Source organism: Ruminococcus sporogenes (genome assembly GCF_054655175.1).
This window is the reverse complement of the sequence record NZ_BAAHOA010000002.1, coordinates 692,060-749,730: the sequence shown is the minus strand read 5'-3', so window position 1 is coordinate 749,730 and position 57,671 is coordinate 692,060. Positions and strand designations below refer to the sequence as shown.

The following is a 57,671-nucleotide window of genomic DNA, read 5'->3' as shown; positions in this document are numbered from 1 at the left end:
CGACGCAGTTATTATTGAGCTTCCCGTAACGGGAACAATCATAACAAGTCCGAAAAAACCGTAAACAACGGACGGTATTCCGGCAAGAAGATCAATTGCAGGCTTGAGTATTCTGTGAAGCTTTTTAGGACAGAACCTTGCCATAAATACTGCGGTCATTATACCGATCGGTACGCCTATTATGATGGCGCCGGCCGTAACATAAAGACTTCCAAGGATAAAAGGCAGAATTCCGTATATATCGTTAGAAGGCCTCCAAACCTCGCCTGTTAGAAATTTTAAAAAACCAATTTTCCCGATAGCCGGAATGCCGTTTGCAAATAAAAAAAGGCATATCATAACAACGGCCAGTATAGATACGCAGGCGGCTATAAGGAATACTCCGCCCATTAACTTTTCCAGTAAATTTTTCTTCATATAGATCTCCGTTCTGCTAAATTGCAGCATTTACAGCATATTTTATGCTTGGCGCTTAAAACGTCAAGCATAAAATATTACATATGATTTTATGAAAGCTATTTTATTATGGATTCCCAATTGCCTATTTCTCCGATATAAATAGATTTGATTTCATCGCTTGAAATATCTGACGCAGGATTATCGTTATTTACAATTACCGCTATACCGTCCATGGCTATTACCAGAGGTGTAAGACCTGATTCAAGCTCGTTGTCCTTAAGCTCTCTTGAAGCCATTCCGATATCGCACACACCGTCCGCAGCAGACGTCATTCCGGTTGTAGAATCGTTTGTCTGAATTTCTATATCTGCGTCGGCGTTTATTTTTTTATAAGCCTCTGCGAGTTTTTCCATAACGGGTGAAACTGATGATGAACCGGCGATAACTATTTTTCCTCCCGTATTATTTCCGGAATAGGGCTGAGCTCCGTCTATACTGATATAACCGTTGTCAGTGATTATCTGCTGCCCTTCGCTGCTCATTATGTAGTTTATAAAATCCTTTGCTGCGTCGCTTAGAGCGTCCTCCTTATAAGCGATATTAAACGGACGGGCTATTTTATAGGTTTCATTTTTTACGTTATCTACAGTCGGCTCAACTCCGTCGATTTTAACGGCTTTAACGGTGTTATTAAGAGATCCGAGAGAAATATATCCTATTGCATACATATCTCCCGAAACCGTCGTCATCATAACTGATGTATTATTGGTAGTTTGAGCATCCGTAGTTGTTCTGTCGACCTTTTCGCCGCTTTCATCCTTTTCTTCAATACCGAAAAGCTCTACAAAAGCGCCCCTCGTTCCAGATCCGTCCTCTCTTGAAACAATTGTAATATCCTCTTTTGCACTGAATGCTTCAGATCCGCATCCTACTGCGAGCAAACCCGATAATGCGGCAGACATAATCAAAGCTAAAGTCTTTTTTAAGCAGAAATTTTTTTTCATAATTAATCTCCTGTTTTAAATCCGTCTTTTACGGCAGGCGGAACGCCAAGAATTCAAGTTATATAATCATCGGTTAATGATTACGTATTCTATTTTAAAACAGAAATGTAAAATCCAAAAGAGATGAAATGTTAAATCTGAGTAAAATAAATTTTACATAATCCTGAATAAATGTAAAACAGAGATAAATAAGAAACCTGTTTACTTTATTAACTTTTTATTATTAGTTCTCCCAAGAATATAATCAATTGAAACATTATAAAAATCCGCAAGTATTAGAAGATGTTCTACCGGAATAGTTTGAAATCCTCTTTCGTAACGTGAATATACTGTTTGACTTGTGTGAAGTATTTCTGCTATCTGCGTCTGGTTTAAATCCATATCCTCACGAAGATCTCTTAATCTTTGAAAATACATATAATTATTTCTCCTTTTTTCGTTAAAAATATACAAAAATATATCTAGTACTAATTGGTACTATTGACTTTAACACAAGAACGGAGTATAATGTAAGTGTTAGTACAAATAAGTACTAACAACAGTGTTTTCATAAATAAAGAAAAATAAACGGAGGTACATAATGTCAGAAACAAAACAATGTAAATATTGTAAGGAGGAGATAGCGTATGATGCTAAGATATGCCCTAACTGCCGTAAAAAGCAAAAGAGCAAGAAAAGGATGGTTTTTGTAATTGTCTTAATAATAATTATTGTCGGTGCGGCGTCAGTAGCAATTGGTAGCAAAGAAACTTCTGGTAAGCTTGGTTCAGGAAAAAGCAGTTCATCATCTGAAAAAAGCAAATACTATACAGTGGGTGAATACGTTGAAAAGAATGATGTAAAAGTAAGCTTTATTTCAATAAAAAACAAAAATGGATCTGGATTTTTTAAGCCGCAAAGCGGAAATACATTTGTTTATGCCGAGTTTGAAATAGAAAACAATTCAGATAGTGAGCTTTCAATTTCCTCAATTATATGTTTTGATTCATATTTTGATGGCTATTCGGCAAGTATAAGTGCGTCAGCAATGGCTGATGAAAATTTTTCAGGTTTAGATGGAACTATTTCACCCGGTAAAAAGATAAAAGGCGTTATCCCTCTTGAAGCGCCGTCCGGTTGGAAGGAATTTGAGGTGAAGGTAACGCCTGATTTCTGGAACTCAGATGGAATTATATTTAAAGCAACCTCAGAACAGGCGAAATAATTAATAAAAAAAGCATCAGCTTAGGCTGATGCTTTAAATATTTGATGTATTTATTTGCTTATTTGCTTTCGACAATATTTCCCATATCGTAAAGTCCGGCAGATTTGGATTTTATAAATTCTGCCGCATTAACCGACCCTTCGGCAAAAACTGCTTTAGACGCTGCGGAATGCGAAATTGTAATAGTTTCATCGTTTCCTGCAAAAATCACCTCATGCACGCCTACAATAGTGCCGCCTCTTACAGCATGCAGTCCTATTTCGTTCGGCTCGCGCTTTTGACGTCTGGAATGTCTGTCATAAATAAATTTCATTTCATTTTCGCGTGTTTCGTTAATCGCATTTGCAATCATTAGAGCAGTACCGCTCGGCGCGTCGATTTTCTGGTTATGGTGCTTTTCAATAATTTCTATATCAAACTGATTGCCTAAAATAGCGGTTGCCTTTTTGGCAAGCTGAACGAGCAGGTTTATTCCAAGCGACATATTCCATGAGAAAAATACCGGTATCTGCTCAGACGCTTTTTTTATCTGTGCGATTTGATCGTCGCTGTATCCTGTTGTCGCCAATACTACCGGCGTACCGGTTGCTAAACAGTATTCAAGCAGCTTATTTAAGCATGATGGATGTGAATAATCAATAATGACGTCCGGCTTTTCCGGAAGATCATTCGGAGATTTATATATAATAAAGTCGGCATATTTATCAGTATTTATATCAATACCGGCGGAAACAATACAGTCGTTTCGCTGGGATACGCAGCTATAAACGGTTTTCCCCATTTTTCCGTTTGCTCCGCTTATTACGATTTTAGTCATAGTATGTAATTTCCTTTCATTTTTAAACAGCGCCGCATATATTCAGTATGCGGCGCTGTAAAGCGGTTTGTTTAAACGAGTCCGAATTTGCTTAAAGAAGCTTTCAGATTTTCTTTGTGTACATCGGTCATTTCACAAAGAGGCAGTCTGCACGGTCCGGCAGCCATACCCATCATATTCATGGCTTCTTTTACAGGTATCGGATTGACCTCAATAAAAAGACTGTTGATAAGCCCAAGATATTTCATCTGAAGCTCTGCGGCAGCCTTGATATTATTTTCAAGGCAAAGCTTAGTCATTTCATGCGTTTCCTTAGGCATTATATTCGAAAGAACGGAAATAACGCCTTTCGAGCCTATAGACATCATGGGAACGATTATATCGTCGTTTCCGCTGTATACGTCAAGCGTATCTCCGCATTGGGAAATAAGCTTTGAGGTATAGCTTATATTCCCGCTTGCCTCCTTGACCGCTACAATATTTTTAAATTCTGCAAGCCTTTTGTAAGTATCAATTTCAATACTGACACCTGTTCTTCCGGGTATATTATATAAAATAATCGGAATGTCGACGGCTTCTGATATAGCTCCGAAGTGAGCAATAAGTCCCTTTTGAGAGGCCTTATTGTAATAAGGCGTAACAAGCAGCAAACCGTCGGCGCCCTTTTCCTGCGCCGTTTTTGAAAGCTCCACGGCGTATTTAGTGTCGTTGCTTCCCGTTCCGGCAATTACCGGTACTCTGCCTTTAGTCTTTTCCACGGTGAAGCGTATACATTCAATATGTTCTTCGTCTGTCATTGTAGAAGCTTCTCCGGTTGTTCCGCAGACAATTATAGCGTCGGTGCCGTTATTAATCTGATATTCTATATTTTCTGCAAAACCTTCATAGTTGATAGAACCGTCATCGTTCATTGGGGTTATAATTGCAACGCCGGCTCCTGTAAAAATAGTATTTTTCATAAGAATCTCCATTCTGCTGTGAAATTTAATTCAATCAGTCAAAGTATCCCTTTGCCGCAAGCAGCTCTGCCAAAAGAACTCCGCCGCCGGCAGCTCCTCTTAATGTATTATGGGAAAGGCAAACAAATTTATAATCATATTGTGTATCTTCTCTCAAACGTCCGGTTGAAACAGCCATGCCGCCTTCGAGGTTTCTGTCCAGCTTAGCCTGAGGACGGTTATCTTCTTCAAAGTAGTGAATGAACTGTTTTGGTGCGGACGGCAGATCAAGCTCCTGAGGCGCACCCTTAAAGTCACGCCATTTTTTCAGAATATCGTCCTTTGAAGGCTTTTTGTCAAAAGAAACGAAAACCGCCGCTGTATGACCGTCTGATACCGGAACTCTTAGACATTGTGTTGTAATTGATGGCTCTGACGCATTGATTATCTTATCGCCTTCAATGTGTCCCCATACCTTGAGCGGTTCCTGTTCTGATTTTTCTTCTTCTCCGCCGATGAAAGGAATAAGGTTATCTACCATTTCGGGCCAGGATTCAAACGTTTTGCCTGCTCCCGAAATAGCCTGATATGTGCAGGCAAGAACCTTAGTAATCCCATATTCTCTCAGAGGATGCAGTGCCGGAACATAGCTTTGAATTGAGCAATTTGATTTAACCGCAATAAAGCCTTTTTTTGTACCAAGACGTTTTCTCTGAGCCTCAATGATCTGAATATGGTCATCGTTTATTTCAGGAACTACCATTGGAACGTCTGGCGTTCCTCTGTGGGCGGAATTATTAGAAACTACCGGAATTTCTGCTTTCGCGTATTTTTCTTCAAGAGCCTTGATTTCGTATTTTTTCATATCTACCGCGCAGAAAACAAAATCAACAAGCTTTCCTATTTTTTCAATATCGTCAACCGCGTTTAACACGATCATATTTTTCATTGCTTCAGGCATCGGAATCTGCATAGCCCATCTTTTTCCGGCAGCCTCTTCATAGGTTTTTCCGGCCGATCTCGGAGACGCGGCTAAAGCCTTGACTTCAAACCAAGGGTGATTTTCAAGCAAAGTAGCAAATCTCTGTCCGACCATACCTGTTGCACCGATGATTCCAACTCTGTAATGCTTCATTTTAAAAACTCCTCTTGTTAAATATAATAAATTAAAAAAACCGGTTGAAAACCGGTCCATCATACGATATAATAGAAATATTGACATTGCAACTATTTTTAAATTGAATGCCGATAGCTCTCCATCAAACGCTGATGACAATCACAGTCCTGTTAAGACTGCAATCAGAACAGATTTTACCGGAATCTGCTCTTCGGCAGCTTTGCCTTTCGCGTCTGAATAAAACGGACCGGTTATCCTATCAGGCGGTACTAATCGCGGCTGCACCTCTACCATAGTTTTTATAATATCACGTTATTCTTGTTATGTCAATACAGTTTTTAAAATTTCGAGGTGGAAATATGAAAAAATCTGATTTCAACTATGATTTACCAGAGGAATTGATTGCTCAGACGCCTGTTGAGCCGAGAAATCATTCCAGACTTATGAAAATCGACCGGGCCAGCGGAGAAATAATTCACGCCCGTTTCTATAATTTATGCGAATATCTTAAAAAAGGTGATTTGCTTGTGCTGAATGATTCAAGGGTACTTCCCGCAAGGCTATACGGCGAAAAAAAGGGGACGGGAAGCTTTATTGAATTTCTGCTGCTTGAGCAAAGAGGGGATAAGCTGTGGGAAATAATATGTCGTCCGGGGAAAAAAGCAAGAGAGGGCGCCGAGTTTACATTTGGGGATGGAAAACTTTCCGCTGTTGTTGTAGAAGTGAAGGAAGACGGAAACAGGCTTGTTAAATTCAAATGCGACGGAAATTTTTATTCTGTTCTTGATGAGATCGGACAGACGCCGCTTCCGCCCTACATAACAAAAAAGCTTGAGGATAAGGAGCGCTATCAGACGGTTTATTCAAAGGAAATCGGTTCTTCGGCCGCGCCTACCGCCGGTCTGCATTTTACAAGGGAAATGCTTGAGGAAATAAAGGCAATGGGCGTAGATATTGCTTATGTAACGCTTCATGTTGGTTTGGGCACATTCCGCCCCGTAAAAGAGGACGATATTTTAAAGCATAAGATGCACAGCGAACATTATCATATGAGCGAAGAAACCGCTGATAAAATAAATCGTACAAGAAACAACGGAGGACGGATAATAGCCGTAGGAACAACCTCGTGCCGTACGCTTGAAAGTATGAATCTTGATAACGGATTGGTAAAGCCCGGAGACGGCTATACCGATATTTTTATTTATCCCGGCTATGAATTTAAGCTTCTTGACGGACTTATAACGAATTTTCATTTGCCTGAAAGCACGCTTATTATGCTTGTATCGGCATTTTTGGGATATGATAAAACAATGAGCGCGTATAAAACCGCCGTAGCTGAAAAGTACAGGTTTTTCAGCTTCGGAGACGCGATGATTATTATTTGAAAATAATTCTGCCGGAAAAAGTCGGTTAAATGTGGAAACAGGAGGTAGCTTTAATGGAGCAGTTTTTTAAGAGCATTATTGATATGGATATTGCTCCGATAGTCGTTTGCAGTCTTGAACATAAGATAATTTATATGAATCCGGCCGCCGCGGAAAGCTATAAAAAAAGCGGCGGCTATGGACTTGTCGGTAAATCTCTCCTTGACTGTCATAATAATGATTCGGTGTGTAAAATTAAAAGCGTTATTAAATGGTTCAATGAAAGCCGCGGCAATAACCGTATTTTTACATTTCACAATCGGAAGCAGAATAAAGATGTTTATATGATAGCTTTACGAAACTACAGGGGAGAACTGATCGGATATTACGAAAAGCATGAGTATAGGACGCCTGAAACGGAAAAGCCTTATGAAAAAATAAATAAGATTTCGGAGGAAAGAATAAATGAAGCTTGACGGATTTGGAATAATGGTTGGGGATATGAAAAAAATGGTTCAGTTTTATCATGATGTCCTCGGCTTTGAAATTGAGTGGTCAGAGGGGATGAATAATGTTTTCCTTGAAAAGGACGGCACGCTTTTTCTTATGTACGGAAGAAGCGATTTTGAAAAAATGACTTCGAGAAAATATGAATATGTAAAGGGCTTAAACGGACATTATGAAATCGCAATGAGCGTAAAAAATTATGCTGAGGTTGATGAAGTATTTGAAAGAGTTGTAAAAATGGGAGCAAAGCCTGTTCTTTCGCCGGAAACCGAAGAATGGGGTCAGAGAACCTGCTATATTGCCGATCCCGAGGGAAATCTTATTGAAATCGGTTCATTTAAGGAGGAATATCAGAATGGATAAGTTTAAAACTTGGGTAAAAAGGCCAGTGAATTTTAATATGGCTTCTTTGCTTCTTATAGCGGCAATTCTGCTGATTTTTGCAGCAATATGTTTTGGAAGTTATCTTGAGAGTGAAGCAGAGCTTAATTCTCTCAAAACAGAAATTAATAGAGTTAGAAGCCAGGATGAAATCGATGATGTAGAAGGATACGGACTAATAATTAATTCGATTGGTTATGCAATTGGCGCTATTGGAGGAGCATTCATCTTAGGCTATTTTGTATTTATTCCAGTGATTATAGCTCTGGTTATTATTGCTTTTTCTGTTGTGTCAAGAGTTATTTATTCTGCTGTAAGTTCAAAAAGGCTGCTGGCATATAGAATAGTTTCGGGATTCGGTTACTTCTTTATGCTTGCTGCATTTCTGCTTTATTCTTTGATTTTTTTCTTAGATATTGCAGCAGCAATACCGGCAATTGCTTTTGATTTATTGGTAATATCCGTATTTGTAATCGGCGTTAAAAATACATATTCAGAAAAAATAAAATACGGAGGATATTTACATGAGAAAAAAACAAATGAAAACGATTAATATATTCTTATTTATCGGCTTTTTGTTTTTTATAATCGGAATAATATTTTTCGCAGTCGGAAGCGCGATTTTGATTTCAGGTAATTCCTTTATGAAAAACGCGGAGAAAACCACTGCTGAAATATCTGAAATTGATTCCTATTATTCAGGAAGCAGCCGTTCCGGAAGTAAAAAGCATTATAATGTGATCGTTGAATATGTAGTTGACGGAGAAGTTTATGAAAGAACGCTAAACGAATATAATTCCGGTATGTATGAGGGCAAGGAGATAGAAATTTACTATAATCCAGATAATCCCTCGGAGATTAAGACGGGTTCGAAAATATTAGAGATTATTTTTATGGGAATCGGCGGACTTTTTGCAGTAATCGGAGGAGTATTTTTCTTAAGAAACGCAGTAAGGAAACGACGCATAAAATCTATTATAAAAAACGGAGAAAAGATGAACGGAACTGTTACAAATATTAATGTGGTACAGAATGTGAGAATAAATAACCGTCATCCGTTTAAAGCTGAATGCGAGGTTGTAAATTCTTATAACGGCGAAAAATATCTATACAGCTCGGAAAGCGTTACCGAAGATATATCCGGACTTATAGGCAGAGAGGTAACAGTTTATGTTGATAAGGGCGACAGAAGTAAATATTATGTTGATATTTATGAACTTATAGACGCGCGATATGCGGACGAAAAAATTCATGATTACAGATAAAATAAAGGAGAATCTATGTATACGTTAATAAAAAAAGAGGGAAAGGCGAGACGGGGAAAGTTTGAAACTGTTCATGGGACGTTTCAGACTCCATGTTTTATGAATGTCGGTACCGCCGCAGCAATAAAGGGCGGGATTTCTTCAATTGATTTAGTTGACCTGAAATGTCAGGTGGAGCTTTGCAATACATATCATCTTCATCTTCGTCCTACTGATAAGGTAATTAGGGAAATGGGCGGTCTGCATAGGTTTATGAATTGGAAAAAGCCGATTCTTACAGACAGCGGCGGTTTTCAGGTATTTTCACTGGCAAAGCTGCGTAAGATTAAAGAAGAAGGCGTTTACTTTGCATCGCATATAGACGGCAGACGTATTTTTATGGGACCTGAAGAAAGCATGCGGATACAGTCGAATCTTGCGTCTACTATTGCTATGGCGTTTGACGAATGTATAGAAAATCCGTCTGAACACGAATACGCGTCAGATTCTATTGAACGTACTACCAGGTGGCTTTACCGCTGCAAAGAGGAAATGGAAAGACTTAATTCCTTAAGCGATACTATAAACAAAAAGCAAATGCTTTTCGGAATAAATCAGGGAAGCACGTACGATGATCTGCGCATAAAGCATATGGAGGATATTTCAAAGCTTGATCTTGACGGATATGCTATCGGAGGACTTGCAGTAGGCGAGTCTACGGAGGAAATGTATAGGATAATTGAACTGGTCGAGCCGTTTATGCCTGCCGGCAAACCGAGGTATCTTATGGGCGTCGGTACGCCGAGCAATATAATAGAGGCTGTTTACAGAGGAGTGGATATGTTCGACTGCGTTATGCCGAGCCGTAATGCCAGACATGCCACAGTCTTTACATGGTCCGGTATCATGCATCTTACAAACAAATGCTATGAAACTGATGAAAGACCGATAGATTCTGAATGCGACTGTCCCGTTTGCCGCAGTTTCTCAAGGGCTTATATACGCCATCTTTTTAAAGCCGGTGAAATGCTGGCCGGACGCCTTGCGGTTATGCATAATCTTTACTTTTACAATACGCTTGCCGAAAAAATTAGAGATTCCCTTGACTGCGGACATTTTGAACAATTCAGAAAAAAATACTCCTCTTTGCTTTCAGAGAGGATTTAGGAGGACAATATGGGGTTGACGGAGCTTATTTTAATAGGAATAGGACTTTCGATGGATGCATTTGCGGTTTCGGTAACAAACGGTTTATGCTGTAAGGAGATCAGATTAGGCAAAATACTGCTTACCGGACTTTGCTTCGGCGGATTTCAGGGGCTTATGCCTCTTATAGGCTATTTTTTAGGAATGGGTTTCGCTAAATACATAACTGCGTTTGATCATATAATTGCTCTTATACTTCTTGGATTTATCGGAGGACAGATGATTTTTGAGTCTTTCAGGAAAAATGACGAGAAATGCGATGTTGTCTGTCTGAGTGCAAAAATGCTGCTTATGCAGGGGATAGCTACCAGTATTGACGCCTTGGCCGTAGGAGTAAGCTTTGCTGCTCTTGAAAACGTCAATATTGCTTTTGCAGCGTCGTCAATTTGTTGTATTACTTTTATATTCAGTATGGCCGGCGTTTTTATAGGCAAAAAATTCGGCACAATTCTTAATAATAAGGCTCAGCTTGCAGGAGGTATAATTCTTGTGGGAATAGGCGTGAAGATTTTTGTGGAGCATACGTTTTTCAACTGAGATTTTTGGAGGTAAGAATGCTTTTGGAATATGTAAATTATGCCCGTGAAAGCGACGCTTATATTGAAAGTGCAGATTTTATCGGAGAACATTTATCCTATGATTTATCTAATCTGGAATTTCGATTCATTAAATTTATTAAATGTAAGTTTGAACGCTGTGATTTTTCTAACAGCGATTTTCTTGAAACTGAATTTTTAAACTGTAACTTTTCAGGGTGTTCCTTTAATAACGGAGGATGGAAAAGATCGCGTATTATAAGCTGTAACGGCGACAGGGGAAATTTTAATCAAAGCGGATTTAAAGAAGTCGACATTTCTGACTGTTCGTTTTGCTATGCTAATTTTACCGGTACGGTTTTTAATGACAGCAGAATAAGTGAAAGTAATTTTAAAAGCTCTTTTTTTCAGGAATCAAAATTGAAAAAGGTTAATCTGAAGGATGTCAGATTAAGCGGATGTGATTTTTTTAAAACTTCTTTAAAGGACATAGACCTGACCGATTGCTTTATTGACGGAATAACGGTTTCGGATACATTCAGAGAATTAAAAGGCGCGGTTATTACACAGACGCAGGCTGTAGATCTTGTTTCTATGCTTGGAGTGAAAATAAGGTTGTAGGGATTTTATGAGATTTTATTATTGATGGGCATATTTTTTTCCTTTATATATTATGTATTATAATTTCCTTATCATTAACAGTATTTAGTATTTGGATGGTTATATCAGTTCTTGACTATGGAGGTATTTTATAAATTTTAGTTAAAACGTGAAGAAAACATTTTCATTAAATTTTCCTTATAAACCAACAAAAAAAGCTAAAAAAGCCCCGTTCACACAAACGGGGCTTTGTGCTATAATGTAGATATAAAAAAGAAAGGACGGTAAAAACTATGCAGGCAACATTAAAAAGAGAAAAAATCGTTCCCCTCGAAAAATCTACTTATATGGAGGTTGTGGGGAACAACAGGATTACATACCGCGTTACCACAAGCCGTATCGTGCAGCGCGGAGAAGAATATACCGCATATGGAATTGAGGCTGAGACCGGCATAGGTCCCATTAAATTCAAGGAGTCAATAGATGATTTTTCAAGGGAGCTTGGTACTGCTGTAAGCTTTGCGGAAATGCTTGTGGACAATAACATCAAGCCGTCGCTTATATATAATGCGGCGCTGTGCTTTCTTCGTGAAAACATTTAAAATTACACATTTCAGATAAAATCTATTGAAATTTCCTTTATATTGGTGTATAATAAATACTATTAATAAACTCGAAAGGAAATTTTAATATGTACGAAAACCTGATGGATACAATAGGCTTTCTTTCCAAATCCGATGCGGAAGTCGGAGAGGCAATGGCAAAGGAGCTTGCAAGACAGAAAAGAAATCTTGAGCTTATCGCCAGCGAGAATATAGTTTCTCCTGAAGTTATGGCGGCTATGGGCTCGGTTCTGACAAACAAATATGCAGAAGGATATCCGGGAAAACGATATTACGGCGGCTGCGAATGTGTCGATATAGTTGAAGATATCGCTATCGAAAGAGCAAAAAAGCTTTTCGGCGCGCAGTATGCCAACGTTCAGGCGCATTCAGGCGCACAAGCTAACACAGCCGTTTATTTTGCGCTTCTTGAACCGGGCGATACAGTTTTGGGAATGAGTCTTGCTCACGGCGGACATCTTACTCACGGCTCGCCTGTTAATATGTCAGGTAAATATTTCAACTTCGTTTCTTATGGTCTGGGCGATGATGAAACTATAGACTACGATAAGGTTGAAGAGCTTGCAAAGGAAAATAAGCCTAAGCTTATAGTTGCCGGCGCTTCTGCATATCCAAGAATAATTGATTTTAAGCGTTTGTCTGAAATAGCTAAATCAGTCGGCTCATATCTTATGGTCGATATGGCTCATATAGCCGGCCTTGTCGCCGCAGGATGCCATCCGACTCCGGTAGGCTATGCGGATGTTGTGACGACGACAACCCATAAAACTCTAAGAGGACCGAGAGGCGGTCTTATTCTTACAAATGACGAAGAGCTTGCAAAGAAGATTAATAAGGCTATTTTCCCGGGCATACAGGGCGGTCCGCTTATGCACGTTATTGCAGGAAAAGCGGTTTGCTTCGGCGAGGCGCTAAAGCCTGAATTCAAGCTCTATCAGCAGCAGGTTGTAAAGAATGCGCAGGCTCTGGCTAAGGGACTTGTTGAAAGAGGCTTTAATCTTGTTTCCGGCGGTACGGACAACCATTTGATGCTGGTTGATTTACGTCCGTTCGATATAACCGGAAAGGAACTTGAACACCGTCTTGACGAAGTTTATATAACGGTAAACAAGAACGCTATTCCTAATGATCCTCAGAAGCCGTTTGTAACAAGCGGTTTAAGAATAGGTACTCCCGCCGTTACGACAAGAGGTCTTAAAGAAGAGGAAATGGAGAAGATTGCCGAATATATCTATCTTGCAGCTAAGGATTTTGATAATAAGGCGGACTTTATCCGTGAGGGCGTAACTGAAATCTGTACCAAATATCCTCTGTATGAATAATATAATCGAAACAGAAAGGCTTATAATTCGCAGGTTTAAAAGCTGCGACGCCGAGGACTTTGCCGAGATACTGACAGATGAAAAAATAGTTTATTTTGAGCCTTATGATGTTTTCTCTTTTGAGTCGGCGAAAAAGGAAGCAGAAACTTTATCGCATAACGAAAGCTTTTATGCTGTTGTACTAAAATGTGAAAATAAATTGATAGGAAAGCTTTATTTTCATAATGAAAATAGCTTTGATACCTATGAAATCGGATATACGTTTAATTTCAATTATCAAGGTAAGGGCTTTGCAAAGGAAAGCGCAATGGCTTTAATGAATTATGCTTTTGAAAGCATGAACGTTCGCAGGATTATAGCATACAGCAATGTGAAAAATGAACGTTCCTGGCGGTTGCTTGAAAGACTTGGCATGAGAAGAGAAGGAATTCATTTAAAAATGTCATATAAATTTTTGGATTCTGAAAGTAATCCTATCTGGGATGATTTTTATTCATACGCTGTTCTGAAAGAAGAATTTATATAATAACATACGCTTTATTCCCCCGCCTTTGAAGGACGGGGGAATATATTAATTTTAAGGAGTTAGCTATGTCATCACCTTTAGCCGACCTTATCCGTCCTAAAAAGCTTGACGAAGTTGTTGGTCAGAAGCATTTGCTCGGAGAGGGAAAACCGCTTAGAAAAATAATAGACGGCGGCAATATTCCGAATATGATTTTCTATGGACCGTCCGGGACGGGAAAGACATCGGTAGCAAGAATTATTGCAGAGAATACCAATATGTCGCTGCACAAATTAAACGGTACGTCCGCCTCTACGGCGGATATTAAACAGGTTATTTCCGAAATAGGAACCTTTTCCGGAGCTAACGGGATACTGCTTTATCTTGACGAAATTCAGTATCTTAACAAGAAGCAGCAGCAGAGTCTTTTGGAATATATGGAAAACGGACAGATTACCCTGATAGCTTCAACCACCGAGAATCCTTATTTTGCTGTATTTAATGCCGTAATTAGCCGTTCAACAGTTTTTGAATTTAAACCTCCCGAAAAATCAGAGGTTAAGAAGGCCGTGGAACGAGCGTTTGAATTACTTGAAGAGCAAAATAATTCTGTATATGAAATTGAGAACGGAGTATCAGATTTTATTGCGGTAAGCTGCGGAGGCGACGTCAGAAAGGCGATCAATACGGTTGAACTCAGCGCTTTAGCTGGGGAACCGGCAGAAAACGGAGTAAAAATCAAGCTTGAAACAGTTCAGCAGCTTGGCCAGCGGTCAAATATGAGATATGACCGGGACGGAGATCAGCATTATGATATTTTATCCGCTCTGCAAAAATCTATAAGGGGATCTGACGAGAATGCGGCTCTTCATTATACGGCTCGTCTTATTGAAGCCGGCGATATAATATCGTTATCGCGGCGCTTGCTGGTTATAGCCTGTGAAGATATAGGACTTGCATATCCTAATGCTGTAACGATTGTAAAATCATGCGTGGACGCCGCTATGCAGCTGGGGCTTCCGGAGGCCAGAATACCTCTTGCTCAGGCTGTAATTCTGCTTGCGACCGCTCCTAAGTCGAACAGCGCCTACGAAGCGATTAATTCGGCAATAGAGGACGTCCGAAGCGGAATTGCCGCAGATTTTCCGAGATGTCTGCAAAATAAACATTTTGACGGAGCTGACGCTAAAATTAAAGGTCAGTTCTATAAATATCCGCACGAATATCCGAATCATTGGGTTAAACAGCAGTATATGCCAGAAACACTTGACGGGAGGATTTATTACAGATACGGAGATAATAAACAGGAGCAGTCGGCTAAAGGCTACTGGGATAAGATAAAGGGCGGTGAAAAAAATGAAAAGAATAATTAGTATGTTAGGCATAATCGGTATAGTTTTATTTGCAGTTTTCAGTATTATAGATCATATATTTTTTCTTGACGATAAAGTATATTCTGTATTAATGCTGATATCCTTTATAATACTGCTGCCTATGCTTATCAGGGAACTGCTTTCACTCAGATATAAGAACAAGCAATGACGGAAAAATGCATTTAGAGAAAAATAAATCATTGTTATTTGCCGGCGTTATTATGAACGGCAAAAAGGAGATTAAATGAAAAAGCATAATATAAAATTCAGAATAATCGTCTCAGCGTTCGCATTGATTATCACCGCTTTCTGTACCGTTCTTTCCGCTGTTATTCCTCTTGAAACAACTCCTGTAAAAACAGCAGGTTCGTTTGCGTCAATTTTTATTATCACTGCCGCCGCATGGAAATTTCCTGACAGATTTTATCTGCTCGCTATGATTTTTGACATTTTTGCCGCGGCTTTGGGTTCGGTAATTAATCTTTATAGGTATATAGGGTTTTATGACAGATTTGTTCATTATTTAAACGGAATACTGCTTGCAGAAGCGGGAATGCTTATTATTTTATATCTGTTTAAAAAATATGATCTTGCTGTAAAAAATGATATAACGCTTTTATTTGCTTTTTTCTTTTCTTCAGCCTGTGCAGGATTTTGGGAAATATATGAGTTTACCGCAGATAATTTATTGAATATAAACATGCAGGGAAATAATCGGAACACAATGGGCGATATAGTTTCCGGAGTACTGGGCGCGGCGACGTATTTTATATTTATGGGATTATACCTGAAAAGAAAAAAGCATGCTTGATAGTCTAATATACAGTATTACATCTGATTTCCAATAAAATATACAGAATATATAAAAATTTTCATAAACCTCTTGACAAAATAAAAAAACGGTATTATAATAGACAAGTATGCGGGTGAATTGTATACTCGCGTCAGTATTTTTTAGGAAAAGGAGGAAAAATATGCCAACATTTAATCAATTGGTTCGTAAGGGAAGACAGGTTCTTGAGGTAAAATCCACGGCTCCGGCTCTTCAGAAGGGCTATAACGCAAAGAAGAAGACCTTGATTGATCAGAGTTCTCCTCAGAAGCGCGGAGTTTGTACTGCTGTAAGAACATCTACTCCTAAGAAGCCTAACTCAGCTATGAGAAAGATTGCCAGAGTAAAGCTTACAAACGGAAATGAAGTTACAGCTTATATCCCCGGAATCGGCCATAATCTTCAGGAACACAGCGTTGTTCTTATAAGAGGCGGACGTGTCAAGGATCTTCCGGGTGTGCGTTACCACATCATCAGAGGCACTCTTGACGCTCAGGGCGTTGCCAACAGAATGCAGGCTCGTTCAAAATACGGCGCTAAGAAGCCGAAGGCAAAATAATTATTGAAATAGGATAACTGCCACAGGATTATATGTGGAGATTTAATATATTAGATCCTCTGCATTGGTCTTGACGTCTGTACAAAGACGAGTACCTATGAATTCATGAAAACATGTGAAGGAGGGAAGCGAAATGCCAAGAAGAGGTAATATCGCAAAACGTGATGTATTGCAGGACCCTTTGTATAACTCAAAGCTTGTTACACGTCTGATAAATAATATTATGCTGGACGGTAAGAAGGGTGTTGCTCAGAAAATAGTTTACGGCGCGTTTGACATTGTTGCTGAAAAAACAGGTAAGGACGCTCTTGAGGCGTTTGAAGAGGCAATGGAAAACATTATGCCGGTTCTTGAGGTTAAAGCCCGCAGAATGGGCGGCGCGACATATCAGGTTCCGATGGAAGTACGTCCTGAAAGACGTCAGACTCTCGGACTGAGATGGATAACAAAGTACTCAAGAGAGAGAAATGAAAAGACAATGAAGGAAAGACTTGCCGGTGAAATCATGGACGCAATCAACGGAACAGGCGGCGCCTGCAAGAAGCGCGATGATACACACAAAATGGCGGAAGCAAACAAGGCGTTTGCACACTACCGCTGGTAATCTGCAATTGTTTAATTAAGGAGAAAAATTATGCCAAGAGACTGTTCGCTTGAACATACAAGAAATATAGGTATAATGGCTCACATTGACGCAGGTAAAACCACCACAACAGAGCGTATACTGTTTTATACCGGTATTAACCATAAAATAGGCGAAACTCACGAGGGTGCTGCTACAATGGACTGGATGGAGCAGGAGCAGGAAAGAGGTATCACTATTACTTCTGCCGCTACTACTGCATACTGGGCAGGCCACAGAATTAATATTATAGATACGCCCGGACACGTAGACTTTACAGTTGAGGTTGAACGTTCATTGAGAGTTCTTGACGGCTCTGTTACAGTTTTCTGCGCAAAGGGCGGCGTTGAGCCTCAGTCGGAAACAGTTTGGAGACAGGCTGACGAATACCAGGTTCCGAGAATGGCTTATGTAAATAAGATGGATATCATGGGCGCTGATTTCTACAATGTCGTAGATATGATGAAGAACAGACTGCATTGTAATGCTGTTCCGATTCAGCTTCCTATTGGATCGGAGGAAACCTTTAAGGGTATTGTCGATCTGGTTGAAATGAAAGCTTATGTATACTACGATGATCTCGGAAAGGATATCAGAGTTGAAGATATTCCTGAGGATTTGAAGGAAAAGGCTGAGGAATATCACGCTTCCTTGCTTGAGCAGGTTGCCGAGCAGGATGAAGAGCTTATGATGAAATATCTCGACGGAGAAGAGCTGACGATTGAAGAAATCAAGGCTTCTATAAGAAAAGCGACAATAGCTAATGAAATGGTTCCTGTAACGTGCGGTACTTCATATAAGAATAAGGGCGTCCAGAAGCTTCTTGACGCAGTTATAGACTATATGCCGTCGCCGGTTGATGTTCCTGCTATTAAGGGAATTAATCCTGATACTGACGAGCCGTGCGTTAGGCATTCGTCTGACGAAGAGCCGTTTTCAGCTTTGGCGTTTAAAATTGCTACGGATCCGTTTGTAGGAAAGCTTTGCTTTTTCAGAGTTTATTCCGGTACCGTAAACGCAGGCTCAACCGTTTTAAATGCGACCAAGGATAACAAGGAAAGACTGGGACGTATTCTTCAGATGCATTCAAATCACAGAAAAGATATTGAAACTGTTTACGCAGGGGATATAGCCGCCGCTGTCGGTCTTAAGAACACGACTACCGGCGATACGCTGTGTGATGAAAAGAATCCTGTTATTCTTGAATCTATGGAATTTCCGGAACCTGTTATTCAGCTCGCTATTGAGCCTAAGACAAAAGCAGGTCAGGAGAAGATGGGCATAGCTCTTGCAAAGCTTGCAGAAGAGGATCCTACATTCAGAACCTATACTGATGAAGAAACCGGACAGACTATTATAGCCGGAATGGGCGAGCTTCATCTTGAAATTATTGTAGATAGACTTCTGCGTGAATTTAAAGTAGAGGCTAACGTAGGCGCTCCTCAGGTTTCCTATAAGGAAACTATTAAGGGCAACTCCGACGTCGATCATAAATATGCAAGACAGTCGGGCGGTAAGGGTCAATACGGTCACGTAAAGATCAGAGTGTCGCCTAACGAATCCGGTAAGGGTTATGAATTTAAGAATTCAATTGTCGGAGGCGCTATTCCAAAGGAATATATTCCGGCAGTAGACAAGGGAATACAGGGCGCTATGAAAGCCGGTATTCTTGCCGGATATGAAGTTGTGGATGTTTGCGTAGAGCTTTACGACGGTTCGTATCATGAAGTTGACTCTTCAGAGATGGCGTTCCAGATTGCCGGTTCTATGGCATTTAAGGAAGCTATGAGAAAGGCTGAACCGGTTCTTATGGAGCCTATCATGAAAGTATGCGTTATTGTTCCTGATGAATATACCGGTACCGTTATCGGCGATCTTAGTTCACGCCGCGGACAGATACAGGGTCAGGAAACAAGACCGGGAGCAATTCAGGTTGACGCCTTGGTTCCGCTTTCAGAAATGTTCGGATATTCAAACGAGCTTCGTTCAAATACGCAGGGACGCGGTCAGTATTCTATGGAACCGCACAGCTATCTTGAAGTTCCAAAGAACATCGCAGAAAAGATTATGACATCAAGAAATAAAACAAACGCCTGATTTCCGGCTTTGTTTGATATTTTCAAAAAAACACTTGAAATCCTTAGGAATCTGTGTTAAAATGGTATTCATAAGGAATCAATTTAATTAAATTTAAGGAGGATTTTTCCAATGGCAAAGGCTAAATTTGAAAGAACCAAACCACATGTAAACATTGGTACAATTGGACACGTTGACCATGGTAAGACAACTCTTACAGCCGCTATCACAAAGACTCTTGCACTTAAGGGTCAGGCACAGTACGAAGCTTACGATATGATTGATAAGGCTCCGGAAGAAAGAGAACGTGGTATTACAATTAATACAGCACACGTTGAATATGAAACAGATAATCGTCACTATGCTCACGTTGACTGTCCCGGACATGCTGACTATGTAAAGAACATGATCACAGGTGCAGCACAGATGGACGGAGCTATTCTCGTTGTTGCTTCTTCTGACGGTCCTATGGCTCAGACTAAGGAGCATCTGCTTCTTGCTCGTCAGGTTGGCGTTCCATATATCGTAGTATTTATGAACAAGGCTGATCAGGTTGATGACCCTGAGCTTCTTGAGCTTGTTGAAATGGATATCAGAGCTACTTTAGATGAATATGAATTCCCAGGCGACGATACTCCTATCATTAAGGGTTCAGCTCTTGCCGCTTTGAATGCTCCTGATGATATCAACGATCCAGCATACGCTCCTATTATTGAGCTTATGGATGCCGTTGATTCATATATTCCAACTCCTGAGCGTAAGGCAGATCTTCCTTTCCTTATGCCTATTGAAGATACTATGACAATTTCCGGTCGTGGTACTGTTGTTACAGGCAGAGTTGAAAGAGGACAGCTTAAGGTTGGCGATGAAATTGAAATCGTTGGTCTTAAGGAAGAAAAGGATAAGACAGTTGTAACTGGTATCGAAATGTTCAGAAAGACTCTTGATTACGCTGAAGCAGGCGATAATATCGGCGCGCTTCTCCGTGGTATTACAAGAGATCAGGTTGAAAGAGGACAGGTTCTTTGTCAGCCGGGTTCAATTCATCCGCATACTAAGTTTAAGGGTCAGGTTTATGTTTTGAAGAAGGAAGAAGGCGGTCGTCATACTCCATTCTTTACTAATTACAGACCTCAGTTCTATTTCAGAACAACTGACGTTACAGGTATTGTAACTCTTCCTGAAGGCGTTGAAATGTGTACTCCTGGCGATAACGTTGAAATGAACGTAGAGCTTATTACACCGATCGCTATTGAAGAAGGACTTCGTTTTGCTATTCGTGAGGGCGGACGTACAGTAGGTTCTGGCGTAGTTGTAGCTATTAATGAATAATAATTAATATTAAAAAGCGGAATTTAATGTTCCGCTTTTTATTTTTTTACATAGATAAACTAAATATAGTAATTTAAAGCAGTTTATTTAATTAAACTGCTTTGTTGATTTTATACAAAAAATTCATACTAAATTTGTAAGCATTTATCTTTTCAGATTCGCATTTAAACTTGACGTTTTTTTGTAATTGTATTATAATAATATGTACACGGTGGTGAAGTGTGGGAATTTGATGTAAAATATTCACTTTTTTGGTGATTAAATCCTTAATAGTCAGAAAGGCGGTGTCGGAGATGGCTCTTACAGCTCTAATGGGTACTTATCATCATAACATAGATGCTAAGGGAAGAATGAGCTTTCCGACGAAGCTTAGAGATTTACTGGGAGGAGAATTTTACGTTACCAAAAGCATTAACCAGAAGTGTCTGACAATTTATTCTAAAGAAGAATGGGAAAAACTCGCTGCAAAGGTTGCTGCTTTGCCAGATTCTATGGGCGGTCTCGATATAAAAAGATGGCTTTTTTCGGGCGCCGGCGAATTGATTCCGGACAAGCAGGGCAGAGTTCTTATTCCGTCTGATCTGCGTGAATTTGCAGGACTGACAAAAGACGTTGTTGTTATCGGCTTAGATGACAAAGCGGAAATCTGGGATAAAGAGCTGTGGGACAACCAGCAGAGTAATATGGATATGGAAAAAATGCTTGCAGCAATGCAGCAGCTTGGTATCTAAGGAGATTTTATATGGAGTTTTCTCATGTTTCAGTGTTGCTTGACGAGAGCGTTGAAGGTCTTGCAATAAAGCCGGACGGTATTTATGTTGACGGAACGGTCGGTGGTGCGGGACATTCAAGAAAAATTGCGGAAAAGCTTACGTCCGGAGGACTTCTTATTGCTTTGGATAGAGATCCGGACGCAGTCAGAATTGCTGCTGAAAGGCTTAACGGCTATAATGCCAAGGTTATAAGAAGCAATTATTCTGATCTGCGTTTTGTGCTTGATTCCTTAGGGATTGAAAAGACTGACGGTGTTCTGCTCGACCTCGGTGTTTCATCACATCAGTTGGATACGGCGGAGAGGGGTTTTTCATATCATAAGGACGCTCCGTTAGACATGAGAATGAGTCAGGAGGGTATAAGCGCTTACGATATTGTAAACAATTATACTAAAGAGCAGCTTTCTAAAATTATTTTTGAATACGGCGAAGAGAAATTTTCAAGGAAAATAGCCTCTGAAATCGTATTAAAAAGGCAGGAAAAACCTGTTGAAACCACTCTGGAGCTTGCAGAAATAATTAAAAGCAGTGTTCCGGCTGCGGTTAGACGGGAGAAAAACCCCTGCAAAAAAACATTTCAAGCTATAAGAATAGCGGTGAACGGTGAATTTGAACATCTTTCAAAGGGGCTTGACGCCGCGTTTTACAGTTTGAAAACCGGAGGAAGACTCGCTGTTATAACGTTTCATTCCCTTGAAGATAGAATTGTTAAACAGAGATTTTCCGGATGGTGCAAGGGCTGTATCTGTCCGCCGGATTTTCCGCAGTGCGTCTGCGGCAGAATTCCTGAAGGTAAGCTTGTTAATAAAAAGCCGATAGAGGCGCGTACGGACGAGCTTGAACAGAACAACCGAAGCAGAAGTGCTAAACTAAGAATAATAGAAAGGAGATAGGTGCTTTGCTATGGCCGCAGACAATTCAGCTTACGACTACTTTTTGCATGATAACCCCCATAAACCGGCAGACGCTTACGATGAACCGGTGTATATGCCGAGAATGCCTGCGGAAGAACCGGAAATTATACGGGCGCCGAAAATCACCATGAAAAAGACCCCTCCCAAAAGAGGCTCAGCTTCAAAGGTGTTCCTTATTGCACTCTCTGCATTTTCATTAGCGTTTATTGTCCTTTCGAGCAAGGTGGAAACAAACAAAATGTATCGTCAGATTTCAAGTGCAAATCAGAATCTTGAGAGTATGCAAAGTGAAAATGTCCGTCTGCAATCAGAGCTTGAAAGTAAAATGACGTTAAAAAACGTTGAGGAATACGCAGTTAAGGTTCTTGGACTGCAAAAGCTCAACAATTCACAGATAAAATATGTTGAAACTCAGACTGATGATGTAGTAGAAATTCCCGAAGAAGAAAAAAACATTTTTGTCAAGGTAAAAGATAAATTTGACAAGCTTGTGGAATATATTTTTGGGTGATGCAATATTATTAATTAAAGGCAGACAAATATAAATAAAAGAGCTGTCAGGAGAGAAACAAACAAAGAACAACAAAACGGGTGTACGGAAATAGGATCTCGGCACAGGGGATACGTCTGCAAGTATCAGTGTGCCGGTATTCCTTTTAAATATTTAATATGTGCCGTTTACCGGTGTAATGACCAATTCAGTAAATGAATGAATTTGTTGTTATAATTAAGCATATTTATAGTTTGTTTAATTATAAAAATAAATAATACATTCGCCATGGCAGGGGAAAATTCAATAATCCCTGCCTTATTTTATATAATCTATGGAGGCTTTTATGGCAGACAAACCTACAATTCAAATGAAAAAGCGTACCAATAGAATAGTGCTTATAGCTATATTGATATTTGTCGGATGTATAATCGTCAGACTTTTTAAGCTTTCTGTTCTGGATAATAAATTTTATCAGGAAAAGGCTAATGAATATCATTTCGGAACTATATCTATTTCGGCTAACAGAGGTGCAATTTATGACAGCAATGGCGTAATTCTTGCGCAAAGCGCCACTGTTTATAAAGTTTATATGGATCCGGATCTTTTCAGAAGCGAAATGGAAAAAAAAGCGGAAGCTGTAAGCGCACAGCAAAAACAGCTTGCTAAGGGAGAGCTTCCGTCAGGTACAGTTATAAAAAGCGCTGAAGAGGTCCAGAACGAGATTATTGATTTTTTGGCTGACCAACTGGAAATAAAGTCTGAAACAGTTAAGAACGCAATGAATGAAAACACGCAGTATAAAATTTTAAAAACACAGGTGGAAAAGCCTGTTGCTGACAGCATTATTGCGTTTATGGACGAAAATGACGTTAATTCAATTCAAATAGAGGAAGATACAAAAAGATATTATCCTCAGGACGAACTTGCGGCGTCGGTTATAGGCTTTACAAACGCAGACGGCGACGGGCAGTATGGATTGGAATATCAGTATGACGAGTATTTATCCGGAACCGACGGTAAGGTGATTTCCGCTAAAGATGCCAACGGAAACGAAATGCCATACAGATATTCAAAAACATACGAGGCGCAGGACGGCAATTCTCTTTATTTGACTATTGACAGAACTCTGCAATATTCCCTTGAAAAAAATCTTGAGGAAATGGTTAGTCAATTTGAAATTGAGGACAGAGCCTGCGGTATAATAATGAACGCCAAAACCGGAGCAGTCTTAGCAATGGCTACGGCGCCGGGATTTGATCTAAATAATCCGTCGGACGTTGCGGATATCCAGATAGCTCAATCGGCTCAGGATATGGGACTTCTCGATATAGATAAAAATGAAGTCATAAAGGAGGATAAGGCGGCTTCGCTGCTTGCGTCCCTGACAGAAGAACAGTATAACGACGCATATGTAGACGCCCGTGAGCAGCAGTGGAAGAATAAAGCTATTACCGAGCTTTACATACCGGGCTCTGTTTTTAAGGTTATTACAAGCTCGGCGGCTTTAGAGGAAAATCTGATAACCTTAAATGATACGTTCAATTGTTCGGGTTCTGTTACGGTTGTTGAAGGAACGTCTCCTATACATTGCTGGAAAACCTCGGGGCACGGTTCACAGTCATTCGTTGAAGCGATAACGAATTCCTGCAACCCTGCCTTTATAGAAATAGGCAGACGTTTAGGTTCTGAAAAGTTTTTTGATTACTTTAAGGCATACGGCCTTACGGAAAGAACGGGAATAGATCTGCCCGCAGAAGCTACAAGCTATTACCAGGGCGTAGAGGGTATGGGACCTGTTGAACTTGCTTCCTGTTCGTTTGGTCAGACAAATAAGGTGACTCCTCTTGAAATGATCACCGCGTATGCCGCCGTAATAAACGGCGGAAATCTGGTTACTCCCTATGTTGTAAACAAAATAGTCGATAACGATGGAAACGTAGTTATGACAAAGGAAAAAACTATAAAGCGTCAGGTGATTTCTGAGGAAACGTCAGAATTAATGTGCCAGACTCTCGAAACAGTCGCTCTTAGCAACGGCGCATATATTAAGGGGTATCATGTAGGCGGCAAGAGCGGTACCTCCGAAAAGCTTGACGATTATGCCGGCGACGAGGAAGATCCGATGAGATATGTAGCTTCTTACTGTTGCTTTGCGCCTGCTGACGATCCCGAGGTTATAATGCTGATAATGGCCGACGAGCCTATGTCAGGCGAATATTACGGAAGTCAAATAGCCGTGCCTTATTCCAGAAAGGTTATGGAGGAGATTCTTCCTTATTTGGGATATTATCCTGAATATTCAGAGGAAGAGGTTAGAAATATGGACGTTACTATTCCTTTTGTAGAGGATATGACTATAAACGATGCAAAACAGGCTCTTGACGCAAAGGGACTGACTTATCAGATAGTCGGTGATGGTGAAACGGTATGCGGACAGATGCCGCTTTCAGGAAGCGTTGTTTCACAAGGCGGAACAGTTATACTTTACACGCAGAAAAATTATACTCAGGAAAATGTAGAGGTTCCTGATCTTACAGGATATTCGTTGTCAGACGCAAGCTACTTAATTACATCCGCGGGATTGACGTTTGTCGCAAGCGGCGCGTCAACTGATTCATCGTCTTCGGTGGTTCAATCTCAGTCGGTAGAAGCGGGAAACATCGTTCCGAAGGGAACTGTAATAGAGCTTACATTTGGCGTAAACGATCAATCAGGCTGATATGCCGTTTGAATGAATTAAGAGGCTGATAATAAAAGACGGGCGGGTGGAAAATATGAAACTCTATAAGCTAATAAACGGAATTGCGGAAACGGCATTGGAGGATATGGAAATAAGCGGTATAACCGATAATACGTCGAAGGTAAGGGAAGGATTTATTTTCGTATGCGTTAGAGGCGCTTCGTTTGACGGTCATAGTGCGGCGGAAAGAATGCTTGAAAAAGGCGCCGCGTTAGTCATAGCGGAATATGATCTGGGACTGGGATACAGGCAGATTATAACAGAAAATTCTCGGGAATTTTACGGCAGGCTCTGCGCGGCATGGTTTGATCATCCTGAAAGAAAGATAAAGGTTTTGGGTATAACAGGAACAAACGGAAAAACCACTATAACAAATATTATAAAGAATATATTAATGTCCTGCGGTATAAAATCCGGACTGATAGGAACTATAAGAAACGAAATTGGGGACGACGCCGTCCACACCGATAATACTACTCCTATGGCCTTTGATTATATGGAGCTTCTCAATAGAATGGTGAACGCCGGATGTAAATATGCTGTTATGGAGGTTTCATCATTTGGGTTGGTTCAGCATAGAATAGGTCCGACGCATTTCGAAGTGGGAGTTTTTACAAATTTGACTCAGGATCATCTTGATTATCATAAAACTATGGAAAATTATTATCAGGCAAAAAGGATGATGTTTGACGAATGCGACGACGCTATTATAAATATGGACGATGAATACGGGAAAAGACTGTATGATGAAATAAAATGCCGTAAATACACATGCGGAATCGGTAATACTGCCGATTTTTATGCGGATAATATAAGCATCAGAGCAGACGGAACAGAGTTTGATTATTATTATAACGGAAAATCTGCCCATATTGTAACTCAAATGATAGGCATGTTTAATGTTTTTAACGTTATGGCGGCTATAAGTGTCTGTTTGAAAATAGGACTCGAAATAAACGATATTTTAAAGGCTTTGAAAGAATATAAAGGCGTAAAGGGAAGATGTGAAATAATTCCGACAGGAAAAGACTTCACTGTGATTTGTGATTATGCGCATACGCCTGACGCGATAGAAAATATACTTTCAAGCGTAAAGGAATATACCTCGGGAGATCTGATATGCCTTTTCGGCTGCGGCGGCAACAGAGATTCGAAAAAGCGTCCTCTTATGGCTAAGGCAGCCGCCAAATATGCCGATCGGCTGATAATTACATCTGATAATCCGAGAGATGAGATACCGGAAGCTATAATTGACGACATACTTGCAGGACTTTCGGATAAGGAAATCCCGTTTGATGTCGTAGTCGACAGAACGGAAGCTATATATCATTCGTTGAAAATTGCTCAGAAAGGCGATATAATAGTTCTGGCCGGAAAAGGACATGAGGATTATCAGGTGCTGTCAGGTAACGAGCATATACATTTTGATGAAAGAGAGATAGTTTCAGAGGGTCTGAAGCTTATAAATTAATGGAAAAGCTATTATTATCAGAAATTGCCGGAGCATTGCATTCAACTGCTCCGTTTGAAAAAGAAATAACGGATATATCGACTGATACAAGAAATCTTAAGGACGGCTGTCTATTTGTAGCAATAAAGGGAGACAGGTTTGACGGACATGATTTTATACCCGACGCTATAAAGTCCGGCGCATTAGCTGCCGTTTCTGAGAGGAAAATAGAAAATTGTCCCTGCATATTGGTTGAAAATACAAGAAAGGCTTATCTTGAGCTTGCTTCTTACTATAGGAAAAAGTTTTCTCCGGTTCTTGTGGGAGTGACAGGCAGCGTAGGAAAAACTACAACCAAGGAAATGATAGCGTTGGTTCTTTCTGAAAAGTTTAATTGCCTTAAAACTGCCGGAAATCTTAATAATGAGATAGGACTGCCGAAAACGCTTTTTACAATGGACAGCTCTCATACGGCGGCGGTAATAGAAATGGGAATGTCTGACTTCGGCGAGATAGAAAGGCTTTCTAAAACAGCCGTTCCAACCATAGGAGTTATAACTAATATTGGTTTTTCACATATTGAAAATTTGAAAACACAAGAGGGCATACTAAAAGCTAAGCTTGAAATATTAAAGGGAATGAAACAAAACGCCCCTTTAGTATTAAACGGTGACGATCCGTATCTTTCTCCGCTGAAAAAGGAGCTTTCAGTAGAAAGACCTGTAATATTGTTTGGTATTGAAAATAAAGAGTCAGATTTCAGGGGCTCGGAGATAACAGAATTTGACGGCAAAACATCTTTTTATGTTAACTGCGGTGATAAAGCGGTAAAAATTATTTTACCATGCGTTGGAAGGCATAATGTGCTTAACGCGCTTGCCGCATTTTGTATAGGTAAGCTTACCGGAATGGACGATTCTGAAATTGCCGCTGCGCTGAAAAAATACAGAACTGACGGATTGCGTCAGAATATAGTAAAAAAAGGTGAGAATACTTTAATTATAGACTGTTATAATGCAAGTCCGGATTCTATGAAAGCAACGCTTGGGGTTTTGTCAGGAATGAAAACGAACGGCAGGAAAATAGCCGTTCTGGGCGACATGCTTGAGCTTGGGAAGGAGTCGGAAAAGCTTCACAGGCTTGTAGGCAGATATGTGTGCAGTGCAAGACCGGATATGCTTTTCTGCTTTGGAAGAGACGCGGAGTTTATACAGCAAGAAGCTGAAAAATCAGGGATTACGTCATATTTTACACCTGATAAGGACGACTTGGCATACAGGCTAAAATCCTGTATAAAAAGCGGAGACGTTCTTCTTTTTAAAGCAAGCAGGGGAATGAAGCTTGAAAATGTCGTAAACAGCATTTTTTAATTTGGGAGGATGAGAGATGTCGTATTGGATTAATATTACAGTTGCGCTGATATCATTTGCTTTAGCTGCCGTTATCGGCATAGTATTGATACCGTTTTTAAAAAAAATCCATTTTGGTCAGACAATACTTGATATAGGTCCCGCATGGCATAAATCTAAGCAGGGAACTCCTATAATGGGCGGATTTATGTTTATAATAAGCAGCGTGGCTGCCGTTATTGCAGGATATTTGATTTACCGATCAGACAGTATGATAGATCTTACGGATAAGGTATCCGGAAATAACGCCGTCAGGCTTTTAACCTGTATAATATTTTCTCTGCTATTTGCAGGAATAGGATTTTTAGACGATTATATCAAGGCGGTCAAAAAGCAGAATCTTGGACTTAATCCGAAACAGAAAATGATAATGCAGTTTATATTATCAGCGGCGCTGCTGGCAATGCTTTATGCGCTCGGCGATAAGTCGACAGAAATTGATTTTATATTTTTTAAAATAGATTTCGGAATACTGTATTATCCGGTTATGATATTGTTCATAATATATGTATCCAACGCGGTCAATCTTACCGACGGCGTCGACGGACTCTGCGGATCTGTAACGTTTATAACCATGCTTGCCCTGGCCGCCGTTTGCGGTATACTTAAATCATACGAAATTTCAATTTATGCTACGGCAATAGCAGGAGGCTGCCTGGGATTTCTTATATGGAATCTTCATCCGGCGAAATGTTTCATGGGGGATACAGGCTCCATGTATCTCGGAGGGGCTTTTATTGCGATTGGTCTTACTACCCATAAGCATCTTATGATAATAATAGTAGGACTTGTTTATATACTTGAAGCCCTTTCTGTCGTTATACAGGTTACCTATTTTAAAATCACGGCTAAGCGGCATTATAAAAAGACCGGAGAAAAGGGCAAGGGAAAAAGAATTTTCAAGATGTCGCCTATACACCATCATTTTGAGATGTGCGGATTCAGTGAATATAAAATAGTTATAACATTTTCACTGGCGGCAATAATTTTTTCTATAATCGGAGTAATATCAGTTTTATAGAATAAGGAGGAATTGGATTTTGTCTGGTAATTACAGCGGAGCAACTGCTGCGGCAGGCGGTATGAATCCGGCAAGAAAAAAAGTAAAGCGCAAAATACATCCTCTGTTTTCAAGAGGCGTTATGGACTTATCTTTTTTTCTGATAATAATGACGCTTCTTGTTATTGGAATTATAATGATGTTCTCAGCCAGCTATGCGTGGGCGTTAAATGAAAGCGGAGGAGAAAGCGGTACAGGATATGCCTTCCGGCAGACTATAATGGCGGTGATAGGTCTCGGAGCGCTTTGCTTTTTTTCATTTTTTGATTATCACCATTTCAGTAAACCAAAAATATCTATAGGTCTTTATGTATTGTGTCTGATAATGCTCGTGCTTGTGTTTACGCCAATGGGTATAACTCATAACGGCGCTACAAGATGGCTTAATCTGGGAATTGAATTTCAGCCGTCGGAGCTGATGAAATTTGCAATAATAATCCTGTTTTCTTATCTTATTGTTCAAAACTATAATAAAATGCAAAAATTTTCAATGGGTATTTTACCGTTTGGAATACTTTTGGGATTAGTAGTCGTTTTATTGATGAAACAGCCTCATCTTTCGTGTACAATTCTCATCTGCTGCGTAGGTGTTTGTCTCATGTTTGTCGGCGGAGTGCGCTGGAAGCATATATTTATTCTTGTGGTTTTAGGAGCTGCGGCGCTTCTGCTTATCGTATATATGAAAAGTCAGGGAGAAGACGGATTCACTTACTTTTCTAAGCGTATTCAGTCATGGATAGATCCTTTCTCGGACGCAACAGACGCTACATGGCAGACCTGTCAGTCGCTTATAGCCATAGGTTCAGGCGGACCTTTCGGACTTGGTTTGGGAGAATCGCGTCAGAAATTTATGTATCTGCCTGAAACGCAAAACGACTTTGTTTTTGCAATAGTCTGCGAGGAGCTTGGGTTTGTAGGCGCGGTAACAATAATTCTTCTTTTTGCTTTGCTTGTTATCAGGGGATTTTTTATCGCTTCTAAAGCAACCGATAAATTCGGAATGTTCCTGACGATAGGAATCACCGTTCAGATCGGAATACAGGCTTTTTTGAATATTGCCGTAGTAAGCAACCTTATTCCTAATACGGGTATAAGTCTGCCGTTTTTCAGCTATGGCGGTACGGCATTGATAATGCAGCTCGCGGAAATGGGAGTTATACTGAATGTTTCAAGGCAATCGTCGATGGAAACATAATTTTATCTGAAAGGATATAATGATATGAAGGTATTGTTAGCAGGAGGCGGTACGGGCGGTCATATTAACCCTGCGCTTGCAATTGCGTCAATTATAAAGGAGCGAAGACCTGACGCGGAATTTTTGTTTGCAGGAACTCCCAATGGAATGGAGGCAAGGCTTATTCCGGAAGCGGGCTATAATTTTGCGCCTATAAAATCAGCAGGCTTTCAGAGGAAAATTACTCTGAAAAATATAAAACGTAATTGTCAGGCTTTGTATTATTTGGCGGCGTCAGGTCCAAGGGCAAAAGCTATAATAAAAGAATTTCAGCCTGATATAGCTATAGGAACCGGAGGATACGTAAGCGGCCCGATAATCAGAATGGCGGCAAAAATGGGAGTGGCTACAGCTATTCATGAACAAAACGCTTATCCGGGAGTTACAAATAAGCTTCTGGCAAAGGAAGTCGACAAGGTTATGCTCACTGTAAAGGAAGCTCTTGATTACATGGATAATGGAGTAAATTATACTATAACAGGACTTCCCGTAAGAAAAGGCATCGCCTTAAAATCCAAATTTCAAGCTCGGCGCGAACTTGGATTTGACAACGAGCTGTGTATTCTTTCGTTCGGAGGCAGTCTCGGCGCCGGATGTATCAACGAAACTATGGCGGCAGTAATAAAGTGGCATACTGAAAACGGTCTGAAAATCAATCATATTCATGGATACGGCGGCATGGGTAAAGAATCGTTTCCGGCAGAAATGAAGAGAAACAATATACCGCTCAAAAGCAACAGACTCCGTATAACGGAGTACATAAACGATATGGATACATGTCTTGCTGCCGCAGATCTTGTTATATGCCGCGCAGGAGCTTCAACACTTGCGGAGCTTGAGGCGGCAGGCAAAGCTTCAATTCTTATACCTTCTCCTATAGTTGCAGGCAATCATCAGCTCCATAATGCGAATGTTCTTGGAAAAGCCGGAGCAGCTATAGTTATTGAGCAAAAAAACGTAACAAACAGGCTGATGATTGAAAAGGTCGGAAGCTTGTATAAAAACAGGCGGAAGCTGGAGGAGATGTCGGTCAAAGCGAGCGAACTTTCTGTCAGCGATACCGATGAGAGAATATATTCTGTTATCGAGGAGCTAATGAGTCTTAAAAAGTAGCAGTTTTCGCATCCGTGGCATAATATAAAGTAAAATGCTATCGGGTGGTGCTGTAAATGTCAGATCAGAAATTTGTAATTAAAGGAGGGACTCCTCTTAACGGCGAGCTGAAAATTCAGGGCGCTAAAAATAGTGTTCTTCCCATAATCGCCGCTTCAGTAATGTGTGGCGGAGAAACTGTAATCGAGAATTGTCCGAAAATATCGGATACCTATGCTTCTTCAAGAATACTTACTCATTTAGGCCTTCAGTGTATTATAGAAAAAAACGTGATGACGGTCAGAAATAACGGCAATAAAACAGTTGAAATTCCCGACGATCTTATGAGAGAGATGCGTTCCTCCATTATTTATATGGGCGCTCTTTTAGGGGCCTGCGGAGAATGCAGGATGTCTTTTCCCGGCGGCTGCGAGCTTGGCCCAAGACCGATAGATATGCATATTGCCGCAATGAAAAAACTCGGCGCCAAAGTGGTTGATGAATACGGTATTATAAAATGTACTGCTGAAAGAGGCCTTCACGGAGCAAGAATAAATCTTAATTATCCGTCGGTGGGGACAACAGAAAATATTATGCTTGCGGCTGTTACCGCAAAAGGTCAAACTGTTATTTCCAATGCTGCCAGAGAGCCGGAAATAATTGATCTTGCCGATTTTCTAAACCGCTGCGGAGGGAGAATAAAAGGCGCGGGCAACAGTACAATTGTTATTGACGGAGTTCAGAAATTAAGAGGATGTACATATTCTGTCATAGCCGACAGGATTGCTGCTGCAACATATATTTCCGCGGCAGCGTCAACCGGAGGTGAAATTAGCCTTACCGGAATAGATTCGTCAATCTGCGACAGTTTTCTTCCGGTTTTCGAACAAATGGGCTGTAAAATTTATGTTTACAGCGACAGATTGTATATAAATGCGTCGGGTAAATTAAAGGGCGTAAATAAAATAACCACAATGCCTCATCCGGGATTTCCGACCGACGCTCAGGCAGTCATAATGGCGGCGCTCTGCAAGGCTTACGGAAGCAGTATATTTGAAGAGAATATATTTGAAAGCAGATATAGACATGTCGACGCGCTTGTCAAGATGGGCGCTGATATTAAAGTAATAGGGAAAGCCGCAGTTGTAAACGGAGTTGAAAAGCTTTACGGAGCTAAGGTTTCTGCAACAGATTTAAGAGGGGGAGCCGCTATGGCTGTTGCAGGACTTGGAGCCGAGGGAGTCACAGAGGTAGCGGAAATACATCATATCGACAGGGGCTATGAGGATATGGAAAAAGCCTTTTCGTCCCTGGGAGGTAAAATTCAGAGGGTATGAATTTTAAAGGAAGATAAAAATGAGAGATGTTGTGAAAACTAATGTAAAAAGAGAACAAAACAGCAAGCGAAGACGAAGACGTAGACGTCATTTATCATTTTATTTTTTTCTCGTGATAATTTTAGTCGCAGGAATAGGCGTTCTGCTTTCGGTTACCTTGCTTTTCAATATAAAAAATATTGTCGTAAAAGGCGATGTGGATTATACAGACGAAGATATTATTAGAGTATCCGGAATCGGCTACGGCGATAATCTGGTAAGGCTTGATTCTAAGAAAGCGTCAGAAAGCATTCTTTCGAGTATGATATTTATAGAAAAAGCAGAAATAGATAAGCAGTATCCTGATACGCTTGTAATAAACGTTTCAAGATGTATAGCAACGGCTGATATTGAGTATGACGGAGGTTATCTCATTGTGTCCGCAAACGGTAAAATACTTGATAAATCGGACACGAGATCTGAAGAATTGCTGCTTGTCCAGGGATTTGAACCGGCCGATGAAACTCCGGGTACATACCTGAAATCTATTGACTCGCAGAAGGACGGAATTTTTTATGAATTATTCGATTCTATAAAATCCGATAACGATCATGAAATAGTTTCATTTGATATAACCGATAAATATGAAATCAGCGTAAATTACGGAAATAAGATATTTTTTGATATGGGGAATTCTAACGATATATCCTATAAGCTTGATCTTGCGGCTACTGTTTTAAACGATTTAAGCGGAGACAAAGAGGGATATATGACTATGATAGGTTCAAATCAGATTTCTTTTAGAGATAAAAGCGACGCAGAAAAGAAAAGCAGCAATAAAATACCTATAAAGGAAGAGGATATGCCTTTGACAGAAGCTGTTACAGAGCCGGATAACAGTGAAGGCGAGGATTTGTCTTCTGAAGACGTTTATGAGGATAATTATGCGGATAACGGCGAAAATTATGATATTTATGAATAATAGCCTAATTGCTGAAATAATTAATAATAAAAGCGCAAAATAAAATCAAAAAAAATTAAAATATGACTTGAAATATCCCATAAAGTATGTTAATATAATAATATGTATTGTTTATATTAGAATTACAACTTGAATTTCAGGGATGGAAATAAATTTAGGAGGAATTGTAAATGACAGACTTCAATTTTGAGGAAGCTTTCGATCCGCAGGTTAGTATTAAAGTAATTGGCGTCGGCGGCGGCGGCGGAAACGCTTTGAATTGTATGGTCGATGCGGGCGTAAAGGATATTGAGTATATCGCCGTAAACACTGACGCAAAAGCTCTTAACAGGTCAAAGGCGACAACAAAGATTCAGATAGGCGCAAAGCTGACAAAGGGAAGAGGCGCCGGAAACAGACCGGAGGTCGGAGAGCGTTCGGCGGAGGAAAACAGAGATGAAATTGAAGCTTCGCTTAAGGGCGCGGATATGGTGTTTATTACCGCCGGTATGGGAGGCGGAACAGGTACAGGCGCCGCGCCGGTTGTAGCAGGGATAGCTCAGGAAATGGGGCTTCTTACAGTTGCCGTTGTAACAAAGCCGTTTGCTTTTGAAAGAGAGCAGAAAATGCAGCAGGCTGAAAGAGGTATTGAGGAATTAAAAAAATATGTCGATTCTCTTATTGTTATTCCAAACGAAAGACTATTAGACGGTTTGGAAAAACAGCCTACAATGCTGGAATCATTTTCTTTGGCGGACGATATTCTTAAAACAGGTGTAAAAAGTATTTCTGATCTGATTACAGAGGATGGATACATAAACCTCGATTTTGCTGATGTATCCACTATTATGAAGGGCGCGGGATACGCTCATATGGCGATCGGACACGGTTCGGGCAAGGATAAGGCGGCAGAGGCCGCAAAAGCGGTTATATCAAGTCCGCTGCTTGAAACGTCTATTTCCGGTGCAAGGCGTCTGCTTATTAATATTACAATGTCAGAGGACATTATGGCATCGGACGTTGATACGGCTACAAAGATGATAACAGATACCGCTGCGGATGATGTTGAATTCATTTTCGGTACTGCGTTTAAGGAAGATATGAATGATGAAATGACTATTACAGTTATTGCGGCCGGATATGGAGACGATGTATCTGTTGCCGGAGAGGACGAGGATGTTATTCCTATAGATAATCCTTTAATAGATAATCCTAACGATAAAAAGGATACGTCCGACGACGATCTGGATGAGATTTTAAGAATGCTTGAAAAATAAATTGTATGCAGTCGTTTATACGGCTGCATTTTATTATCAAATAAAATAATTTTGCATTTTGTACAAAATACATATTGAAATGGAATATAAGATATGATATAATAGCTAATATATTATAAATGATTTTATATTGTTAGGAGTGTAAGCGCATGAAAGATTCAGTTATATTAAGAACTGCAAGAGTAGGAGGATTCAACAAGGAAGACGTATTGACATATGTTGATGAGCTTAATTCTAAAATAGATATGCTTAAGAGCGAACTTGAAAAATCGGCAAAACCTGACGCTGATGAACTTGAAAGCTATAAAAAAGAAATTGAACGATTAAAAGAGAAGATTTCTGAAACCGAATATCAGCTTGCTGAATCCGGAGCTGCTTATGATGAAATTGCAAATCAGAAAAATGCGCTTGAAAGAGAAAAAAACGAAATTTCCGAGGAAAACCTAAAGCTTAAAAGCGAGCTTGAAGCGCTGAAAAACGAAATTGAATCTGCCGGTAACAGCAAATATGAAAATTCAGGTATGTCTAATGATATTTCAGACCTTGAAAATGAAATTGAAGATCTGAAATCTCAGCTGGAAAACGCAAGACAGCAGATCTCAGAAATGTCGGGAGAAATGACAAAGCTGACCTCTGATATTTCTGAAAAAGCCAAAAGAATAGAACGACTCACCCTTGATAACGATGAGCTGCGTCTTCAGTCAGACGTCGGTTTCAGCAGTGATTTTGATATGGGCGCATTATTTGCCGAAGCGCAATCCACTGCAAAGAAAATTGTTATCGAGGCAAGGTTAGCGGCGGATAAGCTGGTTAACGACGCAAAAGCCGAATCGGAAAGGCTTGTTAAGGAAGCTGAAATCAAAGCCGAAACTGCGGAAAAAGAAGCCGGCAAAAATGCTGAATCAGTTATGAAAGCGGCGTCAAGACTCAAGGATATATTCGAAGCCGAAATGAAAACCTTAAGCTCTAAGCTGTCTGAAGCTGCAAAAGAGGCGGAAGGTATCGGAAAAAGACTGGGCGAAGAAATTGAAGAAACCAGAAGCAATATTTCAGAGAATGTACAGAATTTTCTTGACGGGGATTCAGAGGTAAATACGATTTTAAATGATTACATGATTTCATCTGAAAAACAAAATGACGAGAATTCTGAAAGCGAGCTTACGGATAATATACTAAAGCAAAGCAATTTATCAGACGACAATGAATTTGCAAACAATGAGGACGATATTTTAAGCTCCTTTGCAATAGATCCTGTTAATGACGATGAGGAGGATAAATCTCTCTCGAAGAAACAACCGACTTTGGGTTTTGATCTGGAAGATTTGGCGAAGCTTGCTGAAGAAGCTGAAAAAGATATGTAAAATATATTAAAAGGATATGATCTGATGTCAGAAATACTTAAAATTAATACGGAAGAATTAAGTAACTATACTGAGCAGCTAAATGCCGGTGATAAAATATTATTGAGCGGAATCGTTTACACTTCAAGAGATGCTGCTCACAAAAGGATTAAGGTTCTTATAGAATCGGGGGAAAAGCTGCCTTTCGAATTAAATGGTTCGGTTATATATTACGCGGGACCTACTCCTGCTCCTGAGGAACGACCTATCGGTTCATGCGGACCTACTACCTCCGGAAGAATGGATAAATTTGCACCTCAATTTCTTGATCTCGGACTATGCGGTATGATAGGGAAAGGAGAGCGCAGCAAGGAGGTCAGAGAAGCTATAATCAGAAATAAAGCCGTTTATCTTTGCGCTGTAGGTGGCGCCGGCGCTCTTGCCGCGCACTGTATAAAAAATTGCGAGGTTATAGCTTTTGAGGATCTGGGATGTGAATCGGTTAAAAGACTTTTTATAGAAGACTTTCCTCTGATTGTCGCAAATGACTGCAAAGGAGGGGATATTTTTTCGGAGGGCAGAAAAAAATACTGCCATATTTAAAATTATATGGTAAATATTTACTAAATATTAGTGCTGGTTTATAGTAAATTTGACAATTTCAAAAATATAGTAATTTTTTTGAAAAAATAGCTTGACAAAAACGAATTTATCGTTTATTATTAATAATACAAAATGTATTGTTCCATTTTAATTTCATGAAACATTAGTTTAGAATAATAAGCTTTATATTAAATCATGATGTTAGTCGGAATAAAATGTATATAGAATGAATCTGTTTATTGGAAATAACCAGCAGCCTGATAATAGTTCTTTTGCTAAGCTTGTCTGAGCATTCGGATTGTTTTTATTTTCGCAGTATGAGGTTTGATCAGGATTTTATCAGCATAGTTATTTTGGATGGCAAATTTTATGGTCGAGGCAGTTTTTAGTTCTATTGTTTATAGGTGGCCAGGTAGCTTAATTCCAGAGCGTTGTTTAACAAAGGTGTCGGTGTGAATCCGTCCGGGGTCCAAAATACTAAAGCGAGGTAAAAGAAATGTACGAAGATAAGACATTGGTATGCAAGGAATGCGGTAACGAATTTGTGTTTACAGCAGGTGAACAGGAATTCTATGCGGAAAAGGGTTTTGTAAATGAGCCTCAGAGATGCAAGTCATGCAGAGATGCCAGAAAGAACTCTACAAAGTCTGAAAGAGAAATGTACGTTGCTACATGCGCGTCATGCGGCGGCGAGGCTAAGGTTCCTTTTAAGCCTAGAGAAGACCGTGCGGTATATTGCAGCGAATGTTTCGCAAAAATGAGGGAAGAAGCTTAATTTAAAATTCCTGTAAAATGCAGCCGCATGGCTGCATTTTATTTTTCCATGTATATATAAGCCGTTGAGGCAGATAATTATAAAAAAACCGGAGGTATTAAAAATGGATTATCAGGTAAATAAGAATACTATAATAGGCGATATTTTAGATAAGGATGGCGATGTGGCGCCATTTTTTCTTGAAATAGGAATGCACTGTCTCGGCTGTCCGGCTTCAAGAGGTGAAACCATTGAAGAAGCCTGCGAAGTTCACGGAACGGATGCGGACGAATTGGTTGAAAAGCTTAATAAGTATTTTTCAGAAAAATAATTATAATGGCGGACAATTATGTCCGCCGTTGTTATGTTAAGGATAAGGATTAATTTTTATGATAACGCTCGACGAACGTCTTAAGGCCTGCGCAGAATATGTTTCCGGAAAAGGTACGGTTTGTGATGTCGGTACCGACCATGCATATCTGCCGGCTTATTTGATTTTATCAGAAAAATGCAGAAATGCCGTAGCCAGTGATATTAACGACGGTCCTCTTGAATTTGCGGAGCAGACTTTAAATAAATATAAATTATCTGATAAAATTAAGCTTGTGAAATCGGACGGTTTAAAAAATATAAGCCCGGAGAATGTAAGCGATGTGATAATAGCCGGAATGGGCGGCGAGACTATATCTGATATATTGGCGGAAGCGGAATGGCTGAGAAACGGAGTCAATCTTATACTTCAGCCTATGACTCGCGCACAGGGTTTAAGAAAATGGCTTTATAAAAACGGATATGAAATAATTTCTGAAAGGGCGGTTAGTCATGATAGGTTTAATTATACCGTGATAAACGCCTCATACTGCGGGTATAGATTCAATATAGGATCGGTGGCGGAAAATATAGGAAAAATAAATTATTCTGATAAAGATGGAAAGCTATATGTTTTAAAGCAGATTGAAAAGATGCAAAAAATAAAGTCGGGACTTGATATGGCGGGAAAATCTGACGAAGCGTATGAATTCAATAAAACTGCCATTTCTTTAATAAATATATTGGAGGGAAAAATGAATAAGGTTTCAGAGATATATAATTACATAGATAATATAGCTCCGTTTAATACTCAATCCAAATGGGATAATTCAGGACTTATTACAGGTTCCTTGAACAGTTCGGTAAGCAAGGTTCTGGTAACTCTGGATATAACTGCCGAATGTGCGGACGAAGCCGACCGTATAGGCGCTGATCTTGTTATATCTCATCATCCCGTTATTTTTCATCCCTTGAAAAGAATCTCTGAGGACGAGCCGTCATTCAGACTTATGAAAAATGGGATTTCAGCAATATGTGTTCATACGCCGTTTGATATGGCGGAAGGCGGTATGAACGACGCTTTAATTGAACTGCTCGGATTTGAAAAAACCGACGGCATTCTGGAGACCGAACGCTATGGCGAAAGACCGATTGGTTTCGGAAGCTTCTGCATAGCTGATACTGAATATTCATCGGAAAGATTAGCCGAAAAGCTTAGAGATACCTTCGGCTGCAAAATCGTTAAATATAACAAATGCAAAAAAAATATTGAAAAGCTTGCCGTTTGTACGGGAAGCGGAGGGGACTTTATCGAAAAAGCGGCGTTAATGGGCGCCGACGGCTATATTACGTCAGAGGTACATCATGATAAGTGGCTGCTTGCCGAACGGCTTGACATAGCTGTTTTTGACTGCGGACATTATCATACAGAAAACCCGGGAATGATAAAGCTTTGCAAAATGCTTTCAGCAGACTTTCCGAACATAGAATTTATTATGTCTGAGACAAATAAGGATCCTGTAGAATATGTATATTAAAAGCATATTTTCTTGTCCCGTATGCGGGAAGGAATTGAAATTTGATGAAAGGTCATATAAATGCGAATCCGGACATTGCTTTGACCGTTCCAAAAGCGGTTATGTTAATTTGCTTACTTCAGATAAAATGCATTCTAAGCTGCCGGGTGATAATAAGCTTATGGTAAGAGCGCGAAGGAGCTTTCTTCAGAAAGGATATTATTCTTATCTGGCGGAAAGCTTAAGCAGCATTATTTGCAGACATGCGGAAAATGGGATTTCACTTATAGACGCCGGATGCGGCGAGGGATATTATACAGAAGAGATTTTCAGGTCGTTGAGAGAAAACAATATTAAGGCTCGCCTGGGAGGATTAGACATATCAAAAAGCGCTGTCGACCTTGCGGCAAAAAGAAAACAGGAAAATATAGAGTATGCCGTATCAAGCGTTTTTCATATACCTGCCGCGGATAAAAGCATAGATATTTCATTATCAGTATTTTCTCCTATTTGTCTTGAAGAATTTTATCGTATTCTCAGAAAAAACGGTCTTTTTTATATGGTAATTCCTGATACAATGCATTTATGGGAGCTAAAAAGCGTTATATATGATCGTCCTTATGAAAATCAAGTTAAAGATTATTTATTGAAGGGCTTTGATTTAATTAAAGCTTATGATTTACCGCAGAGAAAAATTTGCCTTGAAAGCAATGAAGATATAATGAATCTTTTCAGTATGACTCCATATTATTATAATACGAGTAAGGCTGATAAGGAAAAATTGAAGGATCTGAACTTTCTTGAAACAGTTACGCAATTTAAAATATTGGTTTATATGAAAAAAGGAGAATGCTAATGGCACTGGACGGCGCTTATTTGTATACGGTTAAACAGGAGCTAAAGGATTTGATAAGGGGACGTATAGATAAAATTTATCAGCCGTCGAAAGATGAAATAATAATATCCATCAGAACGGTAAAAGGAACCTTTAAGTTATTGATTTCTGCGTCTGCAAGCAGCGCAAGAGTTCATATTACTACGGCACAGGTTGAAAATCCGATGTCGCCTCCGATGTTTTGTATGCTTTTGAGAAAACGGCTTGGGGGCGGAAAGCTTATAGACGTACGTCAGGATGGACTTGAAAGAATATTATTTTTAGATTTTAATTGTATAAACGAGCTTGGCGATCCTTCAGTTATAACTCTTGCCTGTGAAATAATGGGGAAATACTCAAACCTTATAGCTGTAAACAGCGACGGTAAAATTATTGACAGCATAAAACGGGTTGATGAATGTATGTCGAGAGAACGTCTTGTGCTTCCTGGTATAGCTTATGAAATGCCGCCGAGGGATAATCGTATTTCATTTGTTGACGCAGATGAAACTCGGATCAGAGCTGCTGTTGAGGATATGAAACCGGCTGAGCTTTCTAAGGCAATTATCAGAGCTTTTGAAGGAGTATCTCCTGTTTTGGCAAGGGAGTGGGCGTATTATACCACGAGAGGAATCGAGACTCGCTCGGACGAACTGAGCAATGATATGAAGGACAGGCTTGTATTTGCGATTATGCAGACTAAACGGTCTCTTTTGACCGAAAATAATTGCTATACTGTTGTTTCGGGAAGGGATGGTTCGTTAAAGGATTTTTCCTTTATTAAGCTATCGCAGTACGGTTCTCTTATGGTGACAAAGGAATTTTCATCTGCAAGCGAGCTGCTTGATTATTTTTATTTTCAGCGTGATAAAACAGTAAGGCTCAAGCAGCGTGCAAACGATCTTTTCAAGTTCCTTGCCAATACTTCCGAGAGAATAACCAAGAGACTGGCCGCTCAGCAGGAAGAACTGAAAAACTGTGAGAAAAAAGATCAGATGAAGCTTATGGGAAATCTAATATCTGCAAATATCTATCGGCTGAAAAAAGGCGACGAACGCGTCAAGCTGGAAAATTTTTATGACGAAAGGTTTTCGCAGATAGAAATAAAGCTTGATCCAAGGCTTACTCCGTCACAAAATGCTCAGAAGTATTATTCCAATTACAGAAAATCTATGACTGCCGAAAAAAAACTTGCGGAGCAGATAAGAATCGGAGAGGAAGAACTTAAATATATTGACAGCGTTTTTGAATCGCTGTCAAGAGCGGAAAGTGAAATAGAGATAAACGAACTCAGATTGGAGCTTGCGGAACAGGGGTATATACGTTCAAACAGGCTCAGGGGCAAGCCGGTTAAAAGTACGGAACCTTATGAGTATATATCCAGCGACGGATTTAAAATTCTTGCCGGACGGAATAATAAGCAGAATGATAAGCTGACCTTGAAAACTGCCGCTAAACAGGATATTTGGCTTCATACCCATAATATTGCCGGCTCTCACGTTATAATTGTTACCAACGGGGAAACTCCGCCGGAAACGACGATTAAAGAGGCGGCCGTTATTGCAGCTTTAAAAAGTAAAGCAAAGGATTCATCACAGGTTCCGGTGGATTATTGTTTAAGGAAGTTTGTAAAAAAGCCGGTCGGAGCAAAGCCGGGTATGGTAATATTTATAAATAATAAGACGGTATATGTCAGCCCTGATGAAAATCTTGCAGAAAGGTTAAAAAAATGATATTGCAAAATGATTTTTTTGATAAGGACTGCCTAAAGCTTGCGCCTGATCTTGTTGGCAAAATATTAGTCAGGCGGCTTGAAAACGGCGAGGAATTACGCGTAAGAATTACTGAAACTGAAGCCTACAGAGGGACTGAGGACAAGGCCTGCCATGCCTCAAAGGGAAGAACGCCGCGGACGGAGCTGCTTTATCGTGAAAGCGGAGTGATTTATGTGTATCTCTGCTATGGCGTTCATTGGCTTATGAACATAATAAGCGGAAAAAAGGAACAGCCTCAGGGAGTTCTTTTCAGAGCCGGGGAAAACTTGAACGGTCCTGCTAAGCTTACTAAATATCTTTCGGTAGATAAATCATTCAATGGAGAAAGCTTTTCCGGTAATCCTAGGATAAGAATTGAAGATGACGGCAAACGTTATAAAATAAGAACGGATAAGCGCGTAGGTATTGATTATGCAGGTGAAGAATGGGCTTCAAAGCCCTGGAGATTTATTCTTGACGCTGAGATTGAAGGTGAAGAAAACGCTGTTCAGGTTTGATTTGAAAACTCCGGCTGAAAACTTTATCGACATAACGTCAAAGGTTATGGACGCGGTTAAAGAAAGCTGTATATTAAATGGAATATGCGTAATATACTGTCCTCATACTACGGCCGGTATTACAATTAATGAAAACGCGGATCCTGACGTAGTGTCCGATCTCTTATACGCTATGAATATCACATATCCTGACCGAGAACGGTTTAGGCATTCGGAGGGTAATACGTCGGCGCATCTGAAAGCTTTGGTTACAGGAAACAGTGTTAATGTAATAATAGCTGACGGCAAGCTGTTGCTTGGAATGTGGCAGGGAATATATTTCTGCGAATACGACGGACCGAGAAACAGGCAATTTTATGTTAAGATAATTGGTGATGAATAATGACGGAAAATTTACAGAAGGTTTTTGATAAAAGCAGTAAAATCGTATTTTTCGGAGGCGCCGGTGTTTCTACGGAGAGCGGTATTCCGGATTTCAGGAGCGTTGACGGACTTTATAATCAGAAATATGATTATCCTCCGGAAACGATATTAAGTCATGATTTTTTTATGACCGAAACCGAGGAATTTTTCAGGTTTTACCGTGATAAGATGATATGGCCCGGCGCGCTGCCTAATAAGGCGCATATTAAGCTTTCGGAGCTTGAAAGGATCGGAAAACTTAAAGCCGTGGTAACTCAGAATATTGACGGCCTTCATCAGGCGGCAGGTAGTAAAAAGGTTTATGAGCTTCATGGCAGCGTTCTGCGTAATTATTGTATGAAATGCAATAGATTTTATGATGCGGATTTTATACGAAAATGTTCCGGTATTCCTCGATGTACCTGCGGAGGTATAATTAAACCCGACGTAGTTTTATATCAGGAGGGACTTAGCGACAGCGTTATAAACGGGGCCGTAACGTCGATAAAAGAAGCGGATCTTCTTATTGTCGGAGGTACATCGCTGAATGTCTATCCTGCCGCGGGCTTGATTAAGTATAGAAGCAAGGATTGTTTTCTGCTGCTTATAAACCTTACGGAAACACCGGCGGATTCCTTTGCGGATATGGTTATACACGATAGTATCGGAAAGATTATGGGAAGTATAATGTCAGGATAACGGGAGGCTGTTTTATGAAAGCTGTAGTTCAGAGAGTAAGCGGCGCGTCAGTGACGGTAGACGGAGAAATAAAAGGAAAAATAGGAAAAGGGTTTTTGGTTTTTCTCGGCGTAGGTAAAAAAGATTCAGAGCTTAATGCGGAGAGGCTTGCAAATAAAATTATAAAAATGAGGATTTTTTCAGATGAGAACGATAAAATAAATTTATCATTAAACGATGTAGGAGGCTCTTTGCTTGTAATATCGCAGTTTACACTGTATGCCGACTGCCGAAAGGGAAACAGACCTAATTTCATTAACGCCGGAAATCCTGAAACGGCTGAAAAGCTTTATGAATATTTTATCGGAATATGCGGAAAATATATTCCTGTAGTAGAAAAAGGCGTTTTCGGAGCTGATATGAAAGTGGAGCTGGAAAACGACGGGCCGTTTACAGTAGTACTTGACGATATTTGAAATATTTAGCTGAATATGATTTAATCCCTTTCGGATGGCAATAATAAATCCGGGAGGGTTTTATTATGTATAAACGTATGATTGCGCTTGGCTGCATTTTTTTATTTTCATTTTCAATATTGTATATGAGAATTTTCTGGATAGTGAGCAATCCGACTTATCAGGCCGCCGGACAGGCTCAGGGTACTTATACTCTGACAGCAGGTCATACCTTCGGTAATATTTACGACAGAAGCTATAATCTTCTGGTCAATGATACCAGCACATATTATGCCGTCATAAATCCTACCTCCGAGGCCGCGGAGGAGATTCTGCCTTATGTTAAGGATCTTGAAAGCTATCACAGCAGTTTGGTGTATGGTAAGCCGTTTGTATGCGAGGTGACAAAAAAGGATTTTGAATGCGGCGATATAACGGTTTTTGATGTTCCCGTCCGAAACAGGGAAAATCAGCTTGCACAGCATGTTATAGGGTATTTAAGCGACGGCGAGGGAGTGTCCGGAATCGAGGCTGCTTATAATGATTATCTTAGATCGTGCGTTTCTGAAAATACTGTAACTTACAGTGTGGACGGCAGAGGAAGCGTAATGGACGGACTTGGCAGGGATATTTCTGAGAACGGTCCCATGACGGAAGGAGTGGTTCTCACTATTGATAAATATATACAGGCAATATGCGAGCTTGCGGGCGGCAGAATGAAAAAGGGAGCCGTAGTTGTAATGGATATTTACTCAGGGGAAATTCTGGGTATGGCGAGTTTTCCGACATACAGCGCCGATACCTTGTCCGAGGCGGTAAACGATAAAGATTCTCCACTTATTAACCGCTGTCTTTATTCATATAATGTAGGCTCGATTTTTAAGCTTGTGACATCGCTTGCCGCCTTTGAACAAGGAATTGAAGAAAGCTTTTCATATAATTGTACCGGATCTACCGAAATCGGAGGGCAGCTATTTAAATGCCATGACTTGAGCGGACACGGTGTTCTTGATATGACGGAAGCGGCGGCGGAATCATGCAATACCTATTATATAGAGCTTTCTAAGCATATAGACAGCCGTCTTTTGATAGAAACTGCTCAGAGAATGGGATTCGGAAGAAGTATTCCTCTTGCGTTGGGAATGACTGTTTCCGGCGGAAGCCTTCAGACTGAGGAGGACCTGAGCCTGCCGGCAGAAAAGGCCAACATGTCGTTCGGGCAGGGAAAGCTTACGGCGTCTCCGGTGCAGATATGCGCTTTTACAGCCGCGATAGCAAATGAAGGAAGGTTGTATGTTCCAAGCTTGGTAAAGGGTATAACTCATGACGGCAAAACAGTTTCAAATCAGGAAGAAGCTAAATATACGGACGTTTTTGACCGTAAAACGGCGTTTCGTCTTCAGGATCTGATGATTGCCGCTGTTGATTTGAATACAGATTCCAACGCCAGACCGTCGAATACTCATGCGGCAGGTAAGACGTCGACCGCTCAGACAGGCAGATTTGACGAGGACGGAGAAGAAATATGTCATGGCTGGATAACCGGCTTTTTTCCACTTAGCAGTCCGAGGTACGCTGTAACTGTTTTGTGCGAGGACGGCGGATACGGAAACGAATGTGCGGCTCCGGTTTTTAAGGAAATTGCAGAGAGAATTACTGATATTTACGGATAAAAATTTATTCTTTCTTTTTATAAAATTTTACGGAATTTTAAGAAAAAAAGATTGACTTTTTCCGTATATTTGGTATAATATTAGAAGAATATTGTTTTGGGCTGTGACAGGAATAATTGCATGGATTATACTTCAGAGAAAAAGCGGTCGGTGCGAGCTTTTGTATAAAATGCAAGTGCTACCCTTGAGCTTTCCGCTGAAAAGCGGACGTTTTTTCCGCGTTAAGGAAAACAAAAGGAAAGCTTTATGCTTTTGAATTTTGGGTGGTACCACGAGCCTTCGTCCCATTACTGCGGACGAGGGCTTTTATTTCAGTTAAAGCAATAAAATATAATGATTGGAGAGCGTATATATGAAATGGCGTGGAGTCAATGAACTCAGAGAAATGTATCTTTCATTTTTTGAAAGTAAGAATCATACAAGAATGGCAAGCGCGTCCCTGATTCCGCAGGGGGACAACAGTCTTTTGCTGATAAATTCAGGCATGGCGCCTTTAAAGAAATTTTTTCTCGGACAGGCTGTTCCTCCTAATAAAAGAGTAACGACTTGTCAGAAGTGTATCAGAACTCCCGATATAGAAAGAGTAGGCAAAACCTCAAGACACGGTACATATTTTGAGATGCTCGGTAATTTTTCTTTCGGAGACTATTTTAAGATAGAAGCTATTGAATGGGCGTGGGAATTTTTTACTAAATCGCTTGAGCTTCCTGTTGAAAAGCTATATGTGTCTGTATACGAGGATGACGACGAAGCATATGATCTCTGGACAAAGCGTATAGGCGTTGCGCCGGATCATATGACAAGGCTTGGCAAAGAGGATAATTTCTGGGAACATGGCTCCGGACCTTGCGGACCTTGTTCTGAGATATATTTTGACAGAGGAGACGAACATGGCTGCGGCTCTCCTGACTGTAAGGTTGGCTGTGACTGCGATAGGTTTGTTGAAGTCTGGAATCTTGTTTTCAGCCAGTTTGACAGCGATGGAAAGGGAAATTATGCCCTTATGGAGCATCCTAATATTGACACCGGTATGGGACTTGAAAGACTTGCATGTGTGATTCAGGGAGTCGATAACCTTTTTGAAGTTGATACCGTTAAAAATATTATGAATAAAATATGTGAAATAGCTGGCGTAAGGTATAAAGAAAATGAAAGTACAGATGTTTCGCTCCGTGTTATAACTGATCACATAAGAAGTACTACATTTATGGTGGGAGACGGAATTACTCCGGCTAACGAGGGAAGAGGCTATGTATTAAAAAGGCTTCTTAGAAGAGCGGCAAGGCATGGAAAAATGCTCGGCGTCAGCGATCCTTTTTTGTATAAGGTATGCGATACTGTAATTGATGAAAATAAAACGGCTTATCCGGAGCTTGAAGAAAAGCGCGAGCTTATAAAAACTATTATAAAGCATGAAGAGGAAGGCTTTGCAAAGACAATTGATAAGGGAACGGAGCTTTTGAATCATTTTATTGATAAAATTTCCGCGAATGAAATTAAGAACGTATTGTCAGGGGACGACGCCTTTAAGTTAAGTGATACCTACGGTTTTCCTCTTGATCTTACTAAGGAAATTGCAGCCGAAAAGGGTATTTCTGTAGATGAGGAACGTTTCAGGGAATGCATGGAAGAGCAGAAGCGGAAGGCAAGAAGCGACCGTGCTTCAAAGATTAAAACCTCGTGGAACGATGACAACGCCGCGTTCATAGAAGTTCCGGCTACTGAGTTTACCGGTTATACTAGATTTAAGCAGGACGCAAGAATACTTGAGATTTTTGTCGACGGCAAGCCGTCTGATAGCGTCTCTGAGGGACAGGAAGCTGTAGTTATTTTAGACAGCACGCCGTTTTATGCTGAAAGCGGTGGACAGGCTGCCGACACCGGAGAGCTGAGCGCTGAAGGAGCGTCGTTTTCAGTTTACAATACAACTAAAACTGAAAGCGGACATTTTCTTCATTTCGGTACGGTTGAGCAGGGAAATCTTAATAAAAATGATATGATCTTTGCGGAAATTGACGTTGAAAAAAGAATGTCTGCGGCAAGAAATCATACTGCTGCACATCTTTTGCAGGCAGCCTTACGAAAGGTGCTTGGAGAACACGTACATCAGGCGGGACAGCTTGTAAACGCTGAAAGATGCAGATTTGACTTTTCGCATTTCAGCGCCGTTACTGCTGAAGAACTGTTTAGGATTGAAAATATAGTCAACGATGAAATTCTCCACAGTATTGAAGTGGTTACAAAGGAAATGCCGATAGACGAGGCAAAAAAGCTCGGAGCAACGGCTCTTTTCGGCGAGAAATACGGAGATATTGTAAGAGTTGTGAATATAGGAGGAGAATCTATTGAATTTTGCGGCGGAACGCATGTTAAAAATACATCAAATATAGGTCTTTTTAAGATTGTTTCTGAAAATTCAGTAGCGTCCGGAATCAGACGAATCGAAGCTGTTACAGGCAACGGAGTGCTTGAGCTTATGAATGGATTTAGGAGTACCTTATCCGAGGTTTCAGCGGTACTTAAAATTGCCAATCCGGCTAAGCTTGCCGAACGCTGTAGAACCTTAACGGAAGAGCTGAAGGAAAAGGATAAGCAGATACAGAAGCTTAGTCAGCAGCTTGCCGGTAATCAGCTCGGAGATATGTTCAAGGACGCTAAGGAAATTAACGGTATAAAGATTATATCTGCAATGCTCAATGGAACGAAGCCGGATATGCTCAGACAGCTTGGAGATAAGGTTAGGGAGCAGACTCAGGACGTTGTAGCCGTGTTTGCCGGTGTAACCGATGAAAAAGGTACTCTTTACTGCGTATGCGGCAAAAGCGCAGTTGAAAAAGGCGCTCATGCAGGAAAAATTATTCAGAGAATAGCAGCCATTACAGGAGGAAAGGGCGGCGGACGTCCAGACAGCGCAATGGCAGGCATAGGAAAAAATTATATGATTGATGAGGCGCTTAATTCTCTTGAAAGCATTACTAACGAATTTTTAAAATAGATCAGAGGTATTTTATGATGGATTGTTTATTTTGCAGGATAATTGCAGGGGAAATTCCCAGCGATAAGGTTTTTGAGGACGACATGGTGTATGCGTTTAAGGATATAGAACCGGTAGCCCCGGTTCACTATCTTATTGTGCCGAAGGTTCATATTTCAGGAGCGTCTGAAATAAACTCTCAGAATTCTGAATATGTAGCTCACATATTTGAGGTCGCTGCGCAGATAGCTGAAAAGGAAGGCTTTTCAGATGGATACAGGGTTATAACTAACTGCGGAGATGACGCCGGACAAAGCGTTCATCATCTTCATTTTCATGTACTGGCAGGAAAGAAAATGGGCTGGAGCGCTGACAGCGCCGTATAAACTGATGGGGGAAAAATATGGAATATTATACACTTAACATCGCCGGACTGAAAAGAGAGTTGCCGCTCTGTCCGATTAACGATAAGCTTAATATTGCCGCGTTTATTATGTTTTCCGATGTGGAGCTGACCATTGCGTGCGCTGAGGAACTATTAAAAAGAGTACCGGATTTCGATATAATTGTTACCGCTGAAAGCAAAGGTATTCCTTTGGGTTATGAGCTTTCAAGACAGAGCGGAAAAAAGTACATAGTCGCGAGAAAATCAGTTAAGCTTTATATGAAAAATCCGGTGGCTGTCGAGGTTAAGTCGATTACGACGGACGGAAGGCAGACTCTTTATCTTGATGAAAATGATATGCGAGAGCTTAAGGGAAAAAGAGTGCTTATTGCGGACGATGTAATCAGTACAGGAGAATCCCTGCATTCACTTGTCGAGCTTGCGGAAAGAGCAGGCGGAAATATAGTATGTAAATCGGCGGTGCTTGCCGAAGGAGACGCGGCGGACAGAAACGATATAATTTTCCTTGAAAAACTTCCGCTGTTTTTCAAATAAGCTTGAAACGTAAAATGGTGTATGCAGGGACTGCTTGGGCTGCCGGACTTATTGCAGCCGCTTTTTCCGGGCATTTGTATATTGCAGTTCCTGCGGCATTAATTTCCGCGTTACTTTTTAAAGTATTGTTCCGTTTTAATCTAAAAGCCATTATTTTTATGCTTGTCGTATATTTTATGGCTTTCTGCTATTACGGTGCTTATAATAGCACGGTCTATAAAAATATTATTGATTTTGCCGGACAAGAAATAAATTTTAGCGGAGTTGTAACTGACTATAAGGATTATGCCGAAAACAAATCCACATATTTTTTAAAAGGGAAAATCAACGGTTTACAGCAAGCACAGATTATAATTTATACCGACGCTTCAGACTGTGACGTAGGAGATAAAATAAGTTTAAAATGTATTCCTGAATTGCCTGAAAATAGTTATTTATTCAGCGGACTTGATTATTACAAGTCCGACGGAATTTACCTCCAGTCTGACGATATTTCTTTAATGGAGATTAAGAAAACATCAGGATTTTCTCTGCGGAAAATGCTGTATAAATTTCGAGAAAATGTGAGCGGAGCCATAGACTCGTCTGTTCCGTCAGATGAAAGCGGCATGCTCAAGGGAATGCTTTTCGGTGATAAATCCGGAATTGACCAGAATGATAAAACCATGCTCTACCGGACAGGCATAGGTCATGTTACTGCTGTTTCCGGTCTGCATATTGTTCTTTTCTGCACGTTAATAACGTTCCTGCTTCGTAAATTCGGCACTAGTAAGCTTTTGGAATTTGCTATTTCTGAAATATTTATGATTCTTTTCGCTCTGTGCTGCGGAATGTCCCCGTCTATTATGAGAGCGTTTGTAATGATGACTTTGGTAAATTCTGCGCCGCTGTTTTTCCGTTATACTGATTCACTAAATTCGGTATGTATCGCCGTAATTCTGCTTACTCTTTTTAATCCGTTCATGATTATAAATCAGTCATTTTTATTATCAGTTTCCGGAGCGCTGGGAGCCGGCGTATTTGGTCCTTATATGACCGGGAACTTAAACTCCTTCGGAAGGTTAAATAAGACGCGTAATAATATTCTATATATGCTGTGCGTTTCTGCGGCGGTTACTCCGATGTCGGTAATTTGCTTCGGTGAATTTTCAGCAATAGCACCGCTTAGCAATCTGATTATAACTCCTCTTTGCATGCTGTCACTGCTTATTGCAATGATTGCGTCAATGCTGATTTTTATAAATCCTATACTGCTTTTTAAAATATCGGGAGCTATATGCCGAATTGTTTTGAATCTTTCAAGACTTATAGGTAAAAATAAGTTTACTCATACTAAGCTTATAGGTGATTTTATACCTGCTGTTATGATAATTATACTTATTTTCTGTATCTTTGCTTATCTGATTTTTAAGAGCCGTAAATACAGCGCCATTACCGCGGTGGTTTCAGCGGCGCTTTTATTTTTTACATGTGTTTTTTATAATTATTATAGTGCGACGGTTATTAAAATTGCCCTGCTCGGAAAAAATGATGTTGGCGTTATAATTGTTTCAAAGGGGTATGCCGCGGATATAATTGATATTACGGGAAAGGCGTCAAATAGCCGATATGCAGAGAAATATCTTGAGAACTGCGGAATCACCGAAATAAATAATCTTATTATTACGGATAATGCTTATCATGCTGTTTCAGCCTATAATGATAAGCTGAGTCTTTGCAATGTAAAAAATGTTGTTATTCCGTCGGATACGTATATGAGAAATGGTTCAAAAATATGCCGTAAAACTCCTAAATATTCGGATTATTCAAATTGGAACGCCTATTATGAAGCCTATTCTGTAAGTATTGTAAATATGAGGGTTGAAGTTAAATTCATGGATTTTTTGTTTGAATTTACCGACGGAAAATCCGGAAACAAGGTGTATAAAACAAATATTTTACTTACGGCAAGAAGCGACGGAACTATGAATTACAGGAGGCTGGAAAATGGCTGAGCTAAGTTCAGCGGAGCTTATCAAAGACTTAAAATCTGGGAACTTATGCAGCGTATATTATATATACGGAAAAGATATATTGGCTGTTGAAAACATTTCCAGAGCTATACTTAAGAAGCATTTAGGGAAAAACTGGAATAATGAAGTAACCAAGATAAGCGGCAAAAATATTGATATAAGCGCTCTTTCGGATATGATGGAAATTTGTCCTATGCTTGCGCAGTGGAACGCTATCATGGTAAACGATTTGAATGCCGAAGAGCTTACGGCTGATAATCTTGATATTCTTATAAATAATATAAAAAGCATATCGGACGTTACTCTGCTGCTGATAAATGTAACCGGATTTGATGTTAAGAATGGAAAAAGATCGGTTACAGGCAAAAACAAAAAGCTGATAGACTGCATTTCTAAAAAGGGTATAGTATGCGAATGCGGAATAAAAACGATAGCTTCGACTATTAAATATATAATTGATAAAGCTGAAAGGCTTGGATGCACTATTTCTAAAAAAACTGCTGAAATGCTTGCAGAATATTGTCTGTCTGATTCTATGATGATAGAAAATGAGCTTGAAAAGCTTTGCGCATATCGTGAAAACGAGGAAATAAGACCTGAGGACATAGACGAGATAGTTTCCGGCAGAATTGAAACGGACGCTTTTAAGCTTTCAAAAGCGATAGTTTTAATAAATCCTGCTCTTACAATTTCAATTCTGGATTCGCTTATTGATAAGAAGGCTGAACCGATTGCCGTTGTAGCCGCTTTAACCCTTTCATTTTTGGATCTTTACAGGGCGCGTGTTGCGATGTCGTCCGGAAAGCGAGCTTCTGATGTTATAAGTGATTTTGGATATAAAGGAAGATCCTTTGCAGTTGATAATGCTTTCAAGGATAGCCGGAGGATTTCCCAGGAAAGTCTTAAGGAGTGTGTCGGTATCTTGAGGAATGCTGACAGAAGCCTTAAACAAACAGGCGCTGTTCCGAGAATTATTCTTGAAAAGGCTGTAACTGAAATGCTGATTGCCGTAAGAAAAAAATAAGAGGTTGAAATGATAAAAATCGAACAAGCGATTATTGTTGAGGGAAAGTATGATAAAATAAAGCTGTCTTCAATTATCGACGCAGTTATTATTACAACTGACGGATTCAATATTTTCAAAGATAAGGAGAAGCTTGAGCTTATAAAATATTACGCCGAGAAAACCGGAATAATTATAATGACGGATTCAGACAGCGCAGGCTTTCTAATCAGAAATCATATAAGAGGAGCAATAAAAAACGGTAAAATTATAAACGTTTATATTCCCGATATTATGGGCAAGGAAAAAAGAAAGATAAAACCGTCGGCAGAGGGAAAGCTTGGAGTTGAGGGAATCGACTGTAAAATTATCCTTGACGCATTTGATAAGGCGGGCGTTATGTCGTCTGCTGCTGAAAGCAGGGTAAGACTTACAAAAACAGATCTGTTTGAGCTTGGTCTTTCAGGCGGTAAAAACAGTTCTGAAAAAAGAAAAAAGCTTTTAAAATTTCTCAGACTTCCTTCTCTTCTTACTCCGAACAGCATGCTTGAAGTGCTCAATACAATGATGGACCGTAAAGAATTAGAAAATATTTTATGTAGAATAAAAGAAAAATAACAGGAGAAATAAATGGTTTTTTCGAGTATAACATTCCTTTATTTTTTTCTTCCGGCAGTACTTCTTATATACTATATATCGCCGAAGAAAATTAAAAACATAGTTTTGCTTTTGTCGGGTTTGTTTTTTTATGCATGGGGCGAACCGGTTTACGTTGTTATAATGATATTTTCATCATTTATCGACTATGCGGCCGGTCTGATTATTGATAAATACGACGATAATCAAAAAAAGCGAACGGCGGCTTTGCTGGTTTCTTTGATAATAAATCTGGGGCTTCTTGGAGTTTTCAAATACAGCGGATTTTTTGCCGGTATATTTGGAATAGAAATAAAGCAGCTACCTTTACCTATAGGAATATCGTTTTACACTTTCCAGAGTATGTCCTATACTATAGATATGTATATGAGAAAAATAAAGGTTCAGAGAAGCTTTTTAAATTTCGCTACTTATGTTTCATTATTTCCGCAGATAGTTGCAGGTCCAATTGTAAGATATGAGGATGTTCAGAATGAAATTGATTCGAGAAAAACAAATATTTTTCTTCTGGGAGAAGGAGCAGGAATTTTTGTTCGCGGACTTTCCAAAAAGGTATTGCTTGCAAATAATATCGGGCTTTTATGGACGGAAATCAAGGGAATGGAATATTCGGAGCTTTCCGCCGCAACTGCATGGATAGGTATACTCGCATTTACGTTTCAGATTTATTATGATTTTTCCGGTTATTCAGATATGGCTGTCGGACTTGGAAAAATGCTGGGTTTTAATTTTCCTGAAAACTTTGATCATCCGTATATTTCCCGAAGTGTTTCTGAATTTTGGAGAAGATGGCACATAACTCTTGGTTCATGGTTTAAATCTTATGTTTATATTCCGCTTGGAGGCAATCGCTGCGGAAAGCTTAAAACTCTTAGGAATACGTTAATTGTATGGGGACTTACCGGATTCTGGCATGGTGCAAGCTGGAATTTTATTATATGGGGGCTTTATTTTGGAGGCTTTATTATATTAGAAAAAATCTGGCTTGGCAAAAAGCTTGAAAGACTTCCTTCGCTGCTAAGTATTTTTTATACATTTTTTATTGTAGTAATCGGATGGGTGCTATTTGATACGGCAAATCTTTCTTCGGCCGGTGAATTTTATAAAGCTATGTTCGGAGGAAACGGTAAGCTGTTTGACAGTATAGCATTTTATGAGCTTAAAAATTATGCTTTGATTTTTCTTCTCTGCATTATCGGTTCAGGCAATTTTATGAAGAATTTATATGACAAATTAAAACGCAGTTTTTCGATGTCAAAGGTTCTTTCAAACGTTATGCCCTTGGTTCAGACTGCAATGATGTTGATTTGCACGGCGTTTCTTGTGGACGCAAGCTATAATCCGTTTTTGTATTTCAGGTTTTAGGAGGGCGTAAATGAAAAACAAACAGTATATTAAATCAGCCATTTTATTTATGATTTTAATATTTATTTTTCCCATAGTCTTTATGATATTGAAAAAGGACGATTACTCTGAAACCGAGAACAGACCATTAAAAAATTTCCCGGAAATATCAGCGCAAAATATAATAGATAAGTCGTATATGAACGGAATAGAGGCCTATTTGTCAGATCATTTTCCATTCAGAATTAACTGGGTAAAAGCAAAGATGACGGCTGAAAGATTAAGCGGAAAAAGTGCAATAAACAATATTTATATATGCAGTGACCGTATGCTTGAAAAGCTGCCTGAGCCGGATTACCGTGAAATTAATTTGTCGGTCAATGCAGTGAATAAATTTTCGGATACTTACGATACGGAAGTATATGCCTTGATTGCTCCAACCTCAGCCGGTATTTACGGGGATGAGCTAAAAGACTATTTTCCGCAGATTAATCAGAAAAGTCTGATTGCTGATATTTATAATAAGCTCGATGAAGATATAGGAGTTATAGATATTTGGGACGCTATGTATACTGAGCGTGATAAGTATCTTTATTATAGAACGGATCATCATTGGACGTCGGAGGGAGCGTTTACAGCTTATAAATATTCCGCTAAAAAAATGGGTATAACCAGTTTTGAAGATTATGATATAATTCATGTAAGCAGCGATTTTAGAGGAACATTTTATTCAAAATGTCTTTATGACGGATTAAAACCTGATATTATTAATTTATATAAGTCTAATAACGACAAAACGGCGGTTGACGTTTTGATGAACGACGGAATAAATGAACAACATACAAACGATATTTATTTTCCTGATTTTCTTGATACAAACGATAAATATTGTTTCTTTTTAGGTCATAACAGAGCGCTGACCGATATAAAAACAAATACGGATACTGATAAAAGATTGCTTTTAATTAAGGATTCCTATGCCAATAGTATAGTACCGTTTTTTATACAGAATTACTCTCAGATAACCGTTATAGACCTGCGTTATTTGAAAACCTCTGTAACGGATTTTATAAATCCTGATGATTATGATCAGACTTTGTTTTTATATAATGCTTCAACCTTTTCGACTGATAAAAATATAAAAAATATTGGATTGACTCAATAAATATATAAAAAGCAGCGGATTGTTCCGCTGCTTTTGTTTATTTATTACAATATGTTAAGGATTTATTTGTGACTATTGACAAAAGATGAAAATGGTGATATAATGTTAGCAAGCTAACAGTTAGCTGCTCAACAAAGTTGCGGTTGAGTAACGGGGGTGAAAAAAATGGACAATAAACAAAAGCTTTGCTTTGAATTTTTGTCACTGGGAAACATTTTAAGACGTTATGTAGATAATAGTAACGGTATAAAATATGCTGAAAAATATACCGGAAGTAATTGCTGGGTTCTCGGCTTTTTATTTCATAACAGGGATCGTGAAATCTTTCAGAAGGATATAGAAGACGCTTTTTCAATAAGACGTTCAACGGTATCAAGAACGATAAAGTTAATGGAAAAAAAGGGATTGATAAAAAGAGAATCTGTAGATTATGACGCGCGTCTTAAAAAAATTGTGCTGACTGAAAAAGCAATGGAAATCAATGAACTTATTGAAAATGATATGAGAACAATGGGGGAAAAATTTGCCGATAATCTTACTGACGAGGAGGTTGAGCAATTTTCATGTATAATAACAAAAATACGCAAAAACTTTGAATAATATTGGCGAGGGAGAGAAAAGATGCTGAAGATTTTTAAATATTTAAAGAAAAAAGAGCTTATAATGGTAGCGGCAAGTATATTATTTATAGTCGGTCAAGTATGGCTTGATTTGAAGCTGCCTGATTATATGTCGGAGATAACCAAGCTTGTTACGACGGAAGGCAGTCATATATCCGACGTTCTTACCGAAGGAGCAAAAATGCTTTTTTGTGCGCTCGGCAGTGTTGCTATGTCCGTAATCGTAGGTTTTTTTGCTGCAAAAATAGCGGCGGGATTTTCCAAAAGACTGCGTTCTATGCTGTTTAAAAAGGTTTCTGATTTTTCAATGGAGGAAATCAACGGATTTTCTACTTCAAGTCTTATAACGCGTTCAACTAACGACGTAACGCAGGTTCAGATGCTTATTGCAATGGGCCTTCAGGTAATGATAAAAGGACCTATACTTGCGGTCTGGGCAGTCTGTAAGATATTGGGAAAGAGCTGGCAATGGACCGCTGTAACCGGCGGAGCAGTTTTAGTATTGTTTATTATTATCGGCATCGCTTTGATTTTTGCATTTCCGAAGTTTAAGGTTATACAGACATATACCGATAATCTCAATAGAGTAACAAGGGAAAACCTTATGGGAATAAGGGTAGTAAGGGCTTATAACGCTGAAGGATATCAGCAGAAAAAGTTTGAAAAGGCAAACGAGGACCTTACTTATACCCATCTGTTTACAGGACGTGTAATGTCAATAATGTCGCCGGGTATGCAATTGATTATGAGTGGACTTTCTCTTGCTATTTACTGGATAGGAGCCCATTTGATCAATGCG

General features: G+C 39.7%; 59 protein-coding genes, 1 riboswitch and 1 other annotated feature (2 of these 61 running past the window's edge). Of the genes, 53 read left to right on the top strand and 6 right to left on the bottom strand.

Annotated elements, in window-relative coordinates; genetic code table 11:
* The 3 genes from pstC to ACYQ0N_RS10130 form a co-directional block, all read right to left on the bottom strand.
* Positions 1-417: the start of a phosphate ABC transporter permease subunit PstC gene (gene pstC, locus ACYQ0N_RS10140; RefSeq protein ID WP_460162596.1), read on the bottom strand. Its footprint begins 417 nt before the window's first position; the window shows 417 of its 834 coding nt (coding positions 1-417); it begins with the start codon at positions 415-417; its stop codon lies beyond the left edge, outside the window.
* A gap of 98 nt (positions 418-515) precedes the next feature.
* On the bottom strand, positions 516-1,403 hold the full coding sequence (locus ACYQ0N_RS10135; protein ID WP_177533282.1) for a substrate-binding domain-containing protein: 888 nt from the start codon (positions 1,401-1,403) through the stop codon (positions 516-518).
* Between the two features lie 201 nt (positions 1,404-1,604).
* Positions 1,605-1,820 (bottom strand): helix-turn-helix domain-containing protein, encoded by a 216-nt coding sequence (locus ACYQ0N_RS10130; RefSeq protein WP_177533283.1) that lies wholly within the window; start codon positions 1,818-1,820, stop codon positions 1,605-1,607.
* Positions 1,821-1,983: 163 nt separating this feature from the next.
* Here ACYQ0N_RS10130 and ACYQ0N_RS10125 point away from each other — a divergent pair, with 163 nt between their 5' ends.
* Positions 1,984-2,607 carry a DUF4352 domain-containing protein gene (locus ACYQ0N_RS10125; RefSeq protein ID WP_177533284.1) on the top strand — a complete coding sequence of 208 codons (624 nt, stop codon included), beginning with the start codon at positions 1,984-1,986 and terminating at the stop codon, positions 2,605-2,607.
* 58 nt (positions 2,608-2,665) lie between these two features.
* Here ACYQ0N_RS10125 and dapB read toward each other — a convergent pair whose 3' ends face one another.
* From dapB to asd, 3 genes are all read right to left on the bottom strand, one after another.
* On the bottom strand, positions 2,666-3,424 hold the full coding sequence (gene dapB / locus ACYQ0N_RS10120; protein WP_460162595.1) for a 4-hydroxy-tetrahydrodipicolinate reductase: 759 nt from the start codon (positions 3,422-3,424) through the stop codon (positions 2,666-2,668).
* 71 nt (positions 3,425-3,495) lie between these two features.
* Positions 3,496-4,383 carry a 4-hydroxy-tetrahydrodipicolinate synthase gene (dapA, locus tag ACYQ0N_RS10115; RefSeq protein WP_177533286.1) on the bottom strand — a complete coding sequence of 296 codons (888 nt, stop codon included), beginning with the start codon at positions 4,381-4,383 and terminating at the stop codon, positions 3,496-3,498.
* Positions 4,384-4,417: 34 nt separating this feature from the next.
* Entirely contained in the window at positions 4,418-5,497 is a 1,080-nt protein-coding gene (gene asd / locus ACYQ0N_RS10110; protein ID WP_460162594.1) for an aspartate-semialdehyde dehydrogenase, read from the bottom strand.
* 106 nt (positions 5,498-5,603) lie between these two features.
* A riboswitch (Lysine riboswitch) is annotated at positions 5,604-5,777 on the bottom strand.
* Positions 5,778-5,838: 61 nt separating this feature from the next.
* On the opposite strand from asd, the gene queA reads away from it, so the two are divergent.
* The 52 genes from queA to ACYQ0N_RS09850 all read left to right on the top strand — a co-directional run.
* Complete coding sequence (queA, locus tag ACYQ0N_RS10105; RefSeq protein WP_460162593.1) at positions 5,839-6,864, top strand: tRNA preQ1(34) S-adenosylmethionine ribosyltransferase-isomerase QueA; 1,026 nt, start codon at positions 5,839-5,841, stop codon at positions 6,862-6,864.
* A 53-nt stretch (positions 6,865-6,917) separates the two neighbouring features.
* Positions 6,918-7,319 (top strand): PAS domain-containing protein, encoded by a 402-nt coding sequence (locus tag ACYQ0N_RS10100; RefSeq protein ID WP_460162592.1) that lies wholly within the window; start codon positions 6,918-6,920, stop codon positions 7,317-7,319.
* On the top strand, positions 7,309-7,713 hold the full coding sequence (locus ACYQ0N_RS10095) for a VOC family protein (protein WP_460162591.1): 405 nt from the start codon (positions 7,309-7,311) through the stop codon (positions 7,711-7,713). Before ACYQ0N_RS10100 ends, ACYQ0N_RS10095 begins: the two co-directional genes overlap by 11 nt.
* Complete coding sequence (locus tag ACYQ0N_RS10090; protein WP_460162590.1) at positions 7,706-8,284, top strand: hypothetical protein; 579 nt, start codon at positions 7,706-7,708, stop codon at positions 8,282-8,284. Before ACYQ0N_RS10095 ends, ACYQ0N_RS10090 begins: the two co-directional genes overlap by 8 nt.
* Entirely contained in the window at positions 8,256-8,996 is a 741-nt protein-coding gene (locus ACYQ0N_RS10085) for a DUF3592 domain-containing protein (protein ID WP_460162589.1), read from the top strand. The genes ACYQ0N_RS10090 and ACYQ0N_RS10085 overlap by 29 nt, the downstream gene beginning before the upstream one ends.
* A gap of 15 nt (positions 8,997-9,011) precedes the next feature.
* Positions 9,012-10,142, top strand: a complete 1,131-nt coding sequence (gene tgt, locus ACYQ0N_RS10080; protein WP_460162588.1) for a tRNA guanosine(34) transglycosylase Tgt — start codon at positions 9,012-9,014, stop codon at positions 10,140-10,142.
* Between the two features lie 9 nt (positions 10,143-10,151).
* The gene (locus ACYQ0N_RS10075) at positions 10,152-10,718 is read left to right on the top strand and encodes a manganese efflux pump MntP (protein WP_460162587.1); all 567 of its coding nucleotides are present in this window, start codon (positions 10,152-10,154) and stop codon (positions 10,716-10,718) included.
* Between the two features lie 17 nt (positions 10,719-10,735).
* A complete protein-coding gene (locus tag ACYQ0N_RS10070) occupies positions 10,736-11,338 on the top strand; it encodes a pentapeptide repeat-containing protein (protein WP_177533296.1) in 603 nt (200 codons plus the stop codon).
* A gap of 272 nt (positions 11,339-11,610) precedes the next feature.
* Positions 11,611-11,919, top strand: a complete 309-nt coding sequence (locus ACYQ0N_RS10065) for a hypothetical protein (protein WP_460162586.1) — start codon at positions 11,611-11,613, stop codon at positions 11,917-11,919.
* Between the two features lie 89 nt (positions 11,920-12,008).
* Positions 12,009-13,262: a serine hydroxymethyltransferase gene (glyA, locus tag ACYQ0N_RS10060; RefSeq protein ID WP_177533298.1), complete on the top strand. Its 1,254-nt coding sequence runs from the start codon at positions 12,009-12,011 to the stop codon at positions 13,260-13,262.
* Positions 13,255-13,788 carry a GNAT family N-acetyltransferase gene (locus tag ACYQ0N_RS10055; protein WP_460162585.1) on the top strand — a complete coding sequence of 178 codons (534 nt, stop codon included), beginning with the start codon at positions 13,255-13,257 and terminating at the stop codon, positions 13,786-13,788. The genes glyA and ACYQ0N_RS10055 overlap by 8 nt, the downstream gene beginning before the upstream one ends.
* 65 nt (positions 13,789-13,853) lie before the next feature.
* A complete protein-coding gene (locus ACYQ0N_RS10050) occupies positions 13,854-15,140 on the top strand; it encodes a replication-associated recombination protein A (protein WP_460162584.1) in 1,287 nt (428 codons plus the stop codon).
* Entirely contained in the window at positions 15,124-15,309 is a 186-nt protein-coding gene (locus ACYQ0N_RS10045) for a hypothetical protein (protein ID WP_460162583.1), read from the top strand. Before ACYQ0N_RS10050 ends, ACYQ0N_RS10045 begins: the two co-directional genes overlap by 17 nt.
* A 75-nt stretch (positions 15,310-15,384) precedes the next feature.
* Positions 15,385-15,951, top strand: coding sequence for a DUF2238 domain-containing protein (locus ACYQ0N_RS10040; RefSeq protein ID WP_460162582.1), 567 nt, complete (start codon positions 15,385-15,387; stop codon positions 15,949-15,951).
* Positions 15,952-16,114: 163 nt separating this feature from the next.
* Positions 16,115-16,531: a 30S ribosomal protein S12 gene (rpsL, locus tag ACYQ0N_RS10035; RefSeq protein WP_177533303.1), complete on the top strand. Its 417-nt coding sequence runs from the start codon at positions 16,115-16,117 to the stop codon at positions 16,529-16,531.
* A 133-nt stretch (positions 16,532-16,664) separates the two neighbouring features.
* Positions 16,665-17,135: a 30S ribosomal protein S7 gene (rpsG, locus tag ACYQ0N_RS10030; RefSeq protein ID WP_177533304.1), complete on the top strand. Its 471-nt coding sequence runs from the start codon at positions 16,665-16,667 to the stop codon at positions 17,133-17,135.
* Between the two features lie 30 nt (positions 17,136-17,165).
* A complete protein-coding gene (gene fusA, locus ACYQ0N_RS10025) occupies positions 17,166-19,250 on the top strand; it encodes an elongation factor G (protein ID WP_460162581.1) in 2,085 nt (694 codons plus the stop codon).
* Positions 19,251-19,361: 111 nt separating this feature from the next.
* Complete coding sequence (gene tuf / locus ACYQ0N_RS10020; RefSeq protein WP_177533306.1) at positions 19,362-20,561, top strand: elongation factor Tu; 1,200 nt, start codon at positions 19,362-19,364, stop codon at positions 20,559-20,561.
* A gap of 293 nt (positions 20,562-20,854) precedes the next feature.
* Positions 20,855-21,292 carry a division/cell wall cluster transcriptional repressor MraZ gene (gene mraZ, locus ACYQ0N_RS10015; RefSeq protein WP_460162580.1) on the top strand — a complete coding sequence of 146 codons (438 nt, stop codon included), beginning with the start codon at positions 20,855-20,857 and terminating at the stop codon, positions 21,290-21,292.
* A gap of 11 nt (positions 21,293-21,303) precedes the next feature.
* The gene (gene rsmH / locus ACYQ0N_RS10010; protein ID WP_460162579.1) at positions 21,304-22,227 is read left to right on the top strand and encodes a 16S rRNA (cytosine(1402)-N(4))-methyltransferase RsmH; all 924 of its coding nucleotides are present in this window, start codon (positions 21,304-21,306) and stop codon (positions 22,225-22,227) included.
* Between the two features lie 10 nt (positions 22,228-22,237).
* Entirely contained in the window at positions 22,238-22,759 is a 522-nt protein-coding gene (locus ACYQ0N_RS10005; RefSeq protein ID WP_177533308.1) for a hypothetical protein, read from the top strand.
* Between the two features lie 325 nt (positions 22,760-23,084).
* The gene (locus ACYQ0N_RS10000; RefSeq protein ID WP_177533309.1) at positions 23,085-25,460 is read left to right on the top strand and encodes a penicillin-binding transpeptidase domain-containing protein; all 2,376 of its coding nucleotides are present in this window, start codon (positions 23,085-23,087) and stop codon (positions 25,458-25,460) included.
* Between the two features lie 55 nt (positions 25,461-25,515).
* A complete protein-coding gene (locus ACYQ0N_RS09995) occupies positions 25,516-26,952 on the top strand; it encodes a UDP-N-acetylmuramoyl-L-alanyl-D-glutamate--2,6-diaminopimelate ligase (RefSeq protein WP_177533310.1) in 1,437 nt (478 codons plus the stop codon).
* Positions 26,952-28,301: a UDP-N-acetylmuramoyl-tripeptide--D-alanyl-D-alanine ligase gene (locus tag ACYQ0N_RS09990; RefSeq protein ID WP_460162578.1), complete on the top strand. Its 1,350-nt coding sequence runs from the start codon at positions 26,952-26,954 to the stop codon at positions 28,299-28,301. The genes ACYQ0N_RS09995 and ACYQ0N_RS09990 overlap by 1 nt, the downstream gene beginning before the upstream one ends.
* 16 nt (positions 28,302-28,317) lie before the next feature.
* The gene (gene mraY, locus ACYQ0N_RS09985; RefSeq protein ID WP_460162577.1) at positions 28,318-29,361 is read left to right on the top strand and encodes a phospho-N-acetylmuramoyl-pentapeptide-transferase; all 1,044 of its coding nucleotides are present in this window, start codon (positions 28,318-28,320) and stop codon (positions 29,359-29,361) included.
* Between the two features lie 19 nt (positions 29,362-29,380).
* A complete protein-coding gene (locus tag ACYQ0N_RS09980) occupies positions 29,381-30,595 on the top strand; it encodes an FtsW/RodA/SpoVE family cell cycle protein (protein WP_460162576.1) in 1,215 nt (404 codons plus the stop codon).
* A 24-nt stretch (positions 30,596-30,619) separates the two neighbouring features.
* Complete coding sequence (murG, locus tag ACYQ0N_RS09975) at positions 30,620-31,747, top strand: undecaprenyldiphospho-muramoylpentapeptide beta-N-acetylglucosaminyltransferase (RefSeq protein WP_460162575.1); 1,128 nt, start codon at positions 30,620-30,622, stop codon at positions 31,745-31,747.
* Positions 31,748-31,803: 56 nt separating this feature from the next.
* The gene (gene murA / locus ACYQ0N_RS09970) at positions 31,804-33,063 is read left to right on the top strand and encodes a UDP-N-acetylglucosamine 1-carboxyvinyltransferase (protein ID WP_460162574.1); all 1,260 of its coding nucleotides are present in this window, start codon (positions 31,804-31,806) and stop codon (positions 33,061-33,063) included.
* Positions 33,064-33,082: 19 nt separating this feature from the next.
* A complete protein-coding gene (locus ACYQ0N_RS09965; protein ID WP_177533315.1) occupies positions 33,083-34,024 on the top strand; it encodes a cell division protein FtsQ/DivIB in 942 nt (313 codons plus the stop codon).
* A 170-nt stretch (positions 34,025-34,194) separates the two neighbouring features.
* Complete coding sequence (gene ftsZ, locus ACYQ0N_RS09960; RefSeq protein WP_177533316.1) at positions 34,195-35,280, top strand: cell division protein FtsZ; 1,086 nt, start codon at positions 34,195-34,197, stop codon at positions 35,278-35,280.
* 149 nt (positions 35,281-35,429) lie between these two features.
* On the top strand, positions 35,430-36,641 hold the full coding sequence (locus ACYQ0N_RS09955) for a coiled-coil domain-containing protein (protein WP_177533317.1): 1,212 nt from the start codon (positions 35,430-35,432) through the stop codon (positions 36,639-36,641).
* 24 nt (positions 36,642-36,665) lie between these two features.
* Positions 36,666-37,223 (top strand): FumA C-terminus/TtdB family hydratase beta subunit, encoded by a 558-nt coding sequence (locus ACYQ0N_RS09950; protein ID WP_177533318.1) that lies wholly within the window; start codon positions 36,666-36,668, stop codon positions 37,221-37,223.
* Positions 37,224-37,719: 496 nt separating this feature from the next.
* Entirely contained in the window at positions 37,720-37,998 is a 279-nt protein-coding gene (locus tag ACYQ0N_RS09945) for a zinc-ribbon domain containing protein (RefSeq protein ID WP_177533319.1), read from the top strand.
* A 103-nt stretch (positions 37,999-38,101) separates the two neighbouring features.
* A complete protein-coding gene (locus ACYQ0N_RS09940; RefSeq protein WP_177533320.1) occupies positions 38,102-38,308 on the top strand; it encodes a DUF1858 domain-containing protein in 207 nt (68 codons plus the stop codon).
* A gap of 58 nt (positions 38,309-38,366) precedes the next feature.
* The gene (locus tag ACYQ0N_RS09935) at positions 38,367-39,824 is read left to right on the top strand and encodes a Nif3-like dinuclear metal center hexameric protein (RefSeq protein ID WP_460162573.1); all 1,458 of its coding nucleotides are present in this window, start codon (positions 38,367-38,369) and stop codon (positions 39,822-39,824) included.
* On the top strand, positions 39,814-40,659 hold the full coding sequence (locus tag ACYQ0N_RS09930) for a putative RNA methyltransferase (RefSeq protein WP_460162572.1): 846 nt from the start codon (positions 39,814-39,816) through the stop codon (positions 40,657-40,659). Before ACYQ0N_RS09935 ends, ACYQ0N_RS09930 begins: the two co-directional genes overlap by 11 nt.
* Complete coding sequence (locus tag ACYQ0N_RS09925; RefSeq protein WP_460162571.1) at positions 40,659-42,410, top strand: Rqc2 family fibronectin-binding protein; 1,752 nt, start codon at positions 40,659-40,661, stop codon at positions 42,408-42,410. The genes ACYQ0N_RS09930 and ACYQ0N_RS09925 overlap by 1 nt, the downstream gene beginning before the upstream one ends.
* The gene (locus ACYQ0N_RS09920) at positions 42,407-42,949 is read left to right on the top strand and encodes a DNA-3-methyladenine glycosylase (protein WP_460162570.1); all 543 of its coding nucleotides are present in this window, start codon (positions 42,407-42,409) and stop codon (positions 42,947-42,949) included. Before ACYQ0N_RS09925 ends, ACYQ0N_RS09920 begins: the two co-directional genes overlap by 4 nt.
* Positions 42,924-43,331, top strand: a complete 408-nt coding sequence (locus ACYQ0N_RS09915; protein ID WP_460162569.1) for a secondary thiamine-phosphate synthase enzyme YjbQ — start codon at positions 42,924-42,926, stop codon at positions 43,329-43,331. Before ACYQ0N_RS09920 ends, ACYQ0N_RS09915 begins: the two co-directional genes overlap by 26 nt.
* Complete coding sequence (locus ACYQ0N_RS09910) at positions 43,331-44,050, top strand: NAD-dependent protein deacylase (protein WP_177533326.1); 720 nt, start codon at positions 43,331-43,333, stop codon at positions 44,048-44,050. The genes ACYQ0N_RS09915 and ACYQ0N_RS09910 overlap by 1 nt, the downstream gene beginning before the upstream one ends.
* 14 nt (positions 44,051-44,064) lie before the next feature.
* A complete protein-coding gene (gene dtd / locus ACYQ0N_RS09905; RefSeq protein WP_460162568.1) occupies positions 44,065-44,505 on the top strand; it encodes a D-aminoacyl-tRNA deacylase in 441 nt (146 codons plus the stop codon).
* A gap of 65 nt (positions 44,506-44,570) precedes the next feature.
* Positions 44,571-46,157 (top strand): peptidoglycan D,D-transpeptidase FtsI family protein, encoded by a 1,587-nt coding sequence (locus tag ACYQ0N_RS09900; protein WP_460162567.1) that lies wholly within the window; start codon positions 44,571-44,573, stop codon positions 46,155-46,157.
* A gap of 94 nt (positions 46,158-46,251) precedes the next feature.
* Positions 46,252-46,447: a binding site (T-box leader), on the top strand.
* 62 nt (positions 46,448-46,509) lie between these two features.
* The gene (gene alaS, locus ACYQ0N_RS09895) at positions 46,510-49,152 is read left to right on the top strand and encodes an alanine--tRNA ligase (RefSeq protein WP_460162566.1); all 2,643 of its coding nucleotides are present in this window, start codon (positions 46,510-46,512) and stop codon (positions 49,150-49,152) included.
* A 14-nt stretch (positions 49,153-49,166) separates the two neighbouring features.
* Positions 49,167-49,517, top strand: a complete 351-nt coding sequence (locus ACYQ0N_RS09890) for a histidine triad nucleotide-binding protein (RefSeq protein WP_460162565.1) — start codon at positions 49,167-49,169, stop codon at positions 49,515-49,517.
* 17 nt (positions 49,518-49,534) lie between these two features.
* Positions 49,535-50,071 carry a phosphoribosyltransferase family protein gene (locus ACYQ0N_RS09885; protein WP_177533330.1) on the top strand — a complete coding sequence of 179 codons (537 nt, stop codon included), beginning with the start codon at positions 49,535-49,537 and terminating at the stop codon, positions 50,069-50,071.
* Between the two features lie 14 nt (positions 50,072-50,085).
* Positions 50,086-52,065 carry a ComEC/Rec2 family competence protein gene (locus ACYQ0N_RS09880; protein ID WP_460162564.1) on the top strand — a complete coding sequence of 660 codons (1,980 nt, stop codon included), beginning with the start codon at positions 50,086-50,088 and terminating at the stop codon, positions 52,063-52,065.
* On the top strand, positions 52,058-53,107 hold the full coding sequence (holA, locus tag ACYQ0N_RS09875) for a DNA polymerase III subunit delta (protein WP_460162563.1): 1,050 nt from the start codon (positions 52,058-52,060) through the stop codon (positions 53,105-53,107). The genes ACYQ0N_RS09880 and holA overlap by 8 nt, the downstream gene beginning before the upstream one ends.
* Positions 53,108-53,116: 9 nt before the next feature.
* The gene (locus tag ACYQ0N_RS09870) at positions 53,117-53,704 is read left to right on the top strand and encodes a toprim domain-containing protein (protein WP_460162562.1); all 588 of its coding nucleotides are present in this window, start codon (positions 53,117-53,119) and stop codon (positions 53,702-53,704) included.
* 12 nt (positions 53,705-53,716) lie between these two features.
* On the top strand, positions 53,717-55,108 hold the full coding sequence (locus tag ACYQ0N_RS09865) for an MBOAT family O-acyltransferase (RefSeq protein ID WP_460162561.1): 1,392 nt from the start codon (positions 53,717-53,719) through the stop codon (positions 55,106-55,108).
* A gap of 10 nt (positions 55,109-55,118) precedes the next feature.
* Positions 55,119-56,252, top strand: coding sequence for a DHHW family protein (locus tag ACYQ0N_RS09860; RefSeq protein ID WP_460162560.1), 1,134 nt, complete (start codon positions 55,119-55,121; stop codon positions 56,250-56,252).
* Between the two features lie 165 nt (positions 56,253-56,417).
* Positions 56,418-56,852: a MarR family winged helix-turn-helix transcriptional regulator gene (locus ACYQ0N_RS09855; RefSeq protein ID WP_177533336.1), complete on the top strand. Its 435-nt coding sequence runs from the start codon at positions 56,418-56,420 to the stop codon at positions 56,850-56,852.
* A gap of 21 nt (positions 56,853-56,873) precedes the next feature.
* Positions 56,874-57,671 carry the beginning of an ABC transporter ATP-binding protein gene (locus ACYQ0N_RS09850; protein WP_460162559.1) on the top strand. The gene runs 969 nt beyond the window's last position, so 798 of the gene's 1,767 nt are visible here — the first part of the coding sequence; it begins with the start codon at positions 56,874-56,876; its stop codon lies off the right edge, out of view.

Excerpts from the sequence above, each read along its gene's own strand:
- ACYQ0N_RS10135 (WP_177533282.1), bottom strand. The coding sequence starts at position 1,403 with ATGAAAAAAAATTTCTGCTTAAAAAAGACTTTAGCTTTGATTATGTCT.
- ACYQ0N_RS10130 (WP_177533283.1), bottom strand. The coding sequence starts at position 1,820 with ATGTATTTTCAAAGATTAAGAGATCTTCGTGAGGATATGGATTTAAAC.
- ACYQ0N_RS10125 (WP_177533284.1), top strand. The coding sequence starts at position 1,984 with ATGTCAGAAACAAAACAATGTAAATATTGTAAGGAGGAGATAGCGTAT.
- dapB (WP_460162595.1), bottom strand. The coding sequence starts at position 3,424 with ATGACTAAAATCGTAATAAGCGGAGCAAACGGAAAAATGGGGAAAACC.
- dapA (WP_177533286.1), bottom strand. The coding sequence starts at position 4,383 with ATGAAAAATACTATTTTTACAGGAGCCGGCGTTGCAATTATAACCCCA.
- asd (WP_460162594.1), bottom strand. The coding sequence starts at position 5,497 with ATGAAGCATTACAGAGTTGGAATCATCGGTGCAACAGGTATGGTCGGA.
- queA (WP_460162593.1), top strand. The coding sequence starts at position 5,839 with ATGAAAAAATCTGATTTCAACTATGATTTACCAGAGGAATTGATTGCT.
- ACYQ0N_RS10100 (WP_460162592.1), top strand. The coding sequence starts at position 6,918 with ATGGAGCAGTTTTTTAAGAGCATTATTGATATGGATATTGCTCCGATA.
- ACYQ0N_RS10095 (WP_460162591.1), top strand. The coding sequence starts at position 7,309 with ATGAAGCTTGACGGATTTGGAATAATGGTTGGGGATATGAAAAAAATG.
- ACYQ0N_RS10090 (WP_460162590.1), top strand. The coding sequence starts at position 7,706 with ATGGATAAGTTTAAAACTTGGGTAAAAAGGCCAGTGAATTTTAATATG.
- ACYQ0N_RS10085 (WP_460162589.1), top strand. The coding sequence starts at position 8,256 with ATGAGAAAAAAACAAATGAAAACGATTAATATATTCTTATTTATCGGC.
- tgt (WP_460162588.1), top strand. The coding sequence starts at position 9,012 with ATGTATACGTTAATAAAAAAAGAGGGAAAGGCGAGACGGGGAAAGTTT.
- ACYQ0N_RS10075 (WP_460162587.1), top strand. The coding sequence starts at position 10,152 with ATGGGGTTGACGGAGCTTATTTTAATAGGAATAGGACTTTCGATGGAT.
- ACYQ0N_RS10070 (WP_177533296.1), top strand. The coding sequence starts at position 10,736 with ATGCTTTTGGAATATGTAAATTATGCCCGTGAAAGCGACGCTTATATT.
- ACYQ0N_RS10065 (WP_460162586.1), top strand. The coding sequence starts at position 11,611 with ATGCAGGCAACATTAAAAAGAGAAAAAATCGTTCCCCTCGAAAAATCT.
- glyA (WP_177533298.1), top strand. The coding sequence starts at position 12,009 with ATGTACGAAAACCTGATGGATACAATAGGCTTTCTTTCCAAATCCGAT.
- ACYQ0N_RS10055 (WP_460162585.1), top strand. The coding sequence starts at position 13,255 with ATGAATAATATAATCGAAACAGAAAGGCTTATAATTCGCAGGTTTAAA.
- ACYQ0N_RS10050 (WP_460162584.1), top strand. The coding sequence starts at position 13,854 with ATGTCATCACCTTTAGCCGACCTTATCCGTCCTAAAAAGCTTGACGAA.
- ACYQ0N_RS10045 (WP_460162583.1), top strand. The coding sequence starts at position 15,124 with ATGAAAAGAATAATTAGTATGTTAGGCATAATCGGTATAGTTTTATTT.
- ACYQ0N_RS10040 (WP_460162582.1), top strand. The coding sequence starts at position 15,385 with ATGAAAAAGCATAATATAAAATTCAGAATAATCGTCTCAGCGTTCGCA.
- rpsL (WP_177533303.1), top strand. The coding sequence starts at position 16,115 with ATGCCAACATTTAATCAATTGGTTCGTAAGGGAAGACAGGTTCTTGAG.
- rpsG (WP_177533304.1), top strand. The coding sequence starts at position 16,665 with ATGCCAAGAAGAGGTAATATCGCAAAACGTGATGTATTGCAGGACCCT.
- fusA (WP_460162581.1), top strand. The coding sequence starts at position 17,166 with ATGCCAAGAGACTGTTCGCTTGAACATACAAGAAATATAGGTATAATG.
- tuf (WP_177533306.1), top strand. The coding sequence starts at position 19,362 with ATGGCAAAGGCTAAATTTGAAAGAACCAAACCACATGTAAACATTGGT.
- mraZ (WP_460162580.1), top strand. The coding sequence starts at position 20,855 with ATGGCTCTTACAGCTCTAATGGGTACTTATCATCATAACATAGATGCT.
- rsmH (WP_460162579.1), top strand. The coding sequence starts at position 21,304 with ATGGAGTTTTCTCATGTTTCAGTGTTGCTTGACGAGAGCGTTGAAGGT.
- ACYQ0N_RS10005 (WP_177533308.1), top strand. The coding sequence starts at position 22,238 with ATGGCCGCAGACAATTCAGCTTACGACTACTTTTTGCATGATAACCCC.
- ACYQ0N_RS10000 (WP_177533309.1), top strand. The coding sequence starts at position 23,085 with ATGGCAGACAAACCTACAATTCAAATGAAAAAGCGTACCAATAGAATA.
- ACYQ0N_RS09995 (WP_177533310.1), top strand. The coding sequence starts at position 25,516 with ATGAAACTCTATAAGCTAATAAACGGAATTGCGGAAACGGCATTGGAG.
- ACYQ0N_RS09990 (WP_460162578.1), top strand. The coding sequence starts at position 26,952 with ATGGAAAAGCTATTATTATCAGAAATTGCCGGAGCATTGCATTCAACT.
- mraY (WP_460162577.1), top strand. The coding sequence starts at position 28,318 with ATGTCGTATTGGATTAATATTACAGTTGCGCTGATATCATTTGCTTTA.
- murG (WP_460162575.1), top strand. The coding sequence starts at position 30,620 with ATGAAGGTATTGTTAGCAGGAGGCGGTACGGGCGGTCATATTAACCCT.
- murA (WP_460162574.1), top strand. The coding sequence starts at position 31,804 with ATGTCAGATCAGAAATTTGTAATTAAAGGAGGGACTCCTCTTAACGGC.
- ACYQ0N_RS09965 (WP_177533315.1), top strand. The coding sequence starts at position 33,083 with ATGAGAGATGTTGTGAAAACTAATGTAAAAAGAGAACAAAACAGCAAG.
- ftsZ (WP_177533316.1), top strand. The coding sequence starts at position 34,195 with ATGACAGACTTCAATTTTGAGGAAGCTTTCGATCCGCAGGTTAGTATT.
- ACYQ0N_RS09955 (WP_177533317.1), top strand. The coding sequence starts at position 35,430 with ATGAAAGATTCAGTTATATTAAGAACTGCAAGAGTAGGAGGATTCAAC.
- ACYQ0N_RS09950 (WP_177533318.1), top strand. The coding sequence starts at position 36,666 with ATGTCAGAAATACTTAAAATTAATACGGAAGAATTAAGTAACTATACT.
- ACYQ0N_RS09945 (WP_177533319.1), top strand. The coding sequence starts at position 37,720 with ATGTACGAAGATAAGACATTGGTATGCAAGGAATGCGGTAACGAATTT.
- ACYQ0N_RS09940 (WP_177533320.1), top strand. The coding sequence starts at position 38,102 with ATGGATTATCAGGTAAATAAGAATACTATAATAGGCGATATTTTAGAT.
- ACYQ0N_RS09935 (WP_460162573.1), top strand. The coding sequence starts at position 38,367 with ATGATAACGCTCGACGAACGTCTTAAGGCCTGCGCAGAATATGTTTCC.
- ACYQ0N_RS09930 (WP_460162572.1), top strand. The coding sequence starts at position 39,814 with ATGTATATTAAAAGCATATTTTCTTGTCCCGTATGCGGGAAGGAATTG.
- ACYQ0N_RS09925 (WP_460162571.1), top strand. The coding sequence starts at position 40,659 with ATGGCACTGGACGGCGCTTATTTGTATACGGTTAAACAGGAGCTAAAG.
- ACYQ0N_RS09920 (WP_460162570.1), top strand. The coding sequence starts at position 42,407 with ATGATATTGCAAAATGATTTTTTTGATAAGGACTGCCTAAAGCTTGCG.
- ACYQ0N_RS09910 (WP_177533326.1), top strand. The coding sequence starts at position 43,331 with ATGACGGAAAATTTACAGAAGGTTTTTGATAAAAGCAGTAAAATCGTA.
- dtd (WP_460162568.1), top strand. The coding sequence starts at position 44,065 with ATGAAAGCTGTAGTTCAGAGAGTAAGCGGCGCGTCAGTGACGGTAGAC.
- ACYQ0N_RS09900 (WP_460162567.1), top strand. The coding sequence starts at position 44,571 with ATGTATAAACGTATGATTGCGCTTGGCTGCATTTTTTTATTTTCATTT.
- alaS (WP_460162566.1), top strand. The coding sequence starts at position 46,510 with ATGAAATGGCGTGGAGTCAATGAACTCAGAGAAATGTATCTTTCATTT.
- ACYQ0N_RS09890 (WP_460162565.1), top strand. The coding sequence starts at position 49,167 with ATGATGGATTGTTTATTTTGCAGGATAATTGCAGGGGAAATTCCCAGC.
- ACYQ0N_RS09885 (WP_177533330.1), top strand. The coding sequence starts at position 49,535 with ATGGAATATTATACACTTAACATCGCCGGACTGAAAAGAGAGTTGCCG.
- ACYQ0N_RS09880 (WP_460162564.1), top strand. The coding sequence starts at position 50,086 with ATGGTGTATGCAGGGACTGCTTGGGCTGCCGGACTTATTGCAGCCGCT.
- holA (WP_460162563.1), top strand. The coding sequence starts at position 52,058 with ATGGCTGAGCTAAGTTCAGCGGAGCTTATCAAAGACTTAAAATCTGGG.
- ACYQ0N_RS09870 (WP_460162562.1), top strand. The coding sequence starts at position 53,117 with ATGATAAAAATCGAACAAGCGATTATTGTTGAGGGAAAGTATGATAAA.
- ACYQ0N_RS09865 (WP_460162561.1), top strand. The coding sequence starts at position 53,717 with ATGGTTTTTTCGAGTATAACATTCCTTTATTTTTTTCTTCCGGCAGTA.
- ACYQ0N_RS09860 (WP_460162560.1), top strand. The coding sequence starts at position 55,119 with ATGAAAAACAAACAGTATATTAAATCAGCCATTTTATTTATGATTTTA.
- ACYQ0N_RS09855 (WP_177533336.1), top strand. The coding sequence starts at position 56,418 with ATGGACAATAAACAAAAGCTTTGCTTTGAATTTTTGTCACTGGGAAAC.